Origin of the sequence: Vibrio sp. MEBiC08052, assembly GCF_001506075.1 — a bacterium.
Lineage (GTDB): Bacteria > Pseudomonadota > Gammaproteobacteria > Enterobacterales > Vibrionaceae > Vibrio.
On sequence record NZ_KQ947475.1, the window covers coordinates 1,284,745 to 1,342,415 of the forward strand.

General features: G+C 43.2%; 46 protein-coding genes and 2 pseudogenes (2 of these 48 only partly in view). 27 read left to right on the forward strand and 21 right to left on the reverse strand.

The window, feature by feature from the left end; all coding sequences use genetic code 11:
• The 3 genes from VRK_RS20590 to VRK_RS05705 all read right to left on the reverse strand — a co-directional run.
• On the reverse strand, positions 1 to 1,745 hold the 5' portion of the coding sequence (locus VRK_RS20590) for an ATP-binding response regulator (RefSeq protein ID WP_082671325.1). The gene continues 820 nt to the left of window position 1, outside the view; only the first 1,745 of its 2,565 coding nucleotides appear in the window; it begins with the start codon at positions 1,743 to 1,745; its stop codon lies beyond the left edge, outside the window.
• A gap of 166 nt (positions 1,746 to 1,911) precedes the next feature.
• The gene (locus VRK_RS05700) at positions 1,912 to 4,197 is read right to left on the reverse strand and encodes an ATP-binding response regulator (RefSeq protein WP_197413062.1); all 2,286 of its coding nucleotides are present in this window, start codon (positions 4,195 to 4,197) and stop codon (positions 1,912 to 1,914) included.
• Positions 4,198 to 4,435: 238 nt separating this feature from the next.
• A complete protein-coding gene (locus VRK_RS05705) occupies positions 4,436 to 5,620 on the reverse strand; it encodes an acyl-homoserine-lactone synthase (protein ID WP_059120480.1) in 1,185 nt (394 codons plus the stop codon).
• Between the two features lie 254 nt (positions 5,621 to 5,874).
• On the opposite strand from VRK_RS05705, the gene cmk reads away from it, so the two are divergent.
• The 6 genes from cmk to pyrF all read left to right on the forward strand — a co-directional run bounded on the left by cmk (position 5,875) and on the right by pyrF (position 11,076).
• Positions 5,875 to 6,558 carry a (d)CMP kinase gene (gene cmk / locus VRK_RS05710; RefSeq protein ID WP_059120481.1) on the forward strand — a complete coding sequence of 228 codons (684 nt, stop codon included), beginning with the start codon at positions 5,875 to 5,877 and terminating at the stop codon, positions 6,556 to 6,558.
• Positions 6,559 to 6,675: 117 nt separating this feature from the next.
• Positions 6,676 to 8,346, forward strand: coding sequence for a 30S ribosomal protein S1 (gene rpsA / locus VRK_RS05715; RefSeq protein ID WP_059120482.1), 1,671 nt, complete (start codon positions 6,676 to 6,678; stop codon positions 8,344 to 8,346).
• An 86-nt stretch (positions 8,347 to 8,432) separates the two neighbouring features.
• Entirely contained in the window at positions 8,433 to 8,717 is a 285-nt protein-coding gene (gene ihfB / locus VRK_RS05720; RefSeq protein WP_059120483.1) for an integration host factor subunit beta, read from the forward strand.
• Positions 8,718 to 8,853: 136 nt separating this feature from the next.
• Complete coding sequence (locus VRK_RS05725) at positions 8,854 to 9,138, forward strand: LapA family protein (RefSeq protein WP_059120484.1); 285 nt, start codon at positions 8,854 to 8,856, stop codon at positions 9,136 to 9,138.
• A gap of 9 nt (positions 9,139 to 9,147) precedes the next feature.
• Positions 9,148 to 10,317, forward strand: coding sequence for a lipopolysaccharide assembly protein LapB (gene lapB / locus VRK_RS05730; protein WP_059120485.1), 1,170 nt, complete (start codon positions 9,148 to 9,150; stop codon positions 10,315 to 10,317).
• Positions 10,318 to 10,377: 60 nt separating this feature from the next.
• Entirely contained in the window at positions 10,378 to 11,076 is a 699-nt protein-coding gene (pyrF, locus tag VRK_RS05735) for an orotidine-5'-phosphate decarboxylase (protein WP_059120486.1), read from the forward strand.
• A gap of 113 nt (positions 11,077 to 11,189) precedes the next feature.
• Here pyrF and miaE read toward each other — a convergent pair whose 3' ends face one another.
• Entirely contained in the window at positions 11,190 to 11,960 is a 771-nt protein-coding gene (gene miaE, locus VRK_RS05740) for a tRNA isopentenyl-2-thiomethyl-A-37 hydroxylase MiaE (protein WP_059120487.1), read from the reverse strand.
• Positions 11,961 to 12,033: 73 nt separating this feature from the next.
• Positions 12,034 to 12,795 (reverse strand): hypothetical protein, encoded by a 762-nt coding sequence (locus tag VRK_RS05745; protein WP_059120488.1) that lies wholly within the window; start codon positions 12,793 to 12,795, stop codon positions 12,034 to 12,036.
• A 303-nt stretch (positions 12,796 to 13,098) separates the two neighbouring features.
• Between VRK_RS05745 and cysB the strand changes: the two genes are divergently transcribed.
• Entirely contained in the window at positions 13,099 to 14,073 is a 975-nt protein-coding gene (gene cysB, locus VRK_RS05750; protein ID WP_059120489.1) for an HTH-type transcriptional regulator CysB, read from the forward strand.
• Between the two features lie 204 nt (positions 14,074 to 14,277).
• Here the strand turns inward: cysB and VRK_RS20865 are convergent.
• Positions 14,278 to 14,559: pseudogene (locus tag VRK_RS20865) on the reverse strand (alanine dehydrogenase); the annotation flags it as partial.
• A 163-nt stretch (positions 14,560 to 14,722) separates the two neighbouring features.
• Here VRK_RS20865 and lrp point away from each other — a divergent pair.
• Both lrp and VRK_RS05765 read left to right on the forward strand, forming a co-directional pair.
• Entirely contained in the window at positions 14,723 to 15,217 is a 495-nt protein-coding gene (lrp, locus tag VRK_RS05760) for a leucine-responsive transcriptional regulator Lrp (RefSeq protein WP_021020090.1), read from the forward strand.
• 175 nt (positions 15,218 to 15,392) lie between these two features.
• On the forward strand, positions 15,393 to 18,152 hold the full coding sequence (locus VRK_RS05765; RefSeq protein WP_059120491.1) for a DNA translocase FtsK: 2,760 nt from the start codon (positions 15,393 to 15,395) through the stop codon (positions 18,150 to 18,152).
• 65 nt (positions 18,153 to 18,217) lie between these two features.
• On the opposite strand, the gene dsbB is transcribed toward VRK_RS05765, so the two are convergent.
• A complete protein-coding gene (gene dsbB / locus VRK_RS05770; protein WP_059120492.1) occupies positions 18,218 to 18,754 on the reverse strand; it encodes a disulfide bond formation protein DsbB in 537 nt (178 codons plus the stop codon).
• Between the two features lie 75 nt (positions 18,755 to 18,829).
• Entirely contained in the window at positions 18,830 to 20,410 is a 1,581-nt protein-coding gene (gene nhaB, locus VRK_RS05775; protein ID WP_059120493.1) for a Na(+)/H(+) antiporter NhaB, read from the reverse strand.
• A 628-nt stretch (positions 20,411 to 21,038) separates the two neighbouring features.
• On the opposite strand from nhaB, the gene fadR reads away from it, so the two are divergent.
• Positions 21,039 to 21,884: a fatty acid metabolism transcriptional regulator FadR gene (fadR, locus tag VRK_RS05780; RefSeq protein ID WP_059120494.1), complete on the forward strand. Its 846-nt coding sequence runs from the start codon at positions 21,039 to 21,041 to the stop codon at positions 21,882 to 21,884.
• Positions 21,885 to 21,965: 81 nt separating this feature from the next.
• Here the strand turns inward: fadR and VRK_RS05785 are convergent, their stop codons facing one another.
• Entirely contained in the window at positions 21,966 to 23,129 is a 1,164-nt protein-coding gene (locus tag VRK_RS05785) for a Card1-like endonuclease domain-containing protein (protein WP_059120495.1), read from the reverse strand.
• Between the two features lie 395 nt (positions 23,130 to 23,524).
• Between VRK_RS05785 and hinT the strand changes: the two genes are divergently transcribed.
• The 7 genes from hinT to VRK_RS05820 all read left to right on the forward strand — a co-directional run bounded on the left by hinT (position 23,525) and on the right by VRK_RS05820 (position 29,530).
• Positions 23,525 to 23,875, forward strand: coding sequence for a purine nucleoside phosphoramidase (gene hinT, locus VRK_RS05790; protein ID WP_059120496.1), 351 nt, complete (start codon positions 23,525 to 23,527; stop codon positions 23,873 to 23,875).
• Positions 23,876 to 23,938: 63 nt separating this feature from the next.
• A complete protein-coding gene (locus tag VRK_RS05795) occupies positions 23,939 to 25,342 on the forward strand; it encodes a COG3014 family protein (RefSeq protein WP_059120497.1) in 1,404 nt (467 codons plus the stop codon).
• A complete protein-coding gene (locus VRK_RS05800) occupies positions 25,342 to 25,731 on the forward strand; it encodes a YcfL family putative periplasmic lipoprotein (protein WP_059120498.1) in 390 nt (129 codons plus the stop codon). Before VRK_RS05795 ends, VRK_RS05800 begins: the two co-directional genes overlap by 1 nt.
• An 18-nt stretch (positions 25,732 to 25,749) precedes the next feature.
• On the forward strand, positions 25,750 to 26,340 hold the full coding sequence (lpoB, locus tag VRK_RS05805) for a penicillin-binding protein activator LpoB (protein ID WP_059120499.1): 591 nt from the start codon (positions 25,750 to 25,752) through the stop codon (positions 26,338 to 26,340).
• Positions 26,341 to 26,363: 23 nt separating this feature from the next.
• Positions 26,364 to 27,230: a phosphotransferase gene (locus tag VRK_RS05810; RefSeq protein WP_059120500.1), complete on the forward strand. Its 867-nt coding sequence runs from the start codon at positions 26,364 to 26,366 to the stop codon at positions 27,228 to 27,230.
• A 137-nt stretch (positions 27,231 to 27,367) separates the two neighbouring features.
• Positions 27,368 to 27,907, forward strand: coding sequence for an alpha/beta hydrolase YcfP (gene ycfP, locus VRK_RS05815; protein ID WP_059120501.1), 540 nt, complete (start codon positions 27,368 to 27,370; stop codon positions 27,905 to 27,907).
• Between the two features lie 333 nt (positions 27,908 to 28,240).
• Complete coding sequence (locus VRK_RS05820) at positions 28,241 to 29,530, forward strand: NAD(P)/FAD-dependent oxidoreductase (RefSeq protein ID WP_059120502.1); 1,290 nt, start codon at positions 28,241 to 28,243, stop codon at positions 29,528 to 29,530.
• A gap of 86 nt (positions 29,531 to 29,616) precedes the next feature.
• On the opposite strand, the gene VRK_RS05825 is transcribed toward VRK_RS05820, so the two are convergent.
• From VRK_RS05825 to VRK_RS05835, 3 genes are read right to left on the reverse strand one after another with little or no spacing between them, the layout of a single operon-like run.
• Complete coding sequence (locus tag VRK_RS05825; RefSeq protein ID WP_059120503.1) at positions 29,617 to 30,399, reverse strand: peptidoglycan binding protein CsiV; 783 nt, start codon at positions 30,397 to 30,399, stop codon at positions 29,617 to 29,619.
• Positions 30,400 to 30,453: 54 nt separating this feature from the next.
• Positions 30,454 to 33,918 carry a transcription-repair coupling factor gene (mfd, locus tag VRK_RS05830; protein ID WP_059120504.1) on the reverse strand — a complete coding sequence of 1,155 codons (3,465 nt, stop codon included), beginning with the start codon at positions 33,916 to 33,918 and terminating at the stop codon, positions 30,454 to 30,456.
• A 7-nt stretch (positions 33,919 to 33,925) separates the two neighbouring features.
• Positions 33,926 to 34,492, reverse strand: a complete 567-nt coding sequence (locus tag VRK_RS05835; protein ID WP_059120505.1) for a hypothetical protein — start codon at positions 34,490 to 34,492, stop codon at positions 33,926 to 33,928.
• 164 nt (positions 34,493 to 34,656) lie between these two features.
• Between VRK_RS05835 and lolC the strand changes: the two genes are divergently transcribed.
• The 3 genes from lolC to lolE are packed head-to-tail and all read left to right on the forward strand — an operon-like array spanning position 34,657 to position 37,792.
• Positions 34,657 to 35,865 carry a lipoprotein-releasing ABC transporter permease subunit LolC gene (gene lolC / locus VRK_RS05840; RefSeq protein WP_059120506.1) on the forward strand — a complete coding sequence of 403 codons (1,209 nt, stop codon included), beginning with the start codon at positions 34,657 to 34,659 and terminating at the stop codon, positions 35,863 to 35,865.
• Entirely contained in the window at positions 35,858 to 36,532 is a 675-nt protein-coding gene (lolD, locus tag VRK_RS05845) for a lipoprotein-releasing ABC transporter ATP-binding protein LolD (RefSeq protein ID WP_059120507.1), read from the forward strand. Before lolC ends, lolD begins: the two co-directional genes overlap by 8 nt.
• A 12-nt stretch (positions 36,533 to 36,544) precedes the next feature.
• Positions 36,545 to 37,792 (forward strand): lipoprotein-releasing ABC transporter permease subunit LolE, encoded by a 1,248-nt coding sequence (gene lolE / locus VRK_RS05850; protein ID WP_059120508.1) that lies wholly within the window; start codon positions 36,545 to 36,547, stop codon positions 37,790 to 37,792.
• A 228-nt stretch (positions 37,793 to 38,020) separates the two neighbouring features.
• Here lolE and VRK_RS05855 read toward each other — a convergent pair whose 3' ends face one another.
• Positions 38,021 to 38,530: a DUF2062 domain-containing protein gene (locus tag VRK_RS05855; protein ID WP_021020117.1), complete on the reverse strand. Its 510-nt coding sequence runs from the start codon at positions 38,528 to 38,530 to the stop codon at positions 38,021 to 38,023.
• 92 nt (positions 38,531 to 38,622) lie between these two features.
• On the opposite strand from VRK_RS05855, the gene VRK_RS05860 reads away from it, so the two are divergent.
• From VRK_RS05860 to kdsB, 5 genes are read left to right on the forward strand one after another with little or no spacing between them, the layout of a single operon-like run.
• Positions 38,623 to 40,806, forward strand: coding sequence for a DNA internalization-related competence protein ComEC/Rec2 (locus VRK_RS05860; RefSeq protein WP_231735744.1), 2,184 nt, complete (start codon positions 38,623 to 38,625; stop codon positions 40,804 to 40,806).
• A gap of 17 nt (positions 40,807 to 40,823) precedes the next feature.
• A complete protein-coding gene (msbA, locus tag VRK_RS05865; protein WP_059122672.1) occupies positions 40,824 to 42,572 on the forward strand; it encodes a lipid A ABC transporter ATP-binding protein/permease MsbA in 1,749 nt (582 codons plus the stop codon).
• 3 nt (positions 42,573 to 42,575) lie between these two features.
• On the forward strand, positions 42,576 to 43,583 hold the full coding sequence (gene lpxK / locus VRK_RS05870; protein ID WP_059120510.1) for a tetraacyldisaccharide 4'-kinase: 1,008 nt from the start codon (positions 42,576 to 42,578) through the stop codon (positions 43,581 to 43,583).
• Positions 43,564 to 43,743 carry a Trm112 family protein gene (locus VRK_RS05875; RefSeq protein WP_021020121.1) on the forward strand — a complete coding sequence of 60 codons (180 nt, stop codon included), beginning with the start codon at positions 43,564 to 43,566 and terminating at the stop codon, positions 43,741 to 43,743. The genes lpxK and VRK_RS05875 overlap by 20 nt, the downstream gene beginning before the upstream one ends.
• Positions 43,743 to 44,504 carry a 3-deoxy-manno-octulosonate cytidylyltransferase gene (gene kdsB / locus VRK_RS05880; protein ID WP_059120511.1) on the forward strand — a complete coding sequence of 254 codons (762 nt, stop codon included), beginning with the start codon at positions 43,743 to 43,745 and terminating at the stop codon, positions 44,502 to 44,504. The genes VRK_RS05875 and kdsB overlap by 1 nt, the downstream gene beginning before the upstream one ends.
• Before the next feature lie 76 nt (positions 44,505 to 44,580).
• On the opposite strand, the gene VRK_RS05885 is transcribed toward kdsB, so the two are convergent.
• The 5 genes from VRK_RS05885 to pflA all read right to left on the reverse strand — a co-directional run bounded on the left by VRK_RS05885 (position 44,581) and on the right by pflA (position 51,284).
• Complete coding sequence (locus VRK_RS05885) at positions 44,581 to 46,131, reverse strand: SpoVR family protein (RefSeq protein ID WP_059120512.1); 1,551 nt, start codon at positions 46,129 to 46,131, stop codon at positions 44,581 to 44,583.
• A gap of 13 nt (positions 46,132 to 46,144) precedes the next feature.
• Positions 46,145 to 47,416, reverse strand: coding sequence for a YeaH/YhbH family protein (locus VRK_RS05890; protein ID WP_059120513.1), 1,272 nt, complete (start codon positions 47,414 to 47,416; stop codon positions 46,145 to 46,147).
• Positions 47,417 to 47,636: 220 nt separating this feature from the next.
• On the reverse strand, positions 47,637 to 49,571 hold the full coding sequence (locus VRK_RS05895) for a PrkA family serine protein kinase (protein WP_059120514.1): 1,935 nt from the start codon (positions 49,569 to 49,571) through the stop codon (positions 47,637 to 47,639).
• A gap of 312 nt (positions 49,572 to 49,883) precedes the next feature.
• Positions 49,884 to 50,384, reverse strand: a complete 501-nt coding sequence (locus VRK_RS05900) for a YfbU family protein (protein WP_059120515.1) — start codon at positions 50,382 to 50,384, stop codon at positions 49,884 to 49,886.
• A gap of 159 nt (positions 50,385 to 50,543) precedes the next feature.
• The gene (gene pflA, locus VRK_RS05905; protein ID WP_059120516.1) at positions 50,544 to 51,284 is read right to left on the reverse strand and encodes a pyruvate formate lyase 1-activating protein; all 741 of its coding nucleotides are present in this window, start codon (positions 51,282 to 51,284) and stop codon (positions 50,544 to 50,546) included.
• 346 nt (positions 51,285 to 51,630) lie between these two features.
• Here pflA and VRK_RS05915 point away from each other — a divergent pair, with 346 nt between their 5' ends.
• A complete protein-coding gene (locus VRK_RS05915; protein ID WP_059120518.1) occupies positions 51,631 to 53,511 on the forward strand; it encodes a methyl-accepting chemotaxis protein in 1,881 nt (626 codons plus the stop codon).
• Between the two features lie 91 nt (positions 53,512 to 53,602).
• On the opposite strand, the gene pflB is transcribed toward VRK_RS05915, so the two are convergent.
• Entirely contained in the window at positions 53,603 to 55,879 is a 2,277-nt protein-coding gene (pflB, locus tag VRK_RS05920) for a formate C-acetyltransferase (RefSeq protein ID WP_059120519.1), read from the reverse strand.
• Positions 55,880 to 56,359: 480 nt separating this feature from the next.
• Between pflB and VRK_RS05925 the strand changes: the two are divergent.
• Positions 56,360 to 56,584: pseudogene (locus VRK_RS05925) on the forward strand (ABC transporter permease subunit); the annotation flags it as partial.
• 49 nt (positions 56,585 to 56,633) lie between these two features.
• On the opposite strand, the gene xthA reads toward VRK_RS05925, so the two are convergent.
• Entirely contained in the window at positions 56,634 to 57,446 is an 813-nt protein-coding gene (xthA, locus tag VRK_RS05930; RefSeq protein WP_059120521.1) for an exodeoxyribonuclease III, read from the reverse strand.
• Positions 57,447 to 57,570: 124 nt separating this feature from the next.
• Positions 57,571 to 57,671 carry the 3' portion of a pleiotropic regulatory protein RsmS gene (gene rsmS, locus VRK_RS05935; protein WP_059120522.1) on the reverse strand. It continues 70 nt past the right edge of the window, so the window shows 101 of its 171 coding nt (coding positions 71-171); its start codon lies beyond the right edge, outside the window; its stop codon occupies positions 57,571 to 57,573.

Here is a 57,671-nt window from a genome sequence, read left to right on the forward strand (position 1 = left end):
ATGATAAAATCAAATAAGGTTTTATTAACATGAACTTTAAAATCAATATCTGACTTGATTCCTACTCGATCTTTCGTTTCTTCTGATTCGTAAGCAAAATCATTAATAGCAAAATTTAACAGTTCTATGATTGAAAATGTCGCCATATTTTTATGATTGATCAGAGTTTGGTTTACTTCTCTTAAAATGATGTCAATTAGCTGATTACCATGTTGGACTGCATCAATACCTCGTTGAATTTCATTCTTTATCTCTGTAGATAGAGACATATTAGAACCAAAACTCGCTAAGTTTTCTAAATGAAGTTGAACTTGAGCAAGAGGGTTTCTCATTTCATGCGCTATCGATTTAGCCATCGCTTGAGATTGGTGAATACGAGACTGATAGTTAAGATATATTTGAGCATTCTTTAATAGTTTTTGCAGAGCATGTATTTCTTCATTTGAGTATAAAGAACCATCATTTTTATGAGGAGATATGAATAATTGTGATATGGAATTGTGGTCATCATATAAAGGAATCACAACTGCATTTTCATTTTTTGACATATGTTCATAAATGATGCTTATGTCTCTGTCGTCAAAGCTTCTCATATGTTGAACTAGCTCATCAAAAACTAGTATAGAATTATATCTACTTATATAATTTTCATATATTTTCTTTGAATGTATACTAGATATTATTTTTATTTTCTTTTTCTCTATATTTAATAGCTGAGTTAAACTTTCTAAAGCTTGTTGAGGTGATGATTGAAAGTCATCACTTAGATCTAATATTTTTTTACTTGGTATATTCTTTTCCCCATAAATAAATACGCTAGAGTATGGAGAGAAAAACCCCCACACTTTATGTATTAAAGTTCCATATAATAGGAACCAAGCCAATACAAATATGATATTATTTACATGCAATAATGAATTTATGAGTAGTATAGGTAAAAATAGTGTGATGACTGATAAGAAAGTAGTTATAGCTATATAAGACAAATAATGCCAACTATAAAATCTATAAAATAATGCCGCATATCCCATGAGTAAAAGTTCTGTAATTGATAATACAGGAGGTAACCAAGTTAATGAAAAATCTTGAAATATATAAGTAGAGAAAATGTGAATGCTAGCAGTTGATGTCATAAAGACAACAATCCCTATTGACATATACGTTGATTTTATAGATTTTATTTTGTCATTTGTTGTTCTACGAAAATTAAATAAATTTAGAATTGATAGTGATGTAAATAATATTAAAGTGGAAAAGAAGAAAGGTGTGCCAGAACCAAAATATATAGTAAAATTACTAGGTGAGAAAATATCCACATGTGTGACTGTATAATTACCTAAACAATTAACATATATTGCATATGGAGTAAATAAAAATAGTAATAAAGATTGCCATGATTTTATTCTGTTGTATTTTTCCTCAGAGACAAGACGACATGAAAAGTGAAAGGCAGAGCTAAATGCCATATAAGAAAATATATTAGCAGATTTTGTCATATATATAGCCCATTGTTCTCCATTAATAACGAGTAATTCAGTGTGAAAATAAGCATTACTCAGAATCCACAATATAATGAATATTATATAAATAACATATGGGTAATAAATGGCTTTAAAGGTGTACCACCCTTGCTTGAGTGTTGTGTATAAAAAATATATTAACCATAAAAAGCTAATGAATGCAGTGCCTATCAATAATAAAGCTTTTGGGTAAAGTATACTAATAATGAAATTGTCACCAACCAAATTTCACTCCTATCTATCGGATAGTTCTATTTTTCTATTTTACCGCTAATTCATCATGATTGTTAAGAAGGATTAACTACTTGTTATATTTTTTATCAATGACACAAATTATTAGATAATAAATTTCATTTATATCAATAAATGATGGCCGTAGACTATTTTAACGTTAAAAATCTTCAATTAATTCATTCTGTTGTATCCATTTTTCTAGTATTTCTTTCAGTAACTTTTGCGTTGTTGGTTTTAGTAATCGATCATCCATAGTTTGAGTGATTTGTCTAATTTCTTGCTCACCAGATTCCCCTGAGAGTGCTATAACGGGAAGATTAGGGTACATAGCCTTGATCTGTTTACAAGCCTCGAAACCATTCATTACAGGCATTTGAATATCCATGAAGACGATATCAATGGCTTTTTGAGATACAATATCGACTGCCTGTTGCCCATTTTCAGCCTCATATATTTTTGCCCCAAGTTTCTTCAAATATAGCTTTACAAGAGATCTCTGTACCTGACTATCATCTGTGACAAGAATCTTTGTCATAGGATAATCAATACTGATGGTGTTATTGTACTCCGTTTTTTCCTCGTTTAAATCTAGGTCTAGCTGTTGTAGAAAATCATTTTGGGAAGAAGTATGTGAAGGTAATGACTTTACATAAGGGAAAATAAGAGAAAATTCAGTATACTTCCCATAGATTGAGTGGCATTCAATTTGACCTCCAAATAGCTTCATTGCTCTTTTACAATAGCTTAATCCTAATCCACTGCCTTCTTTTTTTTGGTATGTGAAAAATTCATCAAAGATCCGTTGGATAATTTGAGGTTCAATCCCCGGACCATAGTCTTTAAACAGTAATTTATTCTGTTTATTACTCGTTGTTTCTAATCGAATTTCAATTTTATTATCAGGATATTCATTGAAATAACAAATTGAGTTTTTGATTAAATTAAAAATAATAAATCCGAATAGTGTCTCATTTACCTGAATAATGAAGTCGTTATCAGAATAAAAATGAATTTTTGATTTAATTTCATCTGATTCATAAGCATAGCTATTAATAGCTTGATGGACTAAAGAAGAGATCTGATATGATTCTATATTACTATTATTTATTATTGACTGATTTGCTTCATAAAGAATCATATCAATCATCTGGTTCCCATGTTGTATTGAATCTCTACCGCGTTGAATTTCTTCACGAAAATTACTAGGTGTATCAGTATGATTTGCAATATTGTCAAGGTTTTCGAGATGTAATAGTATTTGTGATAGTGGGTTACGCATTTCGTGAGCAATAGATTTCGCCATCGCTCGTGCTTGTTTCACATGGTGTTCACTACGTATATACGATTGTACTTTACTAAAGAGTTTCTGAAGTGCTGATATTTCCTCGTTAGAGTAGAGCGAGCCGTTGCTTTTATGAGGTGAAAATAGTAATTGAGATACAGTGTTATGATGATCATATAACGGAAGAATCATTGCTGTGTTATGTTTCGACATCTGTTCCCTGATGAGATTAAGACGTTGATTTCTTGTATTATTAAAATGATATTTAACTTCTTCAAGGAGTAAAACAGAATCGTCCTGAATCAGATAAGTTGCATAAAGCTCATTAGATTGTGCATCGGAAATTAGAATTGTCTGTTCTTTCTCCAAATTTAATAGTTGCGCCAGTTTATACATGGCGTCTTGTGAAGAATATTGAAAATCGTTAGATAGACTTAAAATTTTATGGACGGGAGTCTCAGTATCTCTGTAAATTAATAGGCTAGACCATTTCGCAACCTTAGCCCAAGTGTAACGAAATGTAGTACCACACATTAAGCACCATGCAGAGAGAATCGGAATATGTTCTAGAATGTTGAACGCTTGACTGAATACCCATACAGGAGTTATATACATACAAAATGTTAATAAGGTACTACATGATAAATATAATAAATATTTCCAACTGTAGAATCTATGAAATATCACAGCATAGCCCATTAGGAAAAGTTCAATAATTGAGAAGGCTGGCGGTAGCCATGTAAATGAAAAATCATTGAATACGGTTGTGATAAATACATGTATAACAGCAGTTGATATCATAAAAATTACGATACCTATGATCATGTAGGTAGATTTTACTCGCTTTAATTTATCACTGCTTTTGCTGAGTCCGAGCGTATTAAATAATGTTAAAAAGGTAAAGAGTATCAGTAGAGAAAAGAAGATTGGAGTTTCAGGGCCGAAATGGATAGTAAATTCGCTTGGGGCTTCAACTATAACACTTACAACTGTAAGTCCTGGTGTCAAATTGATATAAAATGCATAGATTGTACTTACAGTGATCAAAATTAGCTGCCAGTATTTTATGCTATGATTTTCGTGAAGAGATCTTAGTCGGCAAGAAAAGTGGAAGGCAGAGCTAAAGGCTAGAAATGAGAAAATATTCGCGGCTTTAGCCATGAATACTCCACCAGCATTGCCAAAATTAACTAACCATTCTGTATGAAAATAAGCGTTGCACATGATCCAAAGCGCGATGAAAAAAGTATACATAACGTATGGATAGTACAATGTTTTCAACATATCCAAGCTTTGTTGAATTGAACAACGAACAAAATATATAAGCCACCCGAGACTGAAGAAAGTAGTACTCAGTAACAAAAGTGCTTTAGGATAAGTTAAATGATGAATGAATGATTCAAACAACCTTTGTTTCCTCGATTTTTTTTCGTCTACCAGTTATTAGAATTTTATATTCGCTATAATTATACTTGCTTAAGGCATCCCCTAACTCTTCGTTTAACCAAAAACCTTTATAGGTCAGAACATTTTCCTGATTGATATCACAGTAACTACGGTTAAGATAACAAATTCGATCTAAGACCTTATATAAGTTGAGCATGATAGGCTGTTCAATGATGGTAAATGAAAGTTTTTTCCCATACTTAACCAGTTGTTTCATTAATATTTTTTGGCAGAGGTAAAGAAGGAAAAAGCGTAAATTTTTTGAGCCGCTTACCGTTAAACGCAAAACTTCACACACAGCATCTGTGTTCTTGATACATTCAGAAAATGATGCTTCATATTCTAACTCAACATGTTGCATTATACTATCGTGAAATAAGCCAGTGCTATATAGATGCTTTTTTGTCTCGATTGAAAGACAAGAGCGCCATCCATTTCCTTGAAAGAATGGATCGAATGTTAACCAAGTTTCCCGTTCATGCCAGTGCTGGATGAGAGCTGTAGAAACAAGCAGTGGATATGGAGAGTTTTTCGTGTGATAGAGAATGAAATGACTGCCACGTCGCGACAGATGAAGGCAGAACAGCATTTCATACCACTTTTGCTCGATAACGAAAACATCGAGATTGATTAAGCTTATAGCATCGGCAAGTGTCAGGGCTATATGGCTATGCAATGTTAAAAAGAGCCGATGATCGGTTTCAATACGATCTACTATCTCAGACTGATAGCTGTATTCATCTATTGGTGGCGAAGAGCAGGAAGTAAACGACACTGTCTGGCTTCGTTGTAAAATAAGAAAGCGTTCATAAGCGGCCCAACAGGCAAGTATATTGCCGAACTTTTTTATCGCGATTATTTCTACATCATGCCAAAACTGGGGAATTATTGAGATAGGAAAATTCAGAATATGTTGGATAGCCTGAGGATGTTCAAAAAGCGCAGCTAAATTACCGTGGTCAAGTTCTGGGTAGATGCGTGTAATATCTTGCTTTCTTCTATTGACTAGTTCATTAAACCCAGAAAAATCGGATGTATTTTGTAGTTGTAATTCAATTTCTATGAAAAAGTTGTTGAGATGTTGTTGATTCCAGATTCTGTTGTCTGTTTGATAATGCTCTGACGTTGTTGAATGCACCGTGACCTGCCTTAAAATCCATGAAAAGCATATGCTTATTGTTATGCTACCACCACAACGCTAATGATTCGAGTCGCTTACTGATAGTTTTAAATATTTTTGTGATGAATTTTTTATTATCTAAATGTTGTGAAAAGTAATAAGGATATGGAAGATTTAAAATCCCCTATGGCTCCTGAGCCGTTGAGTCTTTATAATGCGGCACCGGCAAGGTGCGGATTTTAGCCGCAATCATTTGAATAGTGGAGTAAGACATGTCTTCTTATACACCGGTGATTACCGTTGATGGACCGAGTGGCGCCGGGAAAGGTACACTTTGTATGTGTATCGCTAAAGCGTTGGGGTTTGATCTGCTTGATTCCGGCGCACTGTATCGTGTACTGGCTCTGGCTGCGATTCATCATGGTGTTGATACCGAATCTGAAGATGCTTTGGTGCCTTTGGCAACGCATTTGGATGTTGAATTTATTGCGGAAGGGGATTTGGTTAAAGTCATTCTGGAAGGTGAGGATGTTTCCGGAGAACTCCGTAAGGAAGAAACGGGCATGGCAGCCTCTAAAGTTGCCGCTTTTCCCAGAGTGCGGGAAGCCCTCCTTCGACGTCAGCGTGCATTTATCAAAGAGACGGGACTTGTTGCCGATGGTCGAGATATGGGGACAATTGTTTTCCCTGATGCGGAAGTCAAAATATTCTTGGATGCCAGCTCAGAAGAGCGGGCAAAAAGACGCTATAACCAGTTGCAACTTAAAGGGCTTGATGTTAAATTTGATGACCTTTTAAGCGAAATTCGTGAACGTGACGAAAGAGACCGAAATCGTCCCGTTGCGCCATTGCGTCCCGCTGATGATGCATTGGTTCTTGACTCAACGTCTATGTCTATCGAGCAGGTTCTCGAAACATCGCTACAGTATATTAAATCTAAACTGGCGGTTCGCTAGCAGTTTGCTAAGTAATGGCCAGTGCAGAACGTCGGTCTCAAGGATGATGATTGACGAAATTCATAACCCCACGCGGTAGGATACCCGTGGAAGTTTAATATTTTGAAGATGAAATAAATGACTGAATCTTTTGCTCAACTCTTTGAAGAGTTTCTAAACGAGACTGAATTCCAGACTGGTACTATCGTTAAGGGTACTGTTGTTGCTATCGAGAACGGTTTTGTTCTTGTTGATGCAGGTCTGAAGTCTGAATCTGCAATCCCTGCTGAACAGTTCAAGAACGCTGCCGGCGAACTTGAAGTTGAAGTCGGTTCTGAAGTCGATGTTGCACTGGATGCGGTAGAGGACGGTTTCGGTGAAACTCAACTTTCTCGTGAGAAAGCGAAACGCCACGAAGCTTGGATCGTTCTTGAGAAAGCATACGAAGAAGCTGAAACTGTTATTGGTATTATCAATGGTAAAGTTAAAGGTGGTTTTACTGTTGAACTCAACGGTATTCGTGCTTTCCTTCCTGGCTCTCTGGTTGACGTTCGTCCAATTCGTGACACCGCTCACCTAGAAAATAAAGAGCTAGAGTTCAAAGTTATTAAGCTAGATCAAAAACGCAACAACGTTGTTGTTTCTCGCCGTGCTGTTATCGAATCTGAAAACAGTGTTGAGCGTGATGAGCTGCTTGAAACACTACAAGAAGGCACAGAAGTTAAAGGTATCGTTAAGAACCTGACTGACTACGGTGCGTTTGTTGACTTGGGTGGTGTTGATGGTCTTCTGCACATCACTGATATGGCTTGGAAACGCGTTAAGCATCCATCTGAAATCGTCAACGTTGGTGACGAAATCTTAGTGAAAGTGCTTAAATTCGACCGTGATCGTACACGTGTATCACTAGGCCTGAAACAACTGGGTGAAGATCCATGGGTAGCGATCGCAAAACGTTACCCAGAAGGTCACAAACTGACTGGCCGTGTAACTAACCTGACTGATTACGGTTGCTTCGTTGAAATCGAAGAAGGCGTTGAAGGTCTGGTTCACGTTTCAGAAATGGATTGGACGAATAAGAACATCCACCCATCTAAAGTTGTCAACGTCGGTGACGAAGTTGAAGTGATGGTTCTGGATATCGATGAAGAACGTCGTCGTATTTCTCTGGGTCTGAAACAGTGTAAAGCTAACCCATGGCAACAGTTTGCTGAAGCTCAGGCGAAAGGCGACAAAGTTACAGGTAAGATCAAGTCTATCACTGACTTTGGTATCTTTATCGGTCTGGATGGTGGCATCGACGGCCTGGTACACTTATCTGATATCTCTTGGAATGTTCCTGGAGAAGAAGCAGTTCGTGAATACAAGAAAGGCGATGAAATCTCTGCTGTTGTTCTTGCTGTTGATGCAGAGCGTGAGCGTATTTCTCTTGGCGTTAAGCAAATGGAGAATGACCCATTCAACGCATACGTTGCTGACAACAAAAAAGGCACACTAGTCAATGGTACTGTTACTGCAGTTGATGCGAAAGGTGCTACAATTGAACTAGAAGATGGCGTTGAAGGTTACATCCGTGCTTCTGAAGTATCTCGTGACCGTGTTGAAGACGCATCTCTCATCCTGAGTGTTGGTGATAGTATTGAAGCGAAATTTACTGGTGTAGACCGTAAGAACCGTGTTATCAACCTATCTGTCAAAGCGAAAGATGAAGCAGAAGAGCAAGAGGCAATGGCTTCACTGAACAAGCAAGATGAAGGCGCGTTCGGTAATGCTATGGCTGATGCTTTCAAGGCTGCTAAAGGCGAATAACGTAATTCGCAGAAAAGGAGCCGTTTTGGCTCCTTTTTTTTGGTTAGGATTTTGATGCTGATATTGCAAGTAAGAAGAGGGAAACTATGACGAAGTCTGAATTGATTGAAAGATTGTGCGCAGAGCAAACTCATCTGTCCGCGAAAGAAATCGAAGATGCCGTAAAAGATATCATCGAACATATGGCAACATCGTTGGAGCAGGGAGACAGAATAGAGATTCGAGGCTTTGGTAGTTTCTCTCTGCATTATCGTGAGCCTCGCACTGGACGTAACCCGAAAACAGGTGAAAAAGTGGAATTGGACGGTAAATATGTCCCTCACTTTAAACCTGGCAAAGAACTCAGAGAGCGCGTTAATAGTGATATCTGATTTTTGCTAACGAATCTGTACGGCATATCATTCGATATGCCGTTTTTTTGGATACGATATTATCAATTATCATGGTATGGATGGTGATTTTCTTGCATAATCAGGGGTGCCAATAACTGATGCAGGTTTTCCCGTTATGAGAGTCCTAAAAATCATTTTTCTTCTCGTTCTCTTCCTTGTTGCCTTAGCACTGGGCGCTCAAAATCAAGAAGTTGTCACGTTCAACTATTTATTAGCAAAAGGTGAATTTCATTTATCTTGGCTTTTGGGAGCAGTTTTTGTCGCTGGTTTTGCCATAGCATGGCTTATTTTTGGTAGTTTGCATCTCAGAGCGAAACTACAGATTCGTCGTTTGAATAAGCAACTGAACAAGAGTGAAACTCAGCGGCCGGTTGCAAAAGAGAAACTGAATATCGGATAATATAGCTCGATGTTAGAAATACTCTTCTTGTTATTGCCGATCGCCGCTGCCTATGGTTGGTATATGGGGCACCGTAGCGCTCAGCAGGACAAGCAGAAACAATCCCACCAGATATCCCGTCAATATGTCACGGGGCTTAACCTGCTGTTATCTGATCAATCGGATAAGGCAGTTGATCACTTTATCGAATTACTCCAAGTCGATGATGAGACGATTGACACGCATTTAGCTCTCGGTAACTTATTTCGTTCTCGAGGCGAAGTTGATCGAGCGATTCGAATTCACCAAAATTTGATCTCTCGCTCAGGATTGACAATCGATCAAAAAAACCTCTCACTGCAACAACTGGCAAAAGATTATATGGTTGCCGGATTTTTGGACCGAGCGGAGCGCATTTTCGAACAACTCATTGAAGAGCCTGAGCATCGAGAGTCGGCGTTAATTCAATTAACTTCAATTTACCAGCAAACCCGGGAATGGATGAAAGCAATAGAATGTGCTCATGCCTTGGTTAAACTTGGCCGCAAAAAGATGCGCAAGAGTATTGCTTACTTTTGGTGTGAGCTCGCTGCGGACGCGCAATCGATGCGTGATGACATGAAAGCGATACAAATATACAAAAAAGCGCTGTCGGAAGATCCGAAATGTGTCAGGGCAAGTATTGGTCTAGGAAAGCTTTATCTGGAGAAAGAAGATTATCGGAATACCATTCGTTATATGGAGATGGTGCTTGAGCAGGATGTCGATTATGTCGGTGAAATTTTACCGACGCTTGCTGAGTGTTATCACCGTTCCGGTCATGAACAGGGACTGATTGATTTTTTGAGGAAATGTATTGCCCATCAAGCGGGCGCTTCAGCTGAATTGATGTTGGCTCAGTTGGTCGCTCACCATGAAGGTGTGGGTGCTGCGCTAGATTTACTGACGAAACAGCTGGTGAAAAATCCGACTATGAAGGGGTTTTACCGGTTGATGGATTATCATTTAGCGGAAGCTGAAGAAGGGCGGGCGAAAAAAAGTTTATCGGCATTGCAAAGCATGGTCGGTGAGCAGATGAGAATAAAACCTTATTATCGCTGTCGGAAATGTGGCTTCTCTTCTCACTCATTATATTGGCACTGTCCATCGTGTAAGAGTTGGGGAGAAGTTAAACCGATTCGGGGTTTAGACGGAGAATAAGGACTGCTCCTGAAACGAGAATTCGATTGATTGAAGATAAAAATAAACAGAGGAGAAGAAATGGGCGAGCCGAGAGTTATTGTGGCACTGGATTATGATAATCAAGCCGAAGCATTACGTTTTGTTGATCAAATTGATCCTCAGCGTTGCCGTTTGAAAGTCGGGAAAGAAATGTTCACGTTATTCGGACCTGATTTTGTTCGTGCATTACATCAACGTGGCTTCTCTGTTTTTTTAGACCTGAAATTTCACGATATCCCCAATACTTGTGCCAAAGCGGTCAGAGCTGCGGCTGAACTTGGTATCTGGATGGTGAATGTTCATGCCAGCGGTGGTGAACGGATGATGACTGCCGCTCGGGAAATACTCGAACCTTATGGTGCGGACAGACCAATATTGATTGGTGTTACTGTCTTAACCAGTATGTCTCAATATGATTTGGCTGATATCGGCTTGAATGTGTCACCTCAAGAGCAAGTGCTTCGTCTTGCGACATTGACAAAACATTCAGGATTGGATGGCGTTGTATGTTCTGCTCAGGAAGCACGTCAGCTCAAAGAGCAATTAGGCCAGTCATTTCAGTTAGTGACGCCAGGGATTCGCCCGGCAGGGAGTGATGTTGGTGACCAACTGCGGATTATGACGCCTCAGGAAGCGATTTCAGCCGGTTCTGATTATTTGGTTATCGGTAGACCGATTACTCAAGCACAAGAACCAGCAGCGGTTCTGGAGAGTATTAATCGCTCACTTCATCTATAAAAGAGTGGATTACTCTCTGTTTACGGCAAGATTTATTTATTTCTGTAGAACAGGGGTTTTAGCCCCTGTTTTTTTCATATCTTTAGTGGTGAGAAGAAAATTCTCTCAGTAATTCAGCAGGGGACACCACTGTGGAATCTGAAGCGAGAGTCGGGAGAGAGAATCAGTTCTGCTTCGGCTTTTCCTATCGTATCGATCCGTTTAGAAATATCTTGATGAGCAATTTGTTGGGCCAGTGTTAAGTAGTCCTGATAGTGGCGGGCTTCTGAACGTAATAAAGATATATAGAACCTCGCTATATCGTCATCCATGTGTGTGGCGAGTCTGGCAAAACGCTCACATGATCGTGCCTCAATGTAGGCACCGATAATTAATTTATCGATGAGAGCATCTGGTTCATAGGTTTTTACCTGTGATAATAGTCCTTTTGCATAACGACCAGCAGGAATATTCTCATAGGCAATTCCTTTTTTCTCCATTATCTCGAGTACTTGATAGAAGTGATGGAGCTCTTCTTTGATCAGTAAAACCATTTTATCGATTAAATCTTGGCTGTATGACGAATGAGCTTTTGCCATGATTGTTTTGGAGAGTTGGCTTTTGCCTTTCAATTCAATGAGAGAGCCTATTTTGCGATAAGCAAAATCTTCATAGGGTTTAAGCCATGCGAGCAGAGCAGATGCACTTGCCGTATCGACTGCGTACTTACGGATGAGATACATTGCAGATTGCCCTGCCTTCAATTCACACAGAAGATGATCAATCAGAATGACCTTTAAATTCTCTGGCTTTTTCGCTTCGTTAATCCACGCTTCGGGGGTTTCACATTGTAGAAAGTCATGAATGGGTTGGAATAATTGTTGAAACTGGTCGTTACTGGTCATGGTTCTTTAACTTAAAAAGGTCGCTAGGGCGACCTATCATTAATAGGTAAAATTCAAGTAAAGGAAGAGGCGACTACCACTTTTTCTTTTCACCGAAGAGGGCTTCCATATCATCATCTCGTTCTCGATCACCTTGAGTTTCAACCGATGTTTTCTTCTGTTGACGCTTATTCTCAAGTTCATCGTACATAGCTTGCAGTTTTTCCCGCGCTTGATTTGAATAAGCATCATTTTTTGTACTGAGGACATCAATACCTTTCTTCAATAGCTGAATCGCCGTTCCCGGCTGTCCGCGCACAATCGACTCATTGGCTCGTTTTACGACATTTTCAATATTGATGCGTATCTGAATCATTTCCAAGCGTGCATTCTCTGTCACAAATGACTGAGTATCTAAGCGCCCTTTATTATGCTCACTCCGTACCGTATCTCTCAGGCGTTTTACGAGTTTGAGCATCGTAATCGCTTGTTTATCATTGGTTGGTGACTTGAATGTTGTACTATCCTGATTCGGATGATTTTCACGTAGGTTTTTTACTTGCCCCTGCATGTTTTCGATACGATGTGCCAGTTGTTTATTTCTTGGGTCTAGCTCGTACATATTTTGTAGCGCATCTAGAATTCGATTATTCAGACAGAGTAACAAGTCCTTACTGTAAGGGACGTGGTGGGCGTTACCAATTAGATCCTCGGTGGCATCAATGATTGCGACATAACGAGTAGACTCGTGTTTTTTTGCTGTTTCGACTTTGACCTTATACTGCAACATAATGTTGTAGCCTAAAATCAGAAGGAGCAATACGCCAACCAAGGCAATGATTAATCCTATACTCATAGTTCCTGCATCAATCCGTACATCGTGAATTCAACCTGTCTAAGGATTCAGGGAAGTTATAGTCCTTGACGGTAAGTTCGTATAGCATAATAAAATTTATCGTGTTCTACCAATGAATCCCCCATTATTCTTTAATAGATCACTTAATTATTCAATGAATGAAGCTCCAACTCGCAGAAAAGTTCCAATTATTTTCTAACTGGCAGCCAAAAAAGGGTATAAATTCTCCTCATTAAGCATTATAACTAATGATTATATAAAATGCCTAAGTTTGTAATTTGCTGCAGAGATAACGGGGTTGACATGAAGCTACAGCAGTTAAAATACATTGTGGAGGTAGTGAACCATAATTTGAATGTTTCAGCTACAGCCGAGAATTTGTATACATCTCAGCCAGGGATTAGTAAGCAGGTTCGTTTACTTGAAGATGAACTTGGAATTCAGATATTTGAACGGAGCGGTAAACATCTGACTCAGGTTACTTCTGCCGGGGAAGATATCGTTAAAATTTCGCAGGAAATTCTTTCTCGGGTTGAAAGTATTAAGGCGGTTGCCAGTGAACACACTCACCCAGAAATGGGGATATTGAATATCTCAACGACTCATACACAAGCCCGTTATGCACTACCGGATGTGATCAAAGGGTTTACCGCCAGATATCCTAAAGTTTCTCTGCATATGCATCAAGGAACGCCAAGTCAGATGTCAGAAGCTATTGCGAAAGGGATCGCTAACTTTGCTATTGCAACAGAAGCACTGCATTTGTATCAGGATGCAATCATGTTACCGTGTTATCACTGGAATCGTTCAATTGTCGTACCCAAAGGGCATCCTTTAGCACAACGAGATAAGCTGAGCATCGAAGAGTTAGCCACATATCCTTTGGTGACTTATGTCTTTGGTTTTACCGGACGGTCTGAATTGGATATGGCATTTGATCGGGTCGGATTGAGCCCGAGAGTTGTATTTACAGCAACGGATGCAGATGTGATTAAAACTTATGTCCGGATCGGCATGGGTGTCGGGGTGATTGCCAGTATGGCTGTTGATAAAATGCGTGATGCAGATTTAGTGGCAATTGATGCCAGCCATATTTTTGGTTCGAGCACCACGAGTATCGGTTTCCGTCGGGGTACCTTTCTGCGCTCTTATATGTTTGATTTTATGGAACGTTTTGCACCTCATTTGACGCGTCCTGTGGTGGAACAGGCGATTTCTCTGAAATCGAATCAGGAAATTGATGAAATGTTTAAGGATATTCAATTGCCTGTGCGCTAATTGAGATAGCTTTTGAATTTGTTTTGGTATCATCAAGTCTCTTTCAGAAAGGTATTGCTTAGGTGTTGGCTCTCTATGGGTTCATTATTGGTGACATGATTATTGTCAGTGTAACACTGGATTCGTGACCGGGAAGCATCTCATTACCACCATGTAATTCTTTAAGAAGTTATGCGTCAGTATGAGCATGTCTTGGTCTGGGTTTTCAGAGTTAGGTTCCAGAAGTGGTAAATGATTCAGTGGACTTTTGAGTGTTTTATCATCAATAGTGATAGTTTTATTCTTGATTCAGTCGTCAGTTTGTGGAAAATTTGGTGCAAGGTGTAAATAAGTAGATAATATTTGCCCTTTTAGGAGTTTTTTACGTTTGACGTTCAGAGGTTTTTTGACCTTTACAATCATGCCTGCTTTCGCAAATATATCGTCAGCAGTAGGAAGAATGGATGCGCCTACGGTGATGTCATTATCGTCAGAGAAATTGATGCCAATCATCATCCCGACCCCTTATTTGTATTTGGTTGTATTCACTGGGTGTTTGTATAATATATCGAATATATGACTAGTATTATGTTAGTCCTGTAACTTGAGATATTTTGTGTTAAAAAATTGTTGTATGTTTTTGCAAGGAAGTAAATAAGGTGGAATAAACATGGCAGACAACTATAAAAAGCCGTCCAAGGATTTAGACCGGATCGATCGCAACATTTTGAATGAGTTGCAGAAAGATGGCCGGATTTCAAATGTAGAATTATCCAAACGTGTTGGATTGTCTCCAACACCTTGTTTGGAACGAGTGAGACGACTTGAGCGTCAGAACTATATCACGGGATACACAGCACTCCTGAATCCGCAGTATCTTGATGCATCATTACTTGTTTTTGTTGAAATCACATTGAACCGTGGAGCTCCGGATGTATTTGAACAATTTAATACAGCGGTACAGAAACTAGATGACATTCAGGAATGTCATCTAGTTTCAGGGGATTTTGACTATTTATTGAAAACTAGGGTATCGGATATGGGAGCCTATCGTAAGCTTTTGGGCGATACGCTACTACGACTGCCTGGCGTCAACGATACTCGAACTTATGTGGTGATGGAAGAAGTGAAACAGACAAATCAGTTAGTCATTAAAGTTCGTTAGCCGGAAAGCAAGTCTCGAATATCTTTCTGTATTCTGACTTAACGACATTGGGTTTTGGCTGATGTTATGGTTAAATCACAACATAAACCGAGCGGCTTGGGCCGCTCGGACTGTTTTTATTTCAATTCATGTTGCGCATAGTGCTTTGACATGAGGTTTAGGCAAAAAGTTGGTTATGTTCAAAGAGAACAAAAGTAAAGTCGAAACCATTATCAAAACCAGAGCTGAGGTCACGACCTCACCACGCTTAAATGGCGTTCAACGGCTGAAAGAGAGTGTTTTGATTTTGGCTGTCCTTCTCTCCGTTTTCTTCTCCGTGGCTTTATTGACATTTAGCCCGGCTGATCCGTCTTGGTCTCAGACGGCTTGGGGAGGAGAACTGCATAATGCCGGTGGATATATCGGTGCCTGGATCGCTGATACGCTCTTCTTTATTTTTGGCTCACTGGCATATCCACTCCCTCTAGTGATTACGCTGATTGCATGGGGAGGGCTTCGCTCCCGTGATGAGGATGAATCCTTCGATTTTATGCTTTGGGGGACTCGTTTACTCGGTTTCGTGGTGGTACTGCTGACGAGTTGTGGTCTGGCCGACATCAATTTTGATGATTTGTGGTATTTCTCTTCTGGCGGTGTCGTTGGTGATGTTTTGAGTAGTTTGGCGTTACCGACATTTAATGTCTTGGGCAGTACGTTGATTTTCCTATTCCTCTGGGGCGCTGGTTTTACATTATTCACTGGTATTTCATGGTTAACGATTGTTGAGTGGCTCGGGGATCAAGCCATTGCATTCGCACAAAAAGGCGTCGCACTGTTTCGGAAGGGGGAGAAGGAGACGATTCTGTCCCCGGGAATTGAATCATCGGCTGCCTTGCTTGAACGAGATATTCAAAATCGTCTGTCACCGACAGAATCTGTTGTTGAATCGGATACCACGGATACAGCATCAGCACCTACTAGCGATGCTCCTTGCGACAACTCTCTTACTGACAATGTTCGTCGCTTTAACATCCATATACCTCAGAGTGAACAAGGCGCGGAGGACGATGTATCTCAACAATTCGTTGAAACAAAAACCGATACTGAGCAGCCTGAACGAAGTAAACAATTCTCTGTGACGATAGAAGAATTGGATAAAGCAGCACAGCAACACGATGATTTTGCTGAAGGTGATTGGGGCGATGACTTAATCGAGGATGAACCGGGCACTAATGAGTTGACCAGTCATTCATTGGGATCGTTTGATCTTGATATTAGTGACCATGGACCAACTATCTCTGATTTAGACGCATTAAATGATGAGTCTGATATCTCTGAGGCGAAAGAGGATTCAGATGAAGATGTTGTTGCTTTCCAAAACTTAGTGTCTGAAGCTAAGAAAACCGAATCGGCGAAACAAAATCCGTTTCTGGTGCAGCCGACTGCCGATCTACCAACACCGACAGAGCCATTACCGACGTTAGAGTTGCTGTATCATCCAGAGAAAAGAGAAAACTTTATTGATCAGGATATGCTGACGGAGGTGGCAAGACTGGTTGAATCTAAACTATTGGATTATAAGATTCAGGCAAGTGTTGTAGGGATTTATCCCGGTCCGGTGATTACTCGGTTTGAACTTGACTTAGCCCCGGGGGTGAAAGTGAGCCGAATTTCCGGATTATCGACAGACTTGGCTCGCTCTCTGTCAACCCCTGCAGTTCGGGTCGTCGAAGTTATTCCGGGAAAACCTTATGTTGGTTTGGAGTTACCAAACTTGAGCCGTCAGACGGTCTACCTTTCTGATGTCGTGAGCAGTGACAAATTTAAGCGTTCAAAATCTCCGACGACGATTGTACTCGGTCAAGATATTGCCGGTGATGCTGTGATTGCCGATTTAGCAAAAATGCCTCATGTCTTAGTTGCGGGAACGACAGGTTCGGGTAAATCCGTCGGTGTGAATGTGATGATCCTCAGTATGCTATATAAGGCGACACCGGAAGAAGTCAGATTTATCATGATTGACCCGAAAATGTTGGAGCTTTCAATCTATGAAGGGATTCCTCATCTTTTGTCAGAGGTTGTGACGGATATGAAGGATGCCGCCAATGCATTGCGCTGGTGTGTGGCAGAAATGGAACGTCGTTACAAGCTGATGTCGGTTGTGGGTGTACGAAACATTAAAGGCTTCAATGAAAAGCTGGATATGGCTGCCAAGGCAGGGCATCCGATTCATGACCCTCTCTGGAAGGAGGGTGATAGCATGGATGCAGAACCACCACTACTAGAAAAATTACCTTTTATTGTGGTTGTAGTCGATGAATTTGCCGATTTGATGATGGTGGTTGGCAAAAAGGTTGAAGAACTGATAGCCCGTTTGGCTCAGAAGGCAAGGGCTGCGGGGATTCATTTGATTTTGGCAACCCAACGCCCTTCAGTTGATGTGATTACAGGGTTGATTAAGGCGAATATTCCGACTCGAGTTGCATTTACCGTTTCAACGAAAACGGACTCTCGTACCATTCTTGATCAGGGAGGCGCGGAATCTCTGTTGGGAATGGGAGATATGCTGTATTTACCACCGGGATCCAGTCACACCATCCGCGTGCATGGGGCATTTGCTTCCGATGATGATGTCCATGCTGTCGTCAATAACTGGAAGGCCAGAGGTCAACCCAACTACATCTCAGAAATCGTCAGTGGGGATCAAGGGCCAGAAGCATTGTTACCGGGAGAACAACTCGAAGGTGACGAAGATATCGATCCATTATTTGATCAGGTTGTGGAGCACGTTGTTGAAACGCGTAGAGGGTCGGTTTCCGGTGTGCAGCGACGTTTCAAAATTGGCTATAATCGTGCGGCCAGAATTGTTGAGCAGTTAGAAGCTCAGGGAATTGTGAGTGCTCCCGGCCATAATGGTAATCGGGAAGTTTTAGCGCCACCGCCGATCCGAGAGTAAATTTGACGTTGATTGAAAAGTAAAAGGGAGACCATTTGGTCTCCCTTTGTCGTTATTCAAAGCCGTTATTCAAATAAGCCACGTCTTTTCGGTTTGAAAAATTGAGCAATTAAGAAAATAAAGGCAACAAAAAGATTGATGGCAAAGATGATTTCCAACCATTGTGGCATCGATAAAGTTAAAAACTGCCACACGATTTTGCTACAGTCACCATATGCTTCAAACATCCACGGCATCCATTGATTGAGTGGTGCCCACTGCGGGAACTGAACAAAAGCATCACAAGTTGCAAATGGTGAAGGATGGAACTGATACTCAACATGCTGGTGCGCCAGTAATAGTCCCGAATAGGATGTATATCCCCACGAGAGAAGACCTAACCAACGGAAGATTGCCAGACGGGGGGCAATGAGTCCCAGAATTGCCGAACCACCTATTCCCAGCATTGCTACTCTTTCATAAATACACATGACGCAGGGAGCGAGCATCAAAATATGTTGGAAAAAGAGCGCACACATTTCAAAAAACAGGATAGATAACAGCAACAAGACCCAGGATGTTCTGGTCTGAGAAAACTGGTTGAGTTTGGCAAAGATCACTATGGGATATCCTTATAAAGTAAAAGCTCTGTTCTACAGAGCTTTTTAACGCGAAACTGTTTTAGACTCAATCTATTATTAATGACCCAGTGATGCCGATGCATGTTTTAATGCATTTGGGACATGGTGTGTTAACCAACCCAGATCATAATAATGCGCAGTCGCAGGTTCAAGGAAAAAGATGATACCGACCAAGCCAACAAGTGTTAAAACAATTGTATATGGCAGTGCCATCATCACCATCCGTCCGTAAGAGAGTCGGATGAGCGGTGCCAGTGCCGAGGTCAGCAGAAATAAAAACGCAGCTTGTCCATTTGGGGTTGCGACCGAGGGTAAGTTCGTACCGGTATTGATAGCAACTGCTAACAGGTCAAATTGATCGCGTGAGATTATGCCTTCCGCGAGTGCGGTTTTAACCTCGTTGATGTAAACCGTGCCCACGAACACGTTGTCCGAAACCATAGAAAGCAATCCGTTAGCCACATAGAACATCGCGAGTTGAAGATCTGCATTCTTCAGGTGTAATACCGCATCAATCACCGGTTTAAACAGATGCTGATCAACAATCACCGCAACAATCGAGAAGAAGACCGCGAGTAAAGCTGTAAAGGGCAATGCTTCTTCAAATGCTTTTCCAAGTGCGTGCTCTTCAGTAATACCACTGAATGTGGTTGCCAGAATAATCACAGAAAGCCCGATCAATCCAACTGATGCAAGGTGAAGCGCTAGCCCGACAATCAACCAAATCGCAATTAATCCCTGAATCCATAGTTTTGCAACGTCGAGATTGGTACGGCTTTGTGTTTGTGTCCGATCATAATCACGTAGAATTTGCCGAACCGGGTCTGGTAGCTTGGCACCATAGCCAAAAATTTTCATCTTCTCGACAACGATACAGGTGAGGATTCCACTAATAAAAACAGGCACAGTGATCGGTGACATACGAATTAAAAATTCACCGAAATGCCATCCTGCCTGATCAGCAATAATCAGGTTTTGTGGTTCACCAACCATCGTCATGACACCGCCAAGTGCTGTTCCGATGCCAGCGTGGAGGAGTAGTGAACGCAGGAAAGCCCGGTAGTTTTCCAGATCTTCTCTAGTCAGGTCTGATAAATGCTCATCTTGTGTGTGGTCACCTTGTCCAGAGGCGACTTTGTGGTAGATGGCATAAAATCCAACGGCAACACTGATAATGACAGCGATAACCGTGAGGGCATCGAGAAATGCAGAAAGAAATGCAGCAGCGACACAAAATGCTAAAGATAAGATTACTTTAGAGCGTATTTCTAAAAGAATTTTGGTGAAGATGAAAAGGAGCAGTTGCTTCATGAAGTAGATACCTGCCACCATAAACATCAGCAGTAAGAGTACTTCAATATTCGCAACTAACTCATGTTTAACTTGCTCTGGGCTTGTCATTCCGATGACTATCGCTTCTATTGCAAGTAACCCCCCTGGTTGAAGCGGATAGCATTTCAAGGCCATTGCAAGTGTGAATATAAATTCAACAACCAGTAACCAACCTGCGGCAAAGGGGCTTATCGTGAAAAAGACAATTGGATTCACAATGAGAAAAGCAATAATCGCCACTTTGTACCAATCTGGTGATTTACCCAGAAAATTTTTAATGAACGCGTTTCCTAACGAAATCGGCATGATGATGACTCTTATAGTTGTTATGAACAGACACTGATATCCATCACTTCCTTTTCGTAATAATTTACGAAAGATATCCATTCAAAGTTACATACATCCCAGCAAATATTCATGAGTGATACCCGATGAACATTGCTCCCTGATTAATGTATCGACATGGGTGTTTTGCCGGAAACTCTACAATAGGTTAATTATTTCATGAAATACAATAAGTTCTTAGTGAGAGTTCCCTTGAAGTTTTCACATAAAAGTAGTCCATATTATGAACATAATGCATATAAAATCATTGTGACTTCACAACTTTGGAAATAATGTCGAAGATAGTATTCTTATCAACAATAATATCAACAGATGTAATGTGAAATAATATGACATATCTGTAAGTTTACTATGGAAAATTTTATGCTTTTCACCTGTCCATCGTACTAAATTTCCTTTATATTTTATTCAAGTTTCAGAATGGTAATCTTAAGCTAAATCAAAAAGAGTATAAGATACTTGTTGTACATTGATGTAATAATTTGGCTTGTGTGGCAAGTTGAATATTGAACGTTTTCGCAGTGTACAAACTGGTGATATGATGGATGCCACCTGACTTTGTAAATAAACAAAACTGGAAAAGTATTGAATGGTCATTAAGGCGAAAAGCCCAGCAGGCTTTGCAGAAAAGTATATTATTGAAAGTATCTGGAATGGGCGGTTTGCACCGGGATCGATTCTTCCGGCAGAAAGAGAATTGTCCGAACTGATTGGTGTTACCAGAACGACATTAAGGGAAGTGCTGCAACGGTTGGCCCGTGATGGCTGGTTGACAATACAGCATGGTAAGCCGACAAAAGTGAATCAGTTTATGGAAACATCCGGGTTGCATATTCTTGATACTTTGATGACGCTGGATGCTGAAAACGCAACTAGTATTGTTGAAGACTTATTGGCAGCAAGAACCAATATCAGTCCGATTTTCATGCGTTACGCATTTCGGTTGAATCAGACTCAGTCTGAAAAAACCATCAAGCGAGTGATTGGATCATGTGAATCATTACTGGATGCAGATTCATGGGAGCAATTCATGGCTGATTCACCATACTCCGACAAAATTTCACAGCATGTGAAAGATGATGGAGAGGGGGATAAGGAAGCTCGTGAACAGAAACTATTGGCGAAAACGTTCAATTTTTATGATTATATGTTGTTCCAGCGTTTGGCTTTCCATTCCGGTAATCAAATTTATGGTCTAATCTTTAACGGTCTGAAAAAATTGTATGATCGTGTCGGTAGTTACTACTTTTCGAATCCCAAAGCTCGTGTGCTTGCGTTGGAGTTTTATAAAGATTTATTATCGATCTGTTCGAACGGGACCGATAAGTTGGAGCATCTTTCCGCTTGCATTCGCCAGTACGGGATTGAAAGTCGGCAAATTTGGAATGAGATGAAGCGTTCATTGCCGACAAGCTTTACTGAAGATGATGGCTAATCAATTTTGTTTGTCATGATTGATTTAGGGATTGAAAAAGGGCCGAGGGCCCTTTTTGTTGTTTCTGACTCACGTTTTTATTCAGGAGAGATTCTCTCGGCCTCCAGCTTGAGTGAACCAGTGCGATAAATGTGTTTCTAGCGCTTTTAACTCTTCGGGACCAATTAAGGCCAATCCTAGATCCTGTGCTCGGGTAATGTCGTTTTGCCGGAGAGGTCGGAAGCTGACGAGCATTGCTCTTGCCTGAAGGCCACCCAGTAAATCTCTCAGTGATTCAAGCTTATACAAGGTATCATCACCGTCATCTCTCATTCCTTTGGTCTTACATTCGATGATATGTAGTTTGTTATTCACCACCGTAGCAACATCTAGCTCATTGCGCACTTCACGTTCACCTAACTGACGATAGACTTGCACATTTAAAGAACGATCCTGAATTGTCGGCATGTTGCACTGAATTTTTCTGACGATGCTGTGTACCAGTGTTTCTAGCCATTCTCCGTTAGCAAATCGTCTGGCATCTTCGTTTGCAAATGTTAGTATACCGTGTTCATAAGTTGCAATATTTGCATCGACAAGGTCTTGTATCAATAGGCTGAGTTCTTTATAGCCCTGTTGTTTTTCTGATAAAGCGACATCAAGGCATTGTTCTTTTCTGCATGTCGTTGCCAGATAATTCAGTGTTGCCAGTCCCGGGCCGAGTTCGAGTGCTCGACCTGCCCATGATGCGCCGATATTGCAGAGTTTTGTATCCAGTTCTGGTGGTGTGTCCCGTTCAACAAACTCGCCTCGGGCACCAAAGATGGTCAAATAATCGGAGATGGTAATCCGATCCTGAACTTGCGTATCTTGACAGTCATCCGGATATAACCAGCACAGACAGTCAGAATTAGGCTCAACTACAAAAATGGGCCATTGGAATGTTCTGAAAACTTCATAAACGGAAAGGAGTCGGTGGCGAAGACCACAACTTGCATTGAGCTGAATATCCTGATTTCTGTTTTCCAGAGTATGGGCTAGTTGATAAATAGAGCGTTTAATTAATGCCACACTTGAACCTGATGGGATCTCGTAAAACTCACTACTAATCCCATGTTGTTCTAAAACATTATGCAATCGAAAATAAATGGTTTTTTGTGAAGCATCACCGATAAGTACGATATGCGAGCCGATGATACGGTGATCAAGCAACGGAGTTATCAGACGAACTGGATCGTCGTCAAGGATGCCAACATGAATGGTCATAAATTATCCTCGTGCTTTCGCTTGTAAGGAGTCGGAAGGAAAAAGACAAGCGATATAGGTTAGGATATAAAGGTCTCCAGAGTAAAAAACAAGGTCAGTTGGTGATAAATATCTATTTCAGCGTGAAATATGACGGTATCTTTACCTATCACCCACTTAAAATTCAAATTCGGACCGGATTCGATTAGCGGTTGACAGAAAAGAGCGATGTCATCATGAAGTCAAACATCCGTGACATTCTGCTGTATTTAGCATGAGAAAAGTGCTTAAAATACATCGGGTACGAAAACACGATGAAACTTAACGGGTTGTAATGAATCCAAACTATGGTTACTTTTTCATTGCACTAGTTTTATGAGTCTGAGTTTATAGATAAGCAGATAGAGAGGCGTTATATGGCCGAAGAAACAATTTTTAGTAAAATTATTCGTAAAGAAATCCCGGCAGAAATTCTTTATCAGGATGAATTAGTTACTGCATTCCGAGATATTAATCCACGAGCGCCAAGTCATATTCTGATTGTGCCAAATCAACTAATTCCGACAGTGAATGATGTTGAAGATACGGATGAAGCAGCTTTAGGTCGTCTTTTTACCGTGGCGAAAAAGTTGGCTGAGCAAGAAGGTATTGCTCAAGATGGCTACCGACTCATTATGAACTGCAATGCGCATGGTGGGCAGGAGGTTTATCACATTCATATGCATCTTCTGGGAGGCAAACCGCTGGGGCCGCTCTTGATGAACTAACGGGTGTCTGATGAGTTAATCTCGATGATATGAATAATAGATACAAGCGGACACAGGAACGTTGTGAGAATACGGATACGACATATTGCAGTGATATGTATGGCACTAGGGAGCAGTGCTTGCGCCAATTTTTCGGCTGGCAACTTATTTAGCCACTACTCCGAACAAAATCGGCAGATGTATCGAGCTGTTAAGCAAGGTGACTATCAGAAGGCGAGTCAGGAACTCCCTGAGCATCTCGGGGGACAGGTTTTAGATAATCTGGAAAAAGGCAGAATCTATTTTCTTAATAAAGATGTGCCTAAAAGCCAGTCATTTTTGAATCTGAGTGATCAGGCAGTCAGACGGCAGCAGGATGAAGCCATTATTTCTATCAGTCGCGAGGCAGCCAATGCGGGTAGTCTGTTTGCAAATGATAATTTGACAACATACATCCCGGCAGATTATGAACTCGGTTTTTTACATTTATATCTCGCACTCTCGTATGTTTATGAGAATCAGCTCGAAGATGCGTTAGTCGAACTGAGACGGGCGAATCAGGTTCAGGAAAAAGCAAGAAACCAGAGGCAGGATGAATTAATAAAAGAGCGGGATCGTCTCAAGCAAGAGGGGATTCAGCCTAATCTTGGTGGGTTGATGGCTCGTTATCCCAGTACGGGGAGTATTCTTCAGTCGATTCAGAATGGTTATCTGTTTTATCTGTCTGGGCTGTTATATGAAGCCAATGGTAACTTGAATGATGCCTATGTCGATTATCGGCGAGCGCTCGCGGTCGCGCCTGATAATACCAGTGTGGCTCAGAGTACCCTCCGATGTGCACAAAAGCTGGGTATGAATCAGGATGTCGTCTCACTGCGAAAAAAATATGGCCATTTGCAGCAGCTGAGTCAAAATCAGGGACGGGTGATTGTCATTCAGGAACAAGGGGTTGTTGATCAATTGAAAGGTTGGCAGCCGTCTTTGCCGATCTATGATAGCCTTGGCAGAATGAATCTGTATTCTCTGGCGTTACCTTATTATTCAGGTTATCAGCCATCAGATGCTCTCCCGGTGACGCTTGATGGTGTTATGGTTGAAGGCCAACGGTTAGTTGATACCAATCTGATGGCAAGGAAACAGCTGAATGAAAGGATTACATCGATTGTTTTTCGACAGATATTACGTTTAACATTAAAGAATACGCTGCGCAAGGAAACCACGAAAGATGATAATAACGGTGCTGAAGTCGCAAATCTGGTGCTTAATGTATGGAACACTTTGACAGAGCAGCCGGATACAAGAAGCTGGATTACGTTGCCCAGTGCAGTCTTCAGTGCGACAAAGGTTGTATCAGCCGGTGAGCAAACACTCTCCGTGGGTCAGCAGTCGTATACATTCAATGTCCCTGCTCAGGGAACTACATTTGTATGGCTTTCCCGTCAAGGGGAAAACGCCGTTATTTGGCACAAACAGTTGGGAAGGTTATGATGAATAAATGGCTCTTCAGTTTTGTGATACTCGCCTTAGTCGGGTGTTCCAATACACACACTGCCGGCTTGACCGTTGAGAGTGAATATCAACGGATCTTGTATGGTGACAAAGTATTAGCTTCTGAAGTCGAAGTGAAAGATATTTCGACGGCAGAAGTGAACGATCATACACGAGGTGTGGTCAGAGTAAAAAATAAGACCGCCTCAGATCAGCATATTCAATACCGCTTTTATTGGTATGATCAACAGGGACTGGAAGTGAATAGTCAGCCGGGCCCATGGCGACAAGCCATTATTAGAGGGATGGATGAAATTTCGTTATCTGAAGTGGCTGTCGCTCCGAAAGCTGTGAATTTCAGAGTACAGATTAGAGAATTGAATCAGTAAGTGACAAGGTGAGTCTTTATGAAAAAAAGTATAATCCTCGTGTTGGGATTGGCTGCTCTCATGAGTGGTTGTGCAAATAAAGTTTCCTATGGCGATGCGCAAGCCGTAGAAACGAAAACAGTTGATTTTGGTTCGACAGATTTACAAAAAATCGCAGCGGATATGGTAGATAGTATGATGATGTCTGGTTCTGTGGCAGCCATCACCCGGAACTCACGCCCAATTGTGTTTGTGGATAGTATTAAAAATAAAACCAGTGAACATATCGATACCGAATCGATTACGGACACAATTAGTACCAAGATGCTGAATTCAGGGAAGTTTCGTTTCGTTGATATGACGCGGATTGAAGCGGTCAGAAAGCAATTAGATTTCCAGAATAACGATGCGTTAGTCGATAAAAGTAGCTCAATTCAGTTTGGTAAAATGGTTGGCGCACAATATATGTTATACGGAAATTTATCGAGTATCGTCAAAGATACCGGCAGCGATAAAGATGTGTACTATAAAATGACCATGCGTCTGATGGATTTGCGTTCGGGGCTCATTGAATGGGCTGATGAAACTGAAATTCGGAAAGAGCAGGAAAAGAGCTTTTTGGGATTTTAATCCACTGAGTTGAGGCGTCAGCGATGGCACGTATGTCATGGTCCGAAGCATGTCAATTAGATCCGTCTCTGGCGTCTCTGACTCATTTTTTCCGAGAAACACCGACGGTTGCACAAACACTCACAGGGGGTTTGACAAACCGTTGTTGGAAGATTGACATGCCAGAGTCTCCTTCTACTGTATGGCGTCCTTCGACGGACGTCACTCAGGCGTTTTCAATCTCCCGTCATCAGGAATTCCACATCCTGTCAGCGTTGAAAGAGCAAGCCGCGCAAATTTCGCCTGAACCGCTTTATATCAATGAGCAAGGGTTACTGGTTCAGTGGATTGAAGGGGATAGAGTTGCTGTAAATGACATTGAAGTCATGACCCGTCTGCTGAGCCAGATTCATCAATTTCCGATTACCAAGCTGCCTATTGTTCCTTTTGTTTATACGGCACGCATTGACCATTACTGGTTTCAATTACAGTCGATGTCTGCTGAGCTGAGTGCGATTGAGCCGCTTTATAAAACTTGGCGAACACTCCCCAATATTTCTGAAGTCCCACACTCTCTTTGCCACTTCGATCTGGGCTGCCACAATCTGATTAAAACGGCCCAAGGGATCAAAGTGATTGATTGGGAGTACGCGTCTTTGGCCGATCCAAGAATGGATTTAGCGATGACGATCGATATGTCCGATACTAATTTGCTCACGGCAGTCGGTCAATATTGTCAACATCGAAATATTACCGAGCTTGATTTCTGGATTGAAGGGGTGAAAGCTTGGATACCCAGAGTTAGAATGCTTGCTATGTTATGGTATCTGATTGCTTTTCAGATGTGGGAAAACAAAGAGATGCAAGCTGCGGCCGAACGGATAAAAGCACAGTTCGACAACGGATTTTAGTGACGACGAGAGCAATTGAATACACGGTGAGTCAGCAAGGGAGCGAGAAGGTTGATTGACAATTTTCATGTTGCACTCACGGTATCACCGGTGCATTTCATGCTAGGTTCATTCTGTATGTTGGAAAGGGTATTGTTATGATTATTTATTTACATGGATTTGATTCAACCAGCCCGGGGAATCATGAAAAGATACTGCAATTACAATTCATTGATGATGATGTACGTTTTATCAGCTATAGCACGCTTCATCCCAGACACGATATGCAACATCTCCTGAAAGAAGTACACAAAGCGATTGAATTGAGTGATGACCCACATCCGATGATCTGCGGTGTCGGACTGGGTGGCTACTGGTCTGAACGGATTGGTTTTTTATGCGGCATTAAACAGGTGTTATTCAATCCGAATCTACACCCTGAAGACAATATGCAGGGGAAAATTGATCGTCCGGAAGAGTATGACGATATTGCAACGAAGTGTGTCTCTCAATTTCGACTGAAGAATAAAGAGCGTTGCTTGGTTGTGCTGTCAACACATGATGAAGCATTAGATAGCCGGAAAACTGCTGAAGAGCTGGAAAATTACTACGATATTGTCTGGGACGAGACACAAAGTCATAAATTCAAGAAGATATCTCAACATCTTCAGACAATTCGTCAGTTTAAAAATAGATAATATTATATTTTTCATAAGGTTAAATTAATTTTTGCAATCTAGAGAAAGGCCATTGCGAAGGGTTGGTTTTTCTTGCAATCTTGGCTTGCATGACTTGATTTGCTCCTTATAATGTTTCTTATTAAATTAAAATTTGATAAAAATCAAAATAAAATGAGAGCAGGGATCAACCTGACGACAGTTTATGTGAAGTAGAAGTAAAGTGATGCTTTATCGATATCAGCGTGTCTCGCAGAAAAGTGACTTTCAACTTTCTTTACCCGTCCTATTTTTCTAGTTCGGAGTGGTGATTCCGGGCTATACCATGTTTATTCATTTTGAGGATAATTTGTTGTGACTCGTATTGTTGTTGTTGGTGGTGGTGCAGGCGGTTTAGAGCTTGTCACTAAATTAGGCCACACATTAGGAAGAAAAGGGCGAGCCCAAATCACGTTAGTGGACAGAAATGCCAGTCATTTATGGAAGCCGTTATTGCATGAAGTCGCAACGGGTTCTATGGATGAAGGCGTTGACGCGTTGAGTTATCGGGCTCATGCGAGAAACCATAGCTTTGATTTCCAGATGGGAAATTTGGAAGAGCTTGATCGCGACAGGAAAGTTATTACGTTGGCCGAGCTGAAAGATGAGCATGGTGAGCTGCTGATCCCACGCCGTGAAGTCGAATACGATATTCTGGTACTGGCGATTGGGTCCACATCGAATGACTTTAATACTGCGGGCGTGAAAGAGCACTGTATCTTTTTGGATAGCCCTGAGCAGGCCAATCTATTCCGCACTGAGATGAACAACGAGTTCCTGAAACTTCATGCCAAGAATGGGCATGGTACTGTTGATATTGCGATTGTCGGTGCTGGTGCGACAGGTGTCGAGCTGTCTGCAGAGTTACACAATGCAGTAAAAGAGCTGCGTAATTACGGTTTCGGTGATTTGGATTCAAACAAATTGAATGTTCACTTAATTGAAGCCGGTGAGCGAATTCTGCCTGCTTTGCCACCGAGAATTTCTTCTGCAGCCCATCATGAACTCACGAAGTTGGGTGTGAATGTCCGTACATCAACGATGGTTACAAAAGTTGAAGAAGATGGCCTGACGACCAAAGACGGTGAAAAAATTCCCGCGAAAATTATGGTCTGGGCCGCTGGTATTAAAGCCCCTGATTTTATGAAAGATATCGCTGGCCTTGAGACCAACCGGATTAATCAACTGGTGGTGACGAACACCTTACAGACCACCCGGGATGAAGACATTTTTGTCATTGGTGATCTGGCTCAATGTACACAGCCTGACGGTTCATTTGTCCCGCCACGTGCACAAGCTGCCCACCAAATGGCAAGTCGGACATTTAAAAATATTGTCGCTAAACTGAATGATCGGGAGATGAAGCCTTATGTCTATAAAGATCATGGTTCTCTGGTGTCATTAAGTCGATTTTCAACGGTCGGAAGCCTGATGGGAAATCTCACGAAAGGTTCAATGATGGTTGAAGGGAAGATTGCCCGTGTGGTGTATATTTCTCTGTATCGAATGCATCAGATGGCGCTACACGGGATGTTTAAGACCGCGTTGATGCTATTGGTTGGTCGGATTAACCGCGTGCTCCGGCCGAATCTGAAACTTCATTAAATCAGATAATTCGTTTATTATGAAAATGCCCGCCTGAGCGGGCATTTTTTATGGTCGTGCAAATCACTTACTGATGGTTGGTTTCGTTACGATGCATCCGGAACTTTTCTGACCTGTAAGATAATGCCCATCAGGGGATGATCAAAATAGAGGGTCTCACCACTGCGCATTCTGCGTTTTTGATCCAGTCGATATGACTTCAGAAAACGCTCTTCCGTCACCGTCGGAGAGATCGCTTGAAGATGACCAAACTGAACATTATCGTCGCCGTCGGTGGTATTTTGTGAAAAATCGGCAGGTGTTTCTTCCACTTCAATATCCCGGACACTTGGTTCCTTGAGATCCAAAAGCGCGTCCACGTAGAGGTAATGTTGTACGTAAACCTGTAGCTTTCCATCGAGTTCATAAAGGGGTTTCGGCACCGCTTTTTCAACTGTATCTTCTATCGGAGATTGCTGTGTGGCCGTTGATGGGTTGATTTCACGACCATCCGGATGAAATTGAGATGAATAATCTTTGCCGGCTAAGAGATGGAAAGCCGGAGCATTTGACTTGCCTTCATCATTCTGACGCCAAGCGGTATGTAACAGCACTTGAAAGCCGGCATGATTTCTCAAGCTCTCTTCCTGTTTGTCCAGCTTGTATTCCGAGGCCGGTAGCCGGGTGACACCTTTCTGGTTTAAATAGGCCTGAGAACTCAGGCTTCCGGTATTTTGGTAATCGATCGGCGGGAGTACATTGGGCCATGTCTCATTGGTTTGTTCTGCATTCACGACGCGCTTAAAAATGATCACTTCAATGTCAAATTGACGTTGTGCCCAAGAAGGCATAGCAATTAATAACATTAGCAGTGGGATCAGCTTATTCATTATGACTCCATTATGACCTAGCAGGCGATTTTTCATCATGATTACTCCCTGATATCAGGAAGCCGGTAGTATATTTTGCTGAAATTCATTCAGCATATCTCGGATAAACCCAAGGCGCTGGTTTCGTTCTTCCAGCGGCAGGGTAAACTTAAACTTCGTTGGGCCATCCATGCCGTATTGTTTCGGCTGAGATTGCAAGAGCTGCACTAAATATGCCGGATTAATACTAGCATTAAGATCAAATTCAATGTAACCGCCTTTACTGTGCGCTTCAATTTTCTTAATCTTCAGTGCTGCGGCTTCCAATTTCAGCTTACTGATTTCTAACAGGTTGAGGGCGGCATCCGGCAGTTTGCCAAAGCGGTCAATCAATTCGACTCTCAATTCATTCAGTTCATCAGGATTCGAAACACTGGCGATCTGTTTATACATCGACAGGCGGGTATTGATATCCGGAATGTAATCATCGGGGAGCAGGGCCGGTAACCGGAGTTCCACTTCCGTCTGTGCCTTCAATAAATCATCCAAAGATGGTTCTTTGCCGGATTTTAACGCATCGACAGCCTGCTCAAGCATTTCCATATACAAGGTAAAGCCGACAGACTGGATCTGCCCACTTTGCTCTTCACCAAGTAGTTCACCCGCGCCCCGAATTTCAAGGTCATGAGTTGCGAGTGTAAACCCGGCACCGAGATCTTCCAGCGAAGCCAATGCCTCTAAACGTTTGATGGCATCTTTGGTCATAGCTTTCGGATGTGGGGTTAGCAGATAAGCGTAGGCTTGGTGATGTGAGCGCCCGACTCGTCCCCGTAACTGATGCAACTGCGCAAGACCCAAAGTATCAGCGCGGTGAATGATGATCGTATTGGCGGTCGGGATATCGATACCCGTTTCAATGATGGTGGTACAAACCAGTAGATTAAAACGCTGATGATAAAAATCGTTCATGATACGTTCCAGTTCACGTTCACGCATCTGACCGTGTGCCACTGTAATCCGTGCTTCGGGAATCAGCTTTTCAAGATCGGCCGCAACTTTATCAATTGTTTCAACCTGATTATGCAGATAGTACACCTGCCCGCCACGCATGACTTCCCGGAGCACTGCTTCCCGGACAATCGTCTGATCACTTTGCCGGACAAATGTTTTCACTGCTAACCGCCGTGCGGGCGGGGTGGCAATGATGGATAAATCCCGCATTCCGCTCATCGCCATATTCAGCGTTCTGGGGATCGGTGTTGCCGTCAGCGTGAGGATATCAACGTCTGCCCGCATCGCTTTGACTTTCTCTTTCTGACGCACCCCAAAGCGGTGTTCTTCATCGACAATCAGCAGCCCGAGATCTTTAAATTTCAACTCACTGGAGAGTAGCTTATGAGTACCGACCAGAATATCAATTTTACCGTCCGCGACGTCCTGAAGAATCTGTTTCTGTTCTTTGGCGGTTTTAAAGCGGGATAAAACTTCAACGCGAATCGGATGATTGGCAAAGCGGTCTCTGAAGTTTTCAAAATGCTGCTGAGCAAGCAGGGTTGTCGGCACCAAAACTGCGACCTGTTTGCTGTTATCGGTACAGACAAAGGCTGCACGCATGGCAACTTCAGTCTTACCGAAACCGACATCACCGCAGACTAAGCGATCCATGGCCTTGTTTTGGCACATATCTGAGAGAACCGCGTTGATAGCCATTGACTGGTCATCGGTTTCTTCAAACGGGAAGCTGGCCTTAAACGTCGCGTACTGTTCACGATCCAGCGCGAAAACATGGCCGGGTTTGAGTTCTCGTTTGGCGTAGACATCCAGCAGTTCGGCCGCAACATCCCGGGCTTTCTCCGCAGCTTTGCGTCGTGCTTTAGTCCAACTTTCCCCGCCCAGTTTATGAATCGGAGCATTTTCATCGGCTCCCCCGGAATAGCGGCTAATCAGATTAAGTGCGGAAACCGGGACATAAAGTTTGGCTTCTCCCTGATATTCCAGAGTGACATATTCTGTGGTGATGCCACCGACTTCCAGTGTCTGTAATCCGATATAGCGTCCGATACCATGATCAATATGCACTACAGGCTGGCCGGGTTTCAGTTCGGCAAGATTGCGGATGACTGCATCACTGTTGGTGACCCGTTTATCTTTTTTACGCCGTTGAACAACCCGATCACCAAGCAAATCGCTTTCGCAAATCAAGGCAATCTGCTGTTCATGCAGAATAAACCCATGCTCAGCGGTTCCGATAATCAGCCCATATTTTTCGTCGCTCAGGCAAGCATCCTGAAAAGAGGGCAGTGTTGTGGGGCGTAGTTTGATCCGTTGGAGCAGTTCAAGCAGCGCCTCTCGCCGTCCTTCTGATTCGACGGAGAATACAATTTGTCCCGTATGGGATTCAACAAACTGACGCAGTGCAGAGAGTGGCTCTTTATGCTGATGCTGGACCTGAATGTCCGGTAGGGGTGAAACCTGAAGGTTCAATCGGCCAGATTTTTCGGTGACCGGCTCACTCCGAAGCTGAAATTGCGCGAAAGGCTTGAGCATGGCAAAAAGTTCATCTTTTTGCAGCCACAGTTCGGCAGGCTCAAGCAATGGCCGTAATGGATCGACGCATCTCTGTTCATAACGCTCACCGACATCATTCAGGAAACGATCGATTGATGGTTCAATGTCCCCGACGACAATCAGTTGAGTTTCTGGCGGCAAATAATCGAAGAGGGTTTCGGTGTGATCGAAAAACAAAGGTTGCCAGTATTCAATCCCTGCCGGCCATAGCCCCTTTGAGACCTGCATGTAGACGGATTCAGGCTCTCTGGAAGCATCAAACCGTTGACGCCAACGGTTCCGAAACGCTTCGATCGCAGTCGCCGTCGTTGGAAATTCGTGCGCCGGTAGGAGCCGAACTTCTTGAATTTCTTCTATCGAGCGCTGATTTTCCGGATCAAAGGTGCGGATGGTATCAATCTCATCATCGAAAAAGTCGAAACGATAGGGAAGGTCACTGCCCATCGGAAACAGATCGAGAATTGCGCCCCGGCTGGCATATTCACCCGGACCAAAAACTTGATCGACATGGCGGTAGCCTGCGTTTTCAAGCTGTTCTCTGAGTTTGACTAAAGAAAATTGGTCTCTCTGTTTGACGATCAGTGTATGTTGCAGCAAAAAATCGCGTGGTGACTGTTTTTGCAGTAATGTCGTCACCGGGATAATCGTAATCCCACTCGTTTGTTTGGGCAGATGATAGAGCCGCGAGATCCGATCGGAGATAATATCCTGATGCGGAGAAAAACTGTCATAAGGCAACGTTTCCCAGTCGGGGAATAACATGATGTCTGCTGAGAAAAACTGTTCGATTTCCTGCTGTAATTTCAAAGCCATCTGCGGGTCAGCAGTGACGAGCAGCGTATGGCGTTGATATCGATGGGACAGCTCTGCTGCCACAAATGCGAGACTGGCACCGGTCAGGTTGCCGATCTGTTTTTTATCTCCCGGACCTTGAGATGCCGGAAGCGATAGAATGGGATTCAAGCTGGTCATGAGTTTGCTATTTATTTCTTTCAAGAGAGCGACGACGTAATACTTTCTGCTGTTGATAGAGTGCGGCTTTAATGAGTAAGTCCTGATCGGATTCTCTCAGAAGGTCGTATTTCACAGTCATGAGATAGTGTTCATCTTCAGCCTGACAGGTTCCAACGTGTGCATAGCAGTATATTGCGGCAGGTGGGTGGTCCAGAAACAATTTGACGCGTAGTAACGTACCGACTTCGATCGGATCATGACTGACATAGGTAAATTGACTGGCACCAAATGATTCGGTCTGATGACGTTGCTGAGGGTCATCTTGCTGAGACAACATAAAATTCAACAGTAGGTTTAATTTAGTATTTTGACTATCCAGTAATTGAATGAGATTTTTAAAGTCATTGTTTTTCAGCTCCTGCCGGGCGACATCACCGAGCTGGTCAAGATGACTGAACTCACAGGCAACAATAAATGGTACAGGGATTTCACTTTCAAATACCTCTTCAGAAGGGAATGATGCCCCCGTCTCCAAAGGCTCAATATTGATTGTGAGTGCATGTTGCACTGTAAAAAACTCTTGTTCGACCATGGTTCATTCCTCATCTTTGCATGTTGATTATCGCTATACGAATGAACTAATCAAGGTATAGAGCTGTCATTTGTATGAATTAACAATGAATTGGCAAATTAATGCTACAACCTGAGCCAGTTTATCGTTAAAGTACCGTGCAATAGTCTTTATTGGTTTATAGTATGTTTCGTCCTGTTTCGGTATTTATAGGGTTCAGATATTTACGAGGACAGTCAGGTGATCGGTTCAGCCGTTTTGTTTCCCGGATTTCGACCATCGGTATCACTATCGGAGTGTTAGCGCTGGTCACGGTTTTATCGGTCATGAATGGCTTTGAGTCTCAACTGAAGAACCGGATTCTAGGGGTCTTACCCCATGCAGTGGTTTATCAGGGACATGAACGAACCCAATGGCAAGCAACTCCGCCGTCTTTTCTTAAACAGTTTCCCGTGCAGGCTTCCCCTAAACCGATTGTTCGTAGTGAAGCCGTCGTACAGAGTGCGAGCGAGCTATCGGCAGGCATCATGTTAGGTATTGAGCCTCGGGACAACGATCCACTTGCTCAATATCTGATCATCGGGACCATGCAAGATTTACATGCCGGAGATTATACACTTTTCCTCGGTCATCAGTTAGCAAGACAACTCAATGTTTCTCAAGGTGATAAAGTTCGTCTGATGGTGACCCAAGCCAGTCAGTTTACGCCACTGGGCCGAATCCCCAGTCAACGCAACTTTACGGTCGCCGGTATCTTTAACACCGGTTCTGATATCGACGCTCAACTGATGATTACCCATATCCATGATGCACAGCGGCTATTGCGTCTGCCGGAGAAAACGATTTCCGGTTGGCGACTGTCGTTTACCGACCCTTTTATGGTATCTGAGCTGGCGAAGAAACTATTACCCCAAGGGTGGCACTGGAGTGACTGGCGCGATCAGCGTGGTGAATTATTTCAGGCTGTGCGGATGGAAAAAAATATGATGGGGCTGATGTTGGGACTGATTGTTGCCATTGCCGCCTTTAATATTATTTCTGCATTGATCATGGTTGTGATGGAAAAGCAGTCAGAAGTGGCGATTTTGAAAACGCAGGGCATGACGAATTTGCAAGTTTTATTTGTTTTTATTGTCCAAGGGGCAAGCAGTGGAATTGCCGGTGCGCTAAGTGGTGGCATCCTTGGTGTCCTGATTGCCAGTCATCTGAATTCGATTTTACAAATACTTGGGGTTGACCTGATTGCAATGGGGGGAGCGTTGCCAGTCATGATTCGACCCGGCCAGATTATCGTGGTGGAGTTGCTCACTATTGCCTTGAGTCTTTTGGCAACCTTGTATCCGTCATTCCGTGCATCGTCCGTTCATCCAGCAGAGGCTTTACGCTATGAATAATCTCCTTGAATGTCGTCAGCTCACAAAAACGTATCGGGAAGGCGAGCTTGCGACACATGTCTTACGAGGTGTTAGCTTTTCGATGCAACCTGGAGAGTTTGCCTCGATTGTTGGGTCATCCGGATCGGGCAAAAGCACCCTACTACACATCTTAGGTGCACTCGATCAACCCACCAGTGGTGATGTGACGTTTTTAGGGCATGACATGTTGCAGCTCCGATCTGCGCAGCAGGCTAAAATCCGTAATCAACACATTGGTTTTGTGTATCAGTTTCATCACTTACTGGCGGATTTTACGGCCTTAGAAAATGTGGCGATGCCTTTGTTGATTGGCGGTGAGTCAGTCGCAAATGCGACCCACAGTGCGAAACAATGGCTTACTCGCGTCGGGCTTGACCACCGGCTCTCCCATCGCCCGAGCGAACTTTCGGGGGGAGAGCGGCAACGGGTTGCGATTGCTCGGGCGTTGGTCAACAAACCGTCTTTGGTATTAGCCGATGAACCGACCGGTAATCTGGATCATCAGACGGCTCTGGCTGTTTATGAGCTGATGAGAGAGTTGAATGAGGATTCCCAAACTGCATTTTTAGTGGTCACGCATGATCAGCAACTTGCGGGAAAAATGAATCGTATTCTGACGATGCAAGACGGCTTACTGACGTCGTAAGGAGAGCACAAAGTGATTTCATCATTATCTCTGATGATTGGTCGTCGTTTCAGCCGTTCCAAAAAAAGAAACAAATTGGTTTCCTTCATTTCAATCTCTTCCACTCTGGGGATTGCTTTCGGGGTCGCTGTGATCGTGATTGGCTTATCAGCGATGAACGGGTTTGAAAGAGAGCTGGATAACCGAGTGCTATCGGTGATTCCTCATGGTGAATTTGAAGGTGTTGACGGGCCGATCCAAGCATGGCCGGCGATGATGAAGAAAATTACCTCTTTTCCTCAGATTGTTGCGGCTGCACCTTATGTCAGGTTTACCGCTTTGGCAGAGAAAGGTCAGCAATTGAAAGCGATTGAGGTTCGTGGTATTGATCCGGAGATGGAGCGTCATGTGTCCGAGCTGTCCCGGTATATCTCCGGACAGACATTTACCAAGGACTCTGCCGCGAAACATCAAGTGATTCTCGGACAGGGCGTCGCACAACGTTTGGGGGTTGACATCGGTGATGCTTTAACGTTGATGGTGCCGAATATGTCCGGCGGCGCGAAGTCACTGAAAGCCCCACAGCGGATACGGGTTACACTGGTTGGCGTATTGGCGCTGCATGGGCAGATCGATCACAATCTGGCGTTGATTCCGCTGGAAGATGCCCAACGATATACCGGTATCGGATCGGCGGTTACCGGGGTGTCAGTCAAAGTACATGATGTTTTCCGCGCCGAGCAAATTGTTCGTCAGGTCGGTAATCAGCTCAATCAGTATGTTTATCTGCGGAGCTGGCAGCGGCAATACGGCTATCTTTACCGCGATATTCAGCTGGTTCGTACGATTTTGTATCTGGTGATGGTTCTCGTAATTGGGGTGGCAAGTTTTAATATTGTTTCAACCTTAATGATGGCGGTGAAAGATCGCGCTGCAGAAATTGCGATTTTGCGAACGATGGGCGCTTCGGACCGTTTGATCCGGCAGATATTCATGTGGCAAGGGATTTTTTCCGGTGTATTGGGGAGTCTGTGTGGCAGCATTATTGGGGTGTTGGTTGCAATGAATCTGACAGGTTTGATTCAACAACTCGAGTCGTTAATCGGGCACCACTTTTTATCCGGTGATATCTATTTTGTGGATTTTCTGCCATCTCAAGTGGAAGTCCGGGATGTGGTGTTGGTGTCCGGGACGGCAATATTATTGAGTTTGGCTGCGACATTCTATCCCGCGCTGAAGGCGAGCCGTCTCAATCCCGCAACCGTTCTTTCTGCCCGCTAGATAACTTTCGATAGATTCTTTTCAATAGATAAAAGGCGACTTCAGGCCGTAAAATGCTGAAGTCGTTTCCTATTCTCTCCGACGCTCATAGCGTTGACGTTCCTAAAATATATAAGAAAGTGTGAAGTGAACCGAGGATGACCATTCTCTGACATCAACAATTTCACACCTTTATCACGGGTGCCTCGTAATGACGGACACTTTTCAAGACACTCTCTTTTTCTCAGGTTACTTTAGCTGTCGCTTTTGCCAGCTTCTGACGACGGAGTAACGCCACAAGCCATGAATCCCGAAGTAACCAAGTAGGGCACAGACGACGCCACAAATCAAACACCCGACAACCAGTGAGGGTGCAATGGTTGACATTTGCTGAGTGATATAACTCCAAGACAGTTCAAAATGAAAATGTTGTGGCGGTTCATGGAGAACCCAAGCGCCGAGTTTATAAGCAAAATAGAACAGAACCGGCATGGTAATTGGGTTACTCACCCAAACCAAAGCGACAGAGAGTGGCAGATTGACACCACATGCGATAGCAAGTCCAGCAGACATAATCATCTGACTGGGAAGCGGGACAAATGCCATAAATAATCCCACGGCAAAAGCACCGGCAGCCGAACGACGGTTCAGACACCATAAATTGGGGTTATACAACACGTTACCGAAAATTCTCAGGGCTTTTTGCCGTTTGATTAGTTCCCTGTCTGGTAAGAATCGCTTAATTAATTTTTTAGGCATATAAAACGATGGCTCTTATAAAAAACAACTGGTTGCTCAGTTCTTATTGTTTAACATTATTATCATCACCTTATTGGCCGAAGATGCCGGGTATGATTTATTGCTGGTGGGGTGTCTTGCTGCCGTTTTTTGCTCTCCGGATTCATCAACTGCGGTACACAATTGGTATATGCACCGCATTGATATTGGTGCTATTTTACGGAAATATATTCAAACGACAATCTGCCATTCTATTTCAGTCTGAACACGATATTACCATAAACGTCAAAGTTGACAGCTTTTTTACACCAAATAGTTTTGGCTATAGTGCGCGAGCACAAGTGTTATCGATAAATAACACACCTATTAGGTGGTGGATACAACCAAAAGTCAAGCTATATACATCTGCTCAATATTATCCCGGTGATATATTGAAAATGTCAGTTACTATCAAACCGATTACGGGTTTACTCAATGAAGCGGGATTTGATAGTGAACGCTATTTTTTCAGTCAAGGCATGGTTGCAAAAGTATTCGCCCGTTCTGATATTGAGGTGAAAAAATCAGGAGAGTCTTGGCGTTATCGGCTATTTCAGCGAGTGGCGCAGCAGCTCCAGAACGACTCGTTGAAAGGTATTATCCTTGCGCTTTCTTTTGCAAACCGCAATGATTTAACCGAGCAACAGTGGCGGATCCTCAAAGAGAGTGGTTTAGCGCATTTGATCGCTATCTCAGGTTTGCATATCGGTATTGCTTACTCATTTGGTTTCTTTCTTGGTATACCCATCTCTCGTTTAGGTCAACGCTGGTTATGGACGCCAGTTATCTTCGGGGGGTGTTCTGCTTTGACTTACGCATGGTTAGCCAGTTTTTCACTGCCAACCCAACGCGCCATGCTGATGTTACTCATCCATATTGTATTCAGATTGAGCCATATGCGAATCAGTCTCCGAGATCGATTCTTACTCACGTTGAGTGGCATATTAACCATTCATCCGTTTGCCGGGGTTTCAGCCAGTTTCTGGATGTCGTTTTCTGCGGTTTTCTTTGTTCTTTATCTGGTCAATCAGGAAAGAGACATCCTGCACCGCGATCGTATCGGAAAACTGATACGACAGATGAAAGGGCATATTGTATTAATGATCTGTATGTTGCCTGTCGGTGCTTACTTTTTTGGTGGTGTGAGTCTGGTTGCCCCCTTGTATAACTTGGTATTTATTCCTTGGTTCAGTGTGCTGGTGGTGCCTTTGCTCTTTGTCGGCTTGTGGGTGACGGGGTGTGGTGGCTCAGCCATGCCAGTATGGCAGACGATTCATGTTTTACTTGAGCCGGTTATGTGGGCAGCCAGTTTTGCTGAGCCAGCTTGGCTATTTACGCCTTCTCACTTTACCTACCTCTTGATTATTGCGACAGCGGTTGTGTTACTTTGGCCCATCTTATCACGCTGTAGTATCGGCTTTTTTCTGGTCATGATGTGTGGATTCTCGACCGGCCGCGATACAACAACCGGCTGGCAGATTGATATTCTGGATGTCGGCCATGGTTTATCGATTTTGATTGAGAAAAATGGACACTACATTCTCTATGATACCGGGAAAAGCTGGCAGGGTGGGAGTATCGCTCAGTCCGTAGTGACACCTGTCTTAAGGCAGCGAGGGGTCCGGCATCTGGATGGTTTGATTCTCAGTCACTTGGATAATGATCATGCAGGTGGTCGTTTTGATGTTGAAAAAATCTGGCATCCCCAGTGGAAACGAGCCAGTGCGTTTTTGCCGGGATATCAGCCTTGCACACAAGGTCACTCATGGCAGTGGCAAGCACTGAGGTTTGATGTTTTATGGCCGCCAGAACGCGTTGTGAAAGCAGACAACGATGCTTCATGCACGATTCGGATTTCTGATGATGCCGGACATTCTATTCTGTTGACCGGCGATATTGAAAAGAGCAGTGAATGGCAGATGTTACAGCAGAACCTGCCACTTGGCAGTGATGTGGTAATTGTGCCTCATCATGGTAGCTATACATCTTCTTCCTCTTTATGGGTGAAACGGGTTGGCGCTGAGTTAGCCATTGCCTCTTTGGCCGGGATAAATATGTGGCATTTGCCCAATGCCGGTGTCGTTAAACGCTATCAGCAAAATGGCACACAATGGCTGGATACAGCCACGTCTGGTCAGGTACGGATCATCGTTTCGAACAAAAAACGAGAGGTCAACACGATGCGCAGTCATGCCTTCTCGCCATGGTATAGGCAGACGCTACGTAAACAGGTAGAATGGCGCGGTTATTCTCGATGAAAAGTACCATGGTATCTATGTCTAATATAAATGATGAAACGACTTGGCAAACTTTTAAGCGTCTTTGGGTTTATATCCGCTTATACAAGTCAGGTCTGTTTGTTGCCGTTATTGCTCTGATTATTAATGCTGCGTCGGATACCTACATGGTTTCCCTACTCAAGCCACTGTTGGATGAAGGTTTCGGTTCCGCTGAATCTAATTTTCTGAAAATACTGCCGTTCATTATTTTAGCCATGATGCTGATCCGTGGGCTCAGTGGATTTGTATCATCTTATTGTCTGAGTTGGGTTTCTGGGAACGTCGTGATGATGATGCGACGTAAAATATTTAATCATTTCATGCATATGCCGGTGGGTTTCTTTGATCAGGAATCAACCGGTGGATTATTGTCAAGAATTACCTATGACACGGAACAGGTCGCCGGTGCGACGAGCCGGGCATTGGTTAGTATTGTCCGCGAAGGCGCCAGTATTGTGGGTTTGTTGGCATTGATGTTCTGGAATAGCTGGGAGTTATCTCTGGTCTTGATCGTTGTCGCGCCTGTTGTTGCTGTAGCGATTCGAGTCGTGTCGAAGCGGTTTCGGAAAATATCCAGAAATATGCAGGATGCGATGGGACAGGTCACCTCGTCTGCTGAGCAGATGCTGAAGGGGCACAAAGTGGTTCTTAGTTATGGCGGTCATGACGTCGAGGGCAAACGCTTTGATGATGTCAGCAACCGGATGCGTCAACAGACGATGAAACTGGTCGCCGCTCAGGCTATCGCGAATCCAGTGATACAGATGATTGCTTCTGTGGCATTGGTGACGGTGTTATTTTTAGCCAGTGTGGACTCGATTCGTTCCGAACTGACTCCCGGCACATTTACGGTGATTTTTTCTGCCATGTTTGGTTTGATGCGCCCGTTAAAAGCGTTAACGAATGTCACGTCAGATTTTCAACGTGGGATGGCCGCCAGTCAGACTTTATTCTCACTGATGGATCTGGAGACGGAAAAAGATACCGGCAATTACGAAGCCGATGCCGTGACGGGACTGGTTCAAGTCAATGACGTAACGTTTACCTATCAGGGTAAAGAAAAGCCGACCCTTGCACATATTTCTTTTGCCATCAAACCAGGTCATACCGTTGCTTTGGTCGGCCGTTCCGGTTCGGGGAAAAGTACCATTGCCAGTTTATTTACCCGTTTTTATGATGTTGACGATGGTGTGATCCAGTTAGACGGGCAGGATATCCGAGATTATAAATTGACCAACCTCAGGAAGCATTTTGCGCTGGTCTCGCAAAATGTGCATCTATTTAACGATACGATCGCAAATAACATTGCCTATGCTGCTGAGGGGATTTATACCCGGGAGCAAATTGAACACGCTGCCCGGCAGGCGCACGCGATGGAATTCATTCAAAATATGCCTGCGGGTCTGGACACTTTGATCGGTGAGAATGGTGCCAGTCTGTCTGGCGGTCAACGCCAGCGGATCGCGATCGCCCGGGCACTCCTGAGGGATGCACCGGTGCTGATTTTGGATGAAGCGACATCCGCACTGGATACCGAATCAGAACGGGCGATTCAGGAAGCTTTAGCTGAGTTGCAGAAGAATAAAACGGTTTTGGTGATTGCACACCGATTATCGACGATTGAAGAAGCCGATGAAATTTTGGTCATCGATGAAGGTGAAATTATCGAAAGAGGTCATCATGTCGCGCTGCTTGAAAAACACGGTGCCTATGCTCAACTTCATCGTACCCAATTTGGTAGCTAAATCGTGATTGAGGACATCTGGTTTAAAAATCATTTCGCCGGTCGGTTATTGGCCCCGATCTTATGGCCGCTGAGTCTGCTGTACCGCTGGATCAGTGAAGCGCGCAGAAAGTCCTATCAACAAGGGCATAAGCAGACTTATCGGGCACCGGTTCCGATCATTGTTGTCGGCAACATTACTGCCGGAGGAAATGGGAAAACGCCAGTGGTTGTCTGGCTGGTGGAAGCATTACAACAGATGGGTATGACACCGGGCGTGATTTCCCGTGGCTACGGGGGTAAAGCACCGCAATATCCATTACTGCTTACCCAAGAGACACCCGTTCACCACTGTGGTGATGAACCGAAACTGATACATCAGCGAACAGGGGCACCTGTTGCCGTGGCACCACACCGAGCAGATGCGGTACAAGCATTATTGACACAAGGTGTGAATGTGGTGGTTGCCGATGATGGCTTACAGCATTATGCATTGGCGCGGGATATTGAAATTGTGGTTGTTGATGGCCAACGACGTTTTGGCAACCAACGGTTTATTCCTTACGGCCCGTTGCGAGAGTCGCTGCACCGACTGACATCGGTTGATTTTGTCATTAACAATGGTGGTTCACCGGAAGGAAATGAGATTCCCATGACGCTTGTGCCTCAGCAAGCCGTTCACCTTTGTTCCGGTATCCGTCGTGATGTTGAGCAATTAGGGAAATTAACCGCCATTGCAGGGATCGGTAACCCGTCGCGTTTTTTTCAGACATTATTGCAGTTAGGCGCTTCTCTGGTTGCGACCCGAGGATTTGCTGATCATTATCAATATAGTGCTCGTGATATTGAGGGAATTGCCGAAGAAGCCGAACATGTCATCATGACGGAAAAAGATGCAGTGAAATGTCTTCCCTTTGCGCAAGATAACTGGTGGTATTTACCGGTATCTGCGGCATTCCGACCTGTAGATGCGCAAAAAATATTACGATCAATTGAAGAGGTTATTAAACACTATGGATCATCGTCTGCTTGAAATTGTTGCCTGTCCGGTATGTAAAGGAAAACTGACCTATGATAAAGAGCAACAAGAGTTGATTTGTAAATTTGATCGGCTTGCATATCCAATTAGAGAGGGAATCCCGGTGTTGCTGGAGCCAGAAGCACGAACCATGTCAATGGAAGAGGGACGCTGATGACGGCTGCTTATACTGTGGTGATTCCTGCGCGTTATCAGTCTTCTCGCTTACCGGGAAAGCCATTGGCTGATATCTGTGGGAAGAGCATGATCCAGCGTGTTTATGAGCAGGCGATTCAGTCTGGTGCTGAACGCGTGGTGGTCGCAACGGATGATGAAAGAATTGCACAAGTGGTTAAATCTTTCGGTGGACAAGTCTGTATGACGGGTTCTGAACATCAGTCCGGTACGGAGCGGCTGGCGGAAGTTGTTCGTAAATTATCGATTCCGGATGATCATATTGTGGTCAATGTTCAAGGGGATGAGCCGTTGATTCCACCTGCGATTATTACTCAGGTGGCCGAAAATCTGGCAAGTCACAATGCTCCGATGGCAACACTCGCTGTTGAAATTACTGACCGGGAAGAAGTGTTCAACCCAAATGTCGTGAAGGTTGTCACGGACCATCAAGGGTATGCACTCTATTTTAGTCGTGCAACAGTTCCTTGGGATCGTGACCAATATGGTCAATCGCAGCCTGAAATTCATACACCATTATTACGGCATATCGGTCTCTATGCCTATCGTGCTGGATTCATTCAGACCTACATCCGGTGGGAGCCAAGTCAGCTGGAGAAAATTGAACGTTTGGAACAGCTGCGCGTCCTTTGGTACGGTGAGAAAATTCACGTTGGTGTTGCTTTGGAAACACCACCGATAGGGGTGGATACCGAGGCAGATTTGGCGCATCTTCGAGCGATTATCGCCCAAAGTTATTAAGAGAAACGGATGGGAAAATCCCATCCGTTTTAGTTGATGACCATGCGTTTGGTCATACGTAGTTGATTCAAGTTTGTTATGGCACTGAGAGCTGTGTCGTCTCTTTGGTTGGGCAAACAGCCAGCCGTTCTCTTCTGCCCGTATCTTTGACTTCTTCCAGAATGACTTCAAATCCCCACAAACGATGCAAATGTTTTAAAACTTCTTCATAGCTCGAGTCGAGAGGGATACGATCATGAGGGACATATTGGAGCGTGAGAGAACGATCTCCTCGGACGTTAACATTGTAAACCTGAATATTGGGTTCAATATTGCTCAGGTTGTATTGTGCTGCGAGCTTTTCTCTGACTTTCTGATAGCCCAGCTCGTCATGGATCGCATTAACTTCAATAAAATTCTTGCGGTCATCATCGGTGATGGCAAAGAGTTTGAAGTCTCGAATGAGTTTAGGTGAGAGGTACTGACTGATAAAACTCTCATCTTTGAAGTTCTTCATTGCAAAATGAACCGCATCCAACCAATCGGTTCCGGCCAAGTTCGGGAACCACTCTTTATCTTCCTCCGTTGGCTCCTGACAAATGCGCTGAATATCTTTGAACATAGCAAACCCTAATGCATATGGGTTGATACCACTGTAGTAGGGGCTACTGTATGATGGTTGAGCGACCACGCTGGTATGACTGTGCAGAAATTCGAGAATGAATTTTTCAGAGACCAGTCCTTCATCATAGAGATGGTTTAAAATAGTATAGTGCCAGAACGTTGCCCATCCTTCATTCATGACCTGAGTCTGCTTTTGAGGATAGAAGTATTGGCTGATTTTTCTGACAATTCGTACAATCTCTCGTTGCCACGGCTCAAGTAACGGCGCATGTTTTTCAATGAAATAGAGTATGTTTTCCTGTGGTTCACTCGGAAAGCGAATGCGCTCATCCTCTGATTTTGGTTCGGTTTTCGGGAGTGTTTTCCAAAGTTCATTCACTTGAGACTGTAAATACATCTCACGTTGTTCTTGGCGAATTTTTTCCTCAGTAATCGATATTTTTTCCGGTCTTTTATACCGATCCACACCGAAACTCATCAGAGCATGACAAGAATCTAAAATATCCTCGACTTCTGTGACCCCATATTTTTCTTCACATTCGCTGATGTAGTTTTTGGCGAAGAGTAAATAGTCGATGATAGAACTGGCATCCGTCCAAGCTTGAAACAGATAATTCCCCTTAAAGAATGAATTATGCCCATAGCAGGCATGGGCCATCACCAGTGCTTGCATGGTGACGGTGTTTTCTTCCATCAGATAAGCAATGCAAGGATCAGAATTGATGACAATCTCATAGGCTAATCCCATCTGACCATGTTTATAACCTTGTTCTGTCTGAATGAACTTCTTACCGAAAGACCAATGGTTGTAATTGATGGGCATACCAATACTTGAATAGGCATCCATCATTTGTTCAGACGTGATGACTTCTATCTGGTTGGGATAGGTATCAAGACGATAATGCTCTGCGACTCGTTTGATCTCGGTGTGATAGCGATCGAGTAAATCAAAGGTCCAGTCCGGTCCGTCCGGTAGCCGTTTACTTTGGGGCTTGTCAGGTGCCGACTTTGTTTTGGTTACCATTCAAAAGTCCCTCCTAAGCTGTTGTTTCTTTATGAAACAATTCCCTGAATACGGGGAAAATATCATCCACGGACTGAATATTTTTCATGGCAAAGTTATCAAAACTTGTCTGTAATTTTTCATATTCATGCCAGAGTGTCTGATGAGAGCGATGTGTAATTTCAATATATGCATAGTATTGACAGCACGGTAGTAGGTTCTCAGTGAGTATTGAACGACAGCGAGGGGAGTCATCGGCCCAGTTATCGCCATCAGATGCTTGCGCTGCGTAGATATTCCATTGATTGAGCGGGTAACGTTCTTCCACGATTTCATGCATCAATTTGAGGGCGCTGGATACAATGGTTCCGCCGGTTTCTTGTGAGTAGAAAAACTCATGTTCATCCACTTCTTTCGCTTGTGTATGGTGGCGAATGAATACGACTTCAACATTCTTATAAGTTCGGGTTAAAAATAGATAGAGCAGGACATAAAAACGTTTTGCAATGTCTTTGGTCGCCTGATCCATTGAACCTGAAACATCCATCAGACAAAACATAACGGCTTGACTGGAAGGGATAGGACGTCTCTCATAGTTTTTATAACGTAAGTCGAACGTATCAATAAATGGTACCTGATCGATCTTTTTACGAATATCCAGTATTTCTTGCTGGAGACGCTTCTCTTCCAGTGGTTGTGCCGGCTCCAGATTCTGAATTTCTGCCAGTGTTTCTTCGAGTTCATGAAGCAAGCGACGTTTGCCGGAAGTCATCGCGGTTCTTCTCGCCAATGATTGTTGGAGTGAACGTACGATAGAAATATTGGCAGGCACACCAGCAGTCTGATAGCCGGAACGATGTGTTTTCCATTCGACGATTCGATTGACTTGCTGTTTCTTCAGATTAGGCAGGGCCAAGTCGTCAAATAAGATATCCAGATATTCATCTTTGGATATCTGGAAAACAAAATCATCATTGCCTTCACCATCGGCGCTGGCATCTCCTTGACCTGAGCCACTGCCGCCACCTTGTTGGGGGCGGTCAATTTTATCACCCGTGATAAATTGGTCATTGCCGGGATGCACACGTTCTTTCAGGCCACCTTTCCCTTGATGAAAACTTGGCTCTTTAATGTCTTTGCTAGGGATTGAGATGTCTTCCCCAGATTCGGTATTGGTAATTGAGCGACGATTCACCGCATCTGCAATCGACTCTTTGATTTGTTGCTTGTGACGACGGAGAAAGCGTTGGCGATTCACCGCACTCTTATTTTTACCATTTAATCTTCTGTCAATAAATTGCGCCATGAATATCCCCTTTACTTAACATCACCGAACAACAACCCGATAGGGTATGAGTTGTTGTATGGTTCCCCCGGATTGGAAGCAGAAGCGAGTTGACGTTCAGCGTTTCTCCCAACTCGCCATCTTCGAGTGTGGCCTTTAAAGTTACCGTATCACAACACTTTAAAGGGACATCTTTTGAAGTTCTGCCTCCGACAGCACCGAGCGTATGGTGCAAGATGATTTATGACGATTTACGAACACGTAAATACCATTCGGATAACAACCTGACTTGTTTTTCGGTATAACCTTTTTCCATCATCCGTGCGACGAAATCATCATGTTTTCTCTGTTCTTCAGAGGATGTTTTCGTATTGAAAGAAATAACCGGTAAGAGTTCCTCTGTATTGGAGAACATTTTCTTTTCAATCACAGTCCGCAGTTTTTCATAGCTAGTCCATGCAGGATTTTTACCACTGTTATTTGCTCTGGCACGTAAAACAAAGTTAACGATTTCATTGCGGAAGTCTTTTGGATTACTGATTCCGGCGGTTTTTTCGATTTTTTCCAGTTCACTGTTGAGAGCGGATCGATCAAACAGTTGGCCGGTTTCCGGGTCACGGTATTCCTGATCCTGAATCCAAAAGTCAGCATAAGTGACGTAACGGTCAAAAATGTTTTGTCCATATTCAGAGTAAGATTCCAGATAAGCGGTCTGGATCTCTTTGCCGATGAACTCAACGTACCGTGGCACCAGATAACCTTTGAGATACTCGAGATATCGTTCGGCGGTATCTTGAGGGAACTGCTCTCGCTCTATCTGCTGTTCGATGACATAAAACAGATGCACTGGATTGGCGGCAACTTCAGTCTGATCAAAGTTGAACACACGGGAGAGTATCTTGAAGGCAAAACGTGTCGATAGTCCGTTCATCCCTTCATCGACCCCCGCATAGTCTCGATACTCCTGATAGCTCTTCGCTTTGGGATCTGTATCTTTGAGTGTCTCGCCATCGTATACCCGCATTTTGGAGAAAATGGACGAGTTTTCCGGCACTTTCAGACGAGATAGAACACTAAATTGTGCCAGCGTTTCTAAGGTGCTGGGTGAGCAAGGTGCGAGAGATAGTTCACTGTGATCCAATAGTTTTTGATAGATTTTGACTTCTTCAGATACGCGCAAACAGTAAGGTACTTTGACGATATAAACCCGATCAAGAAATGCCTCGTTGTTTTTATTGTTACGGAATGCCTGCCACTCGGACTCATTCGAGTGGGCGAGGATCATTCCTTCAAAAGGCAAGGCGGATAAACCTTCCGTGCCGTTATAGTTACCTTCCTGAGTTGCAGTCAGAAGGGGATGCAGCACCTTGATGGGTGCTTTAAACATCTCGACAAATTCCATCAAGCCCTGATTGGAACGACAAAGCGCGCCAGAATAGCTGTACGCATCAGGGTCATCCTGAGAGAAATGTTCCAATTTACGAATATCAACTTTACCGACTAATGAAGAAATGTCCTGGTTATTTTCATCCCCTGGCTCTGTTTTTGCGATAGCAATTTGATCCAGTATCGATGGACGTAATTTGACGACTTTGAATTTAGTGATATCTCCCCCAAACTCATGGAGTCGTTTGGCTGCCCATGGAGACATGATGGTCCGGAGATAGCGCTGATCAATACCGTATTCCGTTTTGAGTAGCTCTCCGTCTTCACTGATATCAAACAGGCAGAAAGGATGATCGTTCACCGGACTCCGTTGCCCGTTTGCACTGAGTACGTAGATGGGCATCAGTTGCATTAATGATTTTAGTTTTTCTGCAAGTGATGATTTACCGCCCCCTACAGGACCGAGTAAATAGAGGATTTGTTTCCGCTCTTCAAGTCCTTGAGCAGCGTGTTTCAGATAAGAGACGATCTGCTCAATGGATTCTTCCATCCCGTAAAAGTCTTTAAAGGTATCATAACGAGAGATCACCCGATTCGAGAAAATACGGCTTAAACGGGGATCTTTTGATGTATCGATGACTTTAGGTTCACCAATGGCTAATAGTAGACGCTCGGCAGCGTTGGCATAGGCACTTTTGTCTTCTTTACATAGCTGTAAGAAGTCTTGTAGTGATAACTCTTCTTCCTTCGCTGCTTCATAACGCGCTTGAAAATGGTCGAATATACTCATAGCTCATTCCCTCTAAAATGTCTTGACGACATGTCAACGCTTCAACACAAATCGCACACTCTTTAAGACTAGTCGCTAATTAACAATTCTGCTTAAAAAATATGCGTTTAATCAAAAAATCTAGTCTGTGTCATACTGGATGTTTAAATGATTTGTTAAATGAATGTTTTATCAATTTAACAAAAATTAGCGAAAGGTGGAGAACATTGAATTGTCTTAATAGAAAGGTAGATGGTTTTCGTTTGAATGATAGATTTTATTGATCGAGTTTTCGGGCGACACTTTGGTTGTCGCCCGGATCTGCATGAGGAGTTAAGCGTTAAAAATCTGTTGGAACTCAGAGACAGAAAGATGATATTGACGGGGGCACGACTGCCATTTCGCTGTCATACGACGATATTTATCTAACATAGGCACTTGACTGTTAAACTGGTGTTCGCCCTGTTCAAACTGGGTATATAACCCCTCGGAGTTAACTAAGAAACGAACATAGTGAACCAACTGCGTTTCTGTCGATAAATCAAAGCCTAAAAATTGCAGACGTCTTGCATCAATCTTGTCTTGATCCGCTTCGGTCAACTGCTTATAGGATTCTTGCATCGCATGGTACATTTCCATGATATTGATGATTTCACTGCATTCACTCTCTGGCAAACAGCCAAATTCTTTATTCAGCTCCCGCATGTGCAGTTCATAACCTCGTTCGATAATCGTTCTGAAACGCTTATATTTTTCTGCATTTGCTGGATCAAGCTGTGACATCAATAAATATTGATTGGATAGGATAAGGCGTTGAGCATTGGTCATTTCCATAGCAAATTCCTACTCGAATGATAAAAGATTGTTATCAGTAGAGTAACGTGAATTGTGTGCCTGAAACATGATCTCAATACGGGTTTTAACTGATTTGTATCATTTGATTACCGAGATGTTTCATCCTTTGAGTATCTCGGTAAACTTGATTTTTCGTGGTTAATATTTCACATTGGAATGATATTGACTCAAGATTGAAACAATATTATCCATGGTCTCTTTTGACGGGGGCTGAACACCATCCAGAGGATAGTCCAGACCCATAGCTTCCCATTTATGGGCCCCGAGTTTGTGATAGGGGAGAAGCTCTATTTTCTCAATGTTATCCATATCTTGAATGAATTGTCCTAACTGATGAGCAGCATTTTCATCATCAGTATATCCGGGGACGATCACATAGCGGATCCACGTTGTCTGACCGATTTTATGCAGGTAACGGGCGAAGTCTAACGTTCGGTGATTGGATACACCGATGAGTTTTTGATGTATCTCATCCTGCATGTGTTTGATATCCAGCATAACCAAATCTGTAACGTCAAGCAGTTCATCAATGACCGGTGTATGTTTGCGGACATAGCCATTGGTATCAAGGCAGGTATGCATGCCTTCTGCCTTGGCTGCACTGAAAAAATCTCTGACAAATTCAGGTTGCAGAATGGCTTCCCCACCAGAACAAGTCACCCCACCACCCGATGCATTCATAAAATGGCGATAAGATTTTGCTTCTTGAATGATATCTTCGACAGAAATCAGCTTTCCGGCATGAACGTCCCAAGTATCTCTGTTGTGGCAATACATGCAGCGCATCAGGCACCCTTGCATGAAAACAATGAAACGAATGCCAGGGCCATCAACGGTGCCACATGTCTCAAAAGAATGGATACGACCTAGAGTTGACATGATGATTTCTCTTTGGAGGATTTGCCCGTCATTTTATTACATTTCCATGCAATGATATAGAACTAAGTCACCGGACGATGCGTAATTCGAGAGTTTTTGAAGCCCGATTTTTAAATCGGTAAAGCTCAAAAATGGTATCATTTTTAATGTTTTTAATTCTGATTCGTATACCGGAAAAATTGCGCTGTCGTCTTTGCTGACAGCCTGGATCATTAGTTTGTTATTTTGGTATAAATTTGTAGTAATTTTGTAATGTGTGTAATAATTTTGTTTATGATAGAAGGGTTGAGATTGGTTCAGAAAATTACTTTTTAAGATTCTGATTTGAGTGAAGGATATTGTGGTCATGGATGTACTAAAATTATCGCAAAAGCGGAAGATCGCTATTTTTATTGTTGTTTTATGTTTTGGTTTTTTAGCAATGGGGGGATTCATTGCACATAAGTTATCGATGATGACATCTCAATATGATCTGAGCGGGGAGATTTCTCAAGGGACAACCAAGTTATTTGCCTCTCAGACAAAATTATTATCTCTGGCTGCAGAAAGAAATGCGCTCCAAATCAAAGACGTTTCTCGCGTGACTGAACTGCTGGCAAAATTGAGTGAAGATATCGACAAAGACGTAACTTTTCTGAAGGATGCTGGTTTTGAGCGTGAAGGCAAGATGCTCTTTGAAGCCATGAGTCGATTTGAAAACGCAATGCATCCTTGGCTGAAAACTAAATCTGAGCTGGGGTTTAACATCAGTGAGGGGAAACAGGGTGTATTGACGCAACTCGCGGAGCAAATCGAGGCAAAAATTGAAGAAACCGGAATGGTGACCATTCGTTCTGATTTCCGGGCGATGATAAAATCTCAGCAGAATTATTTATTGGCACCCAATGAAAAAAATTTCAAATCATTCAATCGTGCGATGGCAACCTTTATCAATACATCTAAGCTTTATGCAGCGCTGTCAAGCTATCAAACGGAAGTTGACCAGTTTAAACAGACCTTTGCACGGGTCGGTGAATTATCTCAGCAAGTAAAAAACTATGAGCTGGAACTATCGGCATCAGAGCAAGCTGTTCAGCAGCTGATTCAGAATGCTTCAGAGCGATTAAAATCGGTCAGTCGCGATTATCAACAGACTGCTCACCGGGAGGCAACACAAACACTATGGTCGGTGATGGCCGCTTGTGCAGCGCTTGCCGCGATCACCATTACTATTTTTATCACCCTGAGATTATCTCTGACCCGTTCTCTGACGCAGACAAAAATATTTCTGGATGCATTGTCTCAAGGTGATCTATCCAAGCGTTTACCGATCACGACCAACCCAGAAGATGAATTTAATCAACTGGCAATCGCTTTGAATGATAGTTGTGAGCATTTAGGATTGTTGGTAAATCAGGTGCAGAAAAACAGTCAGGCGCTTTCTGGTGATGCCGCTGATCTCAATGATGGCTTAGACCAACTTATGTCTGCCCAGACCCATATTGTTCGTCAAACCGATCTGCTTGCTTCTGCGACGGAGCAGGTCAGTGTCACGACTCAGGAAGTGAGTAACTCACTTGAATTTGTTGCGGATGTGAGCCAGGCATCAACCGCCGCAGCTCAAGCTGGGGGTGAAATTATTGAGTCGGCAATTCAGTCTATTCAGGATGTTGGCAATATTTTGAATTCAGCTGCAGGGCATATTCAGCAGCTTGAGTCAGCTTCAGAGAAAGTCGATGCCGTGATGGACATTATTAATGGGATTGCTGAGCAGACCAACTTACTGGCTTTAAATGCTGCGATTGAAGCTGCCCGGGCGGGTGAACAGGGACGGGGTTTTGCTGTGGTTGCCGATGAAGTCCGCAACCTCGCTGTCAAAACTGTCGATGCAGTATCAGAGATAACCGAGACCATTGAGACAATGAAACGTGAAAGTGCAGAAGTGATTCAATATATTGCTCAGTCTGAAGGTTCTATGAAACGTGGACAAGAGCAAGGGCAGGAAGCGATACAGGCGCTTTCTCATATCACTGAAAAGGCCAATGAGGCTGCAAATCAGACAACAATGATTTTTGAGTCAATCAAAGAGTTAGCGGTGACCAGTCACTCAATGGCGGATAGCATGGTACAGATTTCATCTTCGATGAAAAACTTAGAAGAGAACAATCAAAGACTCAGGAAAACCAGCAAAGTCGTCGATCAGCGTTCAACCCATCTTTCTGAGGATTGTCAGCGTTTTGCGGTATAAGCTTGGTCTGTTATTGAGTTATTGCTCGATAATGAATGTGGTGATAATAAAAAAGCTCCCGGAGGGAGCTTTTTTTATCAGGACTCAATGATTAAAGCGTTTCAGTAAATGTACGCGCAATCACGTCAGCTTGCTGTTCTGCTGTCAGAGAGTTAAAGCGGACAGCGTAACCTGATACACGGATTGTCAGCTGTGGGTATTTCTCAGGGTGTTTCACAGCATCTTCCAATGTTTCACGATTCAAGACATTGACGTTCAGGTGTTGGCCACCTTCAATGCCTGTTTCATGGTGGAAGTAACCATCCATTAGGCCTGCAAGGTTAGAACGTTGTGCATCATTATCTTTACCAAGTGCATTCGGTACGATTGAGAAGGTATAAGAGATACCGTCTTTTGCGTGAGCAAATGGCAGTTTACCGACTGAAGTCAGTGATGCAACCGCGCCTTTTTCGTCACGACCATGCATTGGGTTTGCACCCGGTGCAAATGGGGCACCGGCACGACGTCCGTCAGGTGTGTTCCCAGTTTTCTTACCATAAACAACGTTCGATGTGATGGTTAGAATTGACTGTGTAGGAACAGCATCACGGTAAGTTTTCAGTGAACGGATTTTATTCATGAAGACTTCGACCAATTGACATGCAATGTCATCAACACGAGGGTCATTGTTACCAAATTTAGGATAGTCACCTTCAATTTTGAAATCGACAGCAATGCCGTCTTCATCACGGATCGGTGTAACTTTCGCATATTTGATTGCTGACAGAGAATCGGCAGCAACAGACAGACCAGCGATACCACAAGCCATTGTACGTTTTACATTAAGGTCATGCAGCGCCATCAGAGAGGCTTCGTAGCTGTATTTGTCATGCATGAAGTGAATCGCATTCAAAGCGGTGACATACTGTTTTGCCAACCAATCCATGAAGTGATCCATTTTTTCCCACAGTTCATCATAGTCCAGAACTTCAGATGTGATTTTTTCCAGTTTCGGACCAACTTGAATTTTCAGTTTTTCATCAATACCACCGTTAATGGTATAGAGCATGGTTTTTGCCAGGTTGGCACGAGCACCGAAGAACTGCATTTGTTTACCAACAACCATTGGTGATACACAACATGCAATTGCATAGTCATCAGACTCAAAGTCAGGGCGCATCAAATCATCGTTTTCATATTGAATTGATGATGTGTCGATAGAGACTTTCGCACAGAAACGTTTGAAGCCTTCAGGTAACTGTTCAGACCAAAGTACAGTGATGTTTGGCTCTGGAGATGGCCCCATGGTGTACAGGCTATTCAGGAAGCGGAAGTTAGTCCGACTGACCAGTGTCCGTCCGTCAAGTCCCATACCACCGATAGATTCTGTTGCCCAGATTGGGTCGCCAGAGAACAACTCATCATACTCAGGCGTACGCAAGAAGCGAACCATACGCAGTTTCATGACGAAGTGGTCAATCATTTCTTGAGCGCCCTCTTCAGTCAATTTACCTGCGGCAATATCACGCTCTAGGAAGATATCGAGGAACGTTGATGTGCGGCCCAAAGACATCGCGGCACCGTTTTGAGATTTTACAGCTGCCAGATAACCAAAGTAAGTCCATTGAATTGCTTCTTGAGCTGTCTCAGCAGGACGTGAAATATCACAGCCATATTTAGCCGCCATTTCTTTGATTTGACCAAGGGCACGGTGTTGTTCAGCAATTTCTTCACGCAACTGCATTGTCATATGTAGATCTTCACCCGTTTCAAATTTCTCTTGTAGAGAAGTGAACTGAGCGAATTTATCTTTCATCAGGAAGTCAATACCGTACAATGCAATACGACGGTAGTCACCAATAATACGACCACGACCATACGCATCTGGTAAACCAGTCAAGACACCTGATTTACGGCATTTCATAATTGCAGGCGTATAGATATCGAATACACCTTGGTTGTGTGTTTTACGGTATTCTGTAAAGATTTTTTTCACTTGAGGGTCGAGTTCACGTCCATAAGCTTGACATGAACTTTCGACCATACGAATTCCACCGTTTGGAATAATGGCACGTTTTAAAGGCGCTTCAGTTTGTAAACCAACGATTGTTTCTAGATCTTTATTGATGTATCCCGCATCGTGTGCAGTGATGGTAGAGATAACGGAAGTGTCAAAATCAACAGGAGCGTGAGTTGAGTTTTCCTTTTTGATACCTTCCATAACGGCTGACCATAGAGACTTAGTCGCTTCGGTACCTTCAGAAACCAGGAAAGATTCGTCACCTTCATAAGGTGTGTAGTTCTTTTGAATAAAATCACGAACGTTAACTTCGTTTTGCCAATCTCCTGCGACAAAACCTTCCCAAGCTTTAGCAAATTGCTCTGCCATGATATACCTACCTTTAATATAGTAGAGAAAAACACGTACTGATTTAGCCGTTGAGCCAACTCATCTTTTTGTTGAAAAAGACGTCAGTACACTCTTCGAATAACAATATGATTGATAACCTGATGGTATACATTAGTTTGATTAATCATATTGCGACTCTTGCCACGAACTTCATCGTATTGACTGTAGCTTAGGATAAAAAAAACACATAAACCTTAAACTAAATCAATAAAACTTCAAAAATAGGAATAAAACTTGGTGTCATATTGACTAGCATAACCTATCAACATTTAAGAATAGACGGTGTTGAAGCAGTCTTCTTAGTATCGAGGTCTTCTGGCGAAAGGCTCGTCCCGACTGATGCTCGGTTATAACACGATACTATTTTTGCCATGTTTACTTTCCTTAGACCTGTCCTACATTGATTCTATCCCGCCCATTTCATTTTATCAGTAGCAATAATGATGGGAGTGCTCGGTGATGGATGAAACGTTTCGCAATGCCATTCTGGCGGTTGAACAAGGGGAGCCAGAAGTAACTAAGGCCTATGGTATGACACCAATTCCGCCGTTTAGACTCACCTTGCTCTCTCAGATGATGCGACATGCTTTACCGGGATTTGGCAATAACTGGTTGGTGTTACTCAAAACGACAGCGCTGGTTTCGATCATCGGACTAGAAGATATGGTACGCATGGGAGTTTTAGGCCTCAGAAATGAGGCCAGTCAATAGATAGTGTTATGCTTGAATGGGATTACCGAAGATCAAAGGTGCTCCAGATTGGCGCATGATCTGAGGGTTTTTCAATCCCTCTCAATTCATAATCGATACCGGCCTCCTGACATTGCTGAGAGAGTCCAGCTGTAGCAAGGATGACATCGATTCTGAGTCCTCGATTATCATCAAATCCGCGAGAACGATAATCAAACCATGAATATTGTTCTGTTGTATCAGGGTGGAGATAGCGGAAGGTATCAACCAATCCCCAGTTGAGTAGGGTAGCAAACCATTCTCGCTCTTCGGGTTGAAATGAACATTTGCCGGTTTTTAGCCAGCGTTTTCGGTTCACCTCCCCGATACCGATATCCAAATCGACCGGACTAATGTTGACGTCTCCCATCACGACAATGTGATCATCCGGCTGGTGATTCCCAGACAGATAACCCATTAGATCCTGATAGAATTGGCGTTTGTAGGGGAATTTTGTTTCGTGAGCAATATTCTCCCCCTGCGGGAAGTACCCATTGAGTACCGTAAACGGTTTGCCACTCTGAGTCTCGAATGTTGCCATGATCATCCGTTTTTGATGTTCAGGGGTATCGCCGGGGAATCCATATTGTACTGAAACTGGTGTTTGTTTGCAGAGTAAAGCCACACCATAGTGTGCTTTTTGACCATAATAGAAAACCTGATATCCCATATTTTCCAGATCAGCAAGTGGGAATGCTTCGTCGTGAACTTTCGTCTCCTGAAGCCCGATGATATCAGGCTGGTGCTTGTCGATCAGTGCCTGTAACTGATGAAGACGAGCTCTGAGTCCATTGATATTAAAACTAACCAATTTCATGATAAATATCCTTGAATTCTATTGAACGAATGATGTTAACAGTCTGTTGGTTATCTGCAACTGTTTAGCTATCTGCAAGCTGTACGCGGAAGAATCTGAATGGAATTACTGGGGTTCAGTCATGCTATGCTTTAGTTGCAGCATTTAATTTGTTTTTGAGGTCCGCTTCCACCATTTGGATGGCTTCCAGAGCAACGGCTGGGTCGATTGCATTGGATTCAAGCA

Excerpts from the sequence above, each read along its gene's own strand:
- lolC (WP_059120506.1), top strand. The coding sequence starts at position 34,657 with ATGTTTCGTCCTGTTTCGGTATTTATAGGGTTCAGATATTTACGAGGA.
- mfd (WP_059120504.1), bottom strand. The coding sequence starts at position 33,918 with ATGACCAGCTTGAATCCCATTCTATCGCTTCCGGCATCTCAAGGTCCG.
- VRK_RS05725 (WP_059120484.1), top strand. The coding sequence starts at position 8,854 with ATGAGAGTCCTAAAAATCATTTTTCTTCTCGTTCTCTTCCTTGTTGCC.
- VRK_RS05700 (WP_197413062.1), bottom strand. The coding sequence starts at position 4,197 with ATGGCTAAAGCCGCGAATATTTTCTCATTTCTAGCCTTTAGCTCTGCC.
- cysB (WP_059120489.1), top strand. The coding sequence starts at position 13,099 with ATGAAGCTACAGCAGTTAAAATACATTGTGGAGGTAGTGAACCATAAT.
- pflB (WP_059120519.1), bottom strand. The coding sequence starts at position 55,879 with ATGGCAGAGCAATTTGCTAAAGCTTGGGAAGGTTTTGTCGCAGGAGAT.
- cmk (WP_059120481.1), top strand. The coding sequence starts at position 5,875 with ATGTCTTCTTATACACCGGTGATTACCGTTGATGGACCGAGTGGCGCC.
- VRK_RS05900 (WP_059120515.1), bottom strand. The coding sequence starts at position 50,384 with ATGGAAATGACCAATGCTCAACGCCTTATCCTATCCAATCAATATTTA.
- VRK_RS05810 (WP_059120500.1), top strand. The coding sequence starts at position 26,364 with ATGGCACGTATGTCATGGTCCGAAGCATGTCAATTAGATCCGTCTCTG.
- lolD (WP_059120507.1), top strand. The coding sequence starts at position 35,858 with ATGAATAATCTCCTTGAATGTCGTCAGCTCACAAAAACGTATCGGGAA.
- pyrF (WP_059120486.1), top strand. The coding sequence starts at position 10,378 with ATGGGCGAGCCGAGAGTTATTGTGGCACTGGATTATGATAATCAAGCC.
- VRK_RS05800 (WP_059120498.1), top strand. The coding sequence starts at position 25,342 with ATGAATAAATGGCTCTTCAGTTTTGTGATACTCGCCTTAGTCGGGTGT.
- lrp (WP_021020090.1), top strand. The coding sequence starts at position 14,723 with ATGGCAGACAACTATAAAAAGCCGTCCAAGGATTTAGACCGGATCGAT.
- VRK_RS05835 (WP_059120505.1), bottom strand. The coding sequence starts at position 34,492 with ATGGTCGAACAAGAGTTTTTTACAGTGCAACATGCACTCACAATCAAT.
- VRK_RS05875 (WP_021020121.1), top strand. The coding sequence starts at position 43,564 with ATGGATCATCGTCTGCTTGAAATTGTTGCCTGTCCGGTATGTAAAGGA.
- miaE (WP_059120487.1), bottom strand. The coding sequence starts at position 11,960 with ATGACCAGTAACGACCAGTTTCAACAATTATTCCAACCCATTCATGAC.
- xthA (WP_059120521.1), bottom strand. The coding sequence starts at position 57,446 with ATGAAATTGGTTAGTTTTAATATCAATGGACTCAGAGCTCGTCTTCAT.
- VRK_RS05785 (WP_059120495.1), bottom strand. The coding sequence starts at position 23,129 with ATGACCATTCATGTTGGCATCCTTGACGACGATCCAGTTCGTCTGATA.
- ihfB (WP_059120483.1), top strand. The coding sequence starts at position 8,433 with ATGACGAAGTCTGAATTGATTGAAAGATTGTGCGCAGAGCAAACTCAT.
- VRK_RS05915 (WP_059120518.1), top strand. The coding sequence starts at position 51,631 with ATGGATGTACTAAAATTATCGCAAAAGCGGAAGATCGCTATTTTTATT.
- VRK_RS05855 (WP_021020117.1), bottom strand. The coding sequence starts at position 38,530 with ATGCCTAAAAAATTAATTAAGCGATTCTTACCAGACAGGGAACTAATC.
- nhaB (WP_059120493.1), bottom strand. The coding sequence starts at position 20,410 with ATGCCGATTTCGTTAGGAAACGCGTTCATTAAAAATTTTCTGGGTAAA.
- lapB (WP_059120485.1), top strand. The coding sequence starts at position 9,148 with ATGTTAGAAATACTCTTCTTGTTATTGCCGATCGCCGCTGCCTATGGT.
- VRK_RS05895 (WP_059120514.1), bottom strand. The coding sequence starts at position 49,571 with ATGAGTATATTCGACCATTTTCAAGCGCGTTATGAAGCAGCGAAGGAA.
- rpsA (WP_059120482.1), top strand. The coding sequence starts at position 6,676 with ATGACTGAATCTTTTGCTCAACTCTTTGAAGAGTTTCTAAACGAGACT.
- hinT (WP_059120496.1), top strand. The coding sequence starts at position 23,525 with ATGGCCGAAGAAACAATTTTTAGTAAAATTATTCGTAAAGAAATCCCG.
- msbA (WP_059122672.1), top strand. The coding sequence starts at position 40,824 with ATGTCTAATATAAATGATGAAACGACTTGGCAAACTTTTAAGCGTCTT.
- VRK_RS05825 (WP_059120503.1), bottom strand. The coding sequence starts at position 30,399 with ATGAATAAGCTGATCCCACTGCTAATGTTATTAATTGCTATGCCTTCT.
- pflA (WP_059120516.1), bottom strand. The coding sequence starts at position 51,284 with ATGTCAACTCTAGGTCGTATCCATTCTTTTGAGACATGTGGCACCGTT.
- kdsB (WP_059120511.1), top strand. The coding sequence starts at position 43,743 with ATGACGGCTGCTTATACTGTGGTGATTCCTGCGCGTTATCAGTCTTCT.
- lpoB (WP_059120499.1), top strand. The coding sequence starts at position 25,750 with ATGAAAAAAAGTATAATCCTCGTGTTGGGATTGGCTGCTCTCATGAGT.
- VRK_RS05885 (WP_059120512.1), bottom strand. The coding sequence starts at position 46,131 with ATGGTAACCAAAACAAAGTCGGCACCTGACAAGCCCCAAAGTAAACGG.
- fadR (WP_059120494.1), top strand. The coding sequence starts at position 21,039 with ATGGTCATTAAGGCGAAAAGCCCAGCAGGCTTTGCAGAAAAGTATATT.
- ycfP (WP_059120501.1), top strand. The coding sequence starts at position 27,368 with ATGATTATTTATTTACATGGATTTGATTCAACCAGCCCGGGGAATCAT.
- VRK_RS05890 (WP_059120513.1), bottom strand. The coding sequence starts at position 47,416 with ATGGCGCAATTTATTGACAGAAGATTAAATGGTAAAAATAAGAGTGCG.
- VRK_RS05765 (WP_059120491.1), top strand. The coding sequence starts at position 15,393 with ATGTTCAAAGAGAACAAAAGTAAAGTCGAAACCATTATCAAAACCAGA.
- VRK_RS05745 (WP_059120488.1), bottom strand. The coding sequence starts at position 12,795 with ATGAGTATAGGATTAATCATTGCCTTGGTTGGCGTATTGCTCCTTCTG.
- VRK_RS05860 (WP_231735744.1), top strand. The coding sequence starts at position 38,623 with ATGATTTATTGCTGGTGGGGTGTCTTGCTGCCGTTTTTTGCTCTCCGG.